Here is a 56,463-nt window from a genome sequence, read left to right as displayed (position 1 = left end):
CCAGCACATATGCGCACACGCGGCCGATAGTAAGCGCCTGCGCTCGGGAAACAGGGAGAGAGAGGGGCTTCCCACACCCTGACAACTTCCTGATATCCGCCTGCGAGGCTCACGCGTGCCGCCTGACGCGAGTGTGGTCGAAGGTGTGCACGGATCTTGACGCTCTCCGATCCGGGGCCGTAGCTTCCCGAGGGATTTAAACGATTCAAAACCGTGGGCCCCAAGGGGTCCTGTTCGTGCTGCCCTCCGAGAGAGTGGACGAGATCCATGAGCAACGTCACCCCGGCCCGCCGTTCGGGGCTTCCCCGCCGCACTCTCCTCGGAGCCGCCGCCGCCACGGCCGCGGCGGGTGCGTTCGACTGGAGCCTGCCCGCGGTGGCGGGGGCCTCGACCACCGTCGGCCCGCCCTTCGTGGCGCCCGGGCGCGCCGTGCGGCCGAGGTTCCGCTGGTGGTGGCCGGACGGCCTGGTGCAGCCCGACGAGATCAGACGGGAGATCGACCAGATCGCCGACGCCGGCTTCGGCGGCGCCGAGATAGCCGCCGTCCATCACAGCGTCACCGACCCCTCGGTCCTGGACACCGCGCGCCACGGCTGGGGCAGTGCCGCGTGGGTGGCCGGAGTGGAGGCGGCGCTCGGTCAGGCGGCCCGGCGCGGCCTCACCGTCGATCTCACGATCGGTCCGAGCTGGCCCGCGGCGGTCCCCGGCATCACGCCGGACAGTGCGGCTGCGGTCAAGGAACTCGCCCACGGATCGGTCACCCTGACCGCGGGAACGGCCTACTCGGGTGCCGTGCCGCCCCCGGTGTACGCCGCCGCGTCGGGTGTGACCCGGCAGCGGCTGCTGCTGGTCCAGGCCGCACGGGTGAACCCCGCGAACTCCACCCGCAAGGAGACGGGGCTCGACCTCGACTCGGTCCTCGACCTCACCGGCACCGTCAGCGACGGCTCCCTCACCTGGACGGCGCCCGACGACGGCACCTGGGTGATCGTCTCCTACTGGGTGCGCGGCTCCGGGCAGACCCCGGAGGGAGGACCGCACACCGCCCCGGCCGCATACGTGGTCGATCACTTCAGCGCGGCCGGCACCCGCGCGGTGACCGACTTCTGGGAGACCCACCTCCTCTCCCCCACCGTCCGCCGACTCCTCAAGGTCTCCGGCGGGGCGCTGTTCGAGGACTCCATCGAGCTGGAGACGGACGGGCTCCAGTGGACCCCCGGCCTGCCGGACGCCTTCCTCGCGCACACGGGCCGCTCCCTGCTGCCGTTGCTGCCCGCGGTGGTCCTGAACCACGGCAGCCAGGTCTTCGCGTTCGAGGCCGCCGTCACCCGGCAGATCCGGCACGACTTCTGGGAGACCGTCTCCGTCCTCTTCAACCGGCACCATGTGACGGCCCTGCGCGCCTGGGCCCACTCCCTCGGCCTCGAACTGCGGTCCCAGCCCTATGGACTGCAGACGGACGCGATCGCCTCGGCCGCGCTCCTCGACATCCCCGAGGGCGAATCCCTCGGCTTCAAGAACCTCGACGACTACCGCTGTCTGGCGGGCGGCCGCGACATGGCGGGCCGTACGGTGCTGTCCTGCGAGGCGGGCGCCTACGCCGGTGGCGCCTACAGCACCACATGGCAGAAGTTCCTGCGGACCATGGGCGGCGCCTACGCCGCCGGAGTCAACCAGACCGTCGTCCACGGCTTCTCCTACGCCGAGCTGCCGGGCGTGGACTGGCCCGGATACGCGGCCTTCACCCCGTACAAGGGGACGGTCGGCTACGGCGAGTCCTGGGGGCCGAGGCATCCGACCTGGCGGCATCTCCCGGACGTGTCCGGGTACCTGGGCCGTGTCCACCAGGTGCTGCGGACCGGCCGTCCCCGCGCCGATGTCGCGGTCTTCCGGCAGACCGGATACACCGCCACCGGCATCGGCGCCTCCTGGTTCACCGCGACGGGGATCCCGCTGGGCTGGACCCACCAGTTCCTCAGCGGGCCGCTGCTCGACCTGCCCGCCGCCGTCGTGCGCCGGGGACGGCTCGCGCCGGACGGCCCGGCGTACAAGGCCCTGTTCGTCGAGGGCGACTTCTTCTACGGCTCCACGGTGACCCTCGCGCTGTCCGACGCCCGCGCCCTGCTGCGGCTCACCCGCGCCGGACTGCCCGTCGTCCTGCTCGGCGCCTGGGACACCGTTGTGACACCTGGCATCCCGGCCGGCGGCGAGACCGACGAACTGCGCTCCGTGGTGGCCGAGTTGGTCACCCAGCCGCTGGTCCGCCAGGTCGCCGACAAGGCGGCCGTTCCCACCGCTCTCGCCGACCTCGGGGTGGAACCCGACGTCCGGTACGCGGCTTCCTCCACGCTGCTGAACGCCCACCGCGTGGCCGACGGGGTCGACTACTACTACCTGTGCAACGGCAAACACGCCGAGACCGTCAAACCCCCGGTCGCCGCGATCGACCACGAGGTCACCCTGCACCGCACGACGGCCGACGCCGTGCCGTACGTCCTCGACCCGTGGACCGGAAAGGCCGAACGCCTCGCCCGCTACACCGAGGACGGCGACAGCGTCACCACCCGGGTCACCCTCCAGCCCGCCGAGACCCTGATCCTGGCCATCGGCCGCCCCGGGCTCTTCGGCGACCGCCACGGCGGCCGTCCGCACGCGGTCGACAGCGAGGCGGACGAGGTGCGCTTCGGCGACGTCGGCCTCACCGTCCGAGCCGCCACGGCGGGCACGTACAGCACCGTCCTGTCCACCGGCCGCACCGTGCGGACAACACTCAGGACCGTCCCCGAGGCGAGGGAACTCACCTCCTGGCACCTGCGTGTCCAGGACTGGCGGCCGGGCGACACGGCCTACCGCACCAGCGTCGTCGAGCACGACCTCACCCTCGACGCGCTGCTGCCCTGGTCGCGGATCACCGAGCTCGCGGACGTCTCCGGCATCGGGCGCTACCGCACCACCGTCACCCTCGACGACGCCTGGACCGGCGGTCACGGCGCCCGCCTGGAGCTGGGCGCCGTGACCGACACCTGCCGGGTCACCGTCAACGGCCGACGCCTCGACCCGGTCGACCAGATCCATCCGGTGGTGGACCTGGGCGGCCTGCTCCAGCGAGGGGTCAATGTCATCGAGGTCGAGGTCGCCACCCCGCTCGCCAACCGACTGCGGGTCAGCGACCCCGGGGTCTACGGCGGGCTCGCCCCACAGGCGTACGGCCTGATGGGGCCGGTACGGCTGGTGCCGTACGGCGAGGCGCGGATCGCCTGAGCCGCCCTGGGGCCCCGCCAGGACGGGACCGTCGGGAGTCCGGGGGGAGCGGGATCTCGACCGGGTGCGCCGTGAGGTGTCCCACGGCGCAACTCGGCGCCGTGGGGATCGGGCTTCCGCCGTCCGCGGCGGTCACGTACACCTAGTGCCGGTTGCGGGTGCCCGGGGCGGAGACATGATGATCACCTGGAGCAGCGCACGCATCGGGCATCCCTCGACGCCCGGCGGCGCCCGGCGCAGGAACGCCCGATGCAGCGGCCCCTGCGATCAGCCGTGAAGGGTGTTGAGGACGCCGGCCAACTTTTCGGGCGCGCTGATCATCGCCATATGGCCGGTGTCGAGATCGACGACATCGGGCCCCAGCAACGCGATGGATCGCTGCTGGAGTTCCTCGACGTAGCACTGGTCCCGGGTGAGGTGTACGTAGGTCCGGGGGATCTCTCGCCCGTAGCCGCTCAGGTCCACCGTCTCGCTCAGCAGGGCGGCCGAGTCGTCGGCCAGTCGGTCCAGAGTGGACGCGGCGGTCACCTCGTCCATGTCGTTGCACAGCATCGCGGCGGCGCCCTCGCGGGTCTGGCGGTAGACACCGCCGGCGATGGACCGCTCGACCAGATCCCGCACCTCGGGATCGATCTGGTCGAGCACCCGGGATCCGTCCGGAGGCACCACGGCCGACACGAGGACGACGTGACGGATCCGGTCGGCCAAGAGGTCCAGAACACGCGGCACCGTGACTCCCGCGAAGGAGTGACCGACCAGCACCACGTCCCGCAGATCCTTCGCCTCGACGTCCTCCCGGACCGCATCCGCGCAGTCCGCGAGAGTGACCGTGCCCAGGTCGGCTTCGGCCCTCGTCCCGCGGCCGGGAAGGTCCACCGCCAGTGCGGCCGCGTTCAGGTGGGGGATCAGTTCGTCCCAGCAGTTCGCGCCGAGCCGGCGCCATGGATCAGAACGAATGCCACGGGTGACCTCCTCAGTCAGTGTCGGCACCGCACCCTAACTGAATTCAGCTCGGCTGTAGAGACCTTGGACCAACCGGACCACGGCCCCGTGGCACGGCGTTCGCCGGTTCACATCCCGGTGGCGCCGTCGATGCGTTCGCGCAGCAGGTCCGCGTGGCCGTTGTGCCGGGCGTATTCCGCGATCATGTCCACCATGATCATGCGCAGTGAGATCGGCTCGCCCGTTCTCTTGCGGGTCCCTGTCACGTCCAGCGTCGCCGCGGCAGCCGTGATCTGCCGGGACCGTTCGCACTCCGCCCGCCAGACGGCGAATGCCTCTTCGGTATCACCATCCAGACTGTCGAAGTCCTGGTCGGGGTCATCGTCCGAGTAATAGAGCATCGGGACGTCCTCACCCGCGAACTGGATGCGGAACCACCAGCGCTCGACCCCGGCCAGATGCCTTACCAGGCCATGCAGGGACAACGTGGACGGCGGCACCGCCCGTTCGGACAGCCTCTCGGGCGGCAGTCCGGCGCATTTGATCTCGAAGGTCGCCCGGTGCCAGTCCAGGAACGCACTCAGCGTCTCTCGCTCGCCGCCCACAGCGGGTGGCGTGGGGCGCGTGTCGCTGCTCCACCGGGGCGCATAGTGCTTGGGGGCAGGTGCGGCGGTCATCGTCTGCCTTCCTGATCGGGGGCGGCCGAGTCTGACACGCACCACTGACATCGGGTCCGGCCGATGTCACGGCGGTGGTGTCCGGGGAGTGGCAGCGGCGGTGCATCACGGGGCCGGCGTCCGGTGCCAGGGAGTCGTCGTGGTCCTGACGCCGCACCTGCGAGGTGAGCAGGTGGCTGTGGGAGGCGATCGGGGCCCGCCGCGCCAACTCCCGCCACGTCTTCGGCCACTTGATGCGCTGGGTGCCCATCGGCGCGAGGAGGTGCACGAACGCCTCGTAGAAGGGGATCGACGGATCGCGGACGCGCGGGCCGCCCTTGGCAGGACGGGTGGCGTCGAAGAGCTCTGCGCGGGTTGGCGTCAGGCGGATCTGTCCCACGGCAAGGCAGTTGGCGGCCCACCGGTGGGCATCCAGGGTGCGCGGTTCTTCATCGGTCAGTACGGTGCTGTCCTGGTGTTCGACCTTGGGCAGTCCGACCTTGGGCAGGGCGACCCCGTACGTCATCGAGGTGCGTCACGAGGTGTGTCGCCGGGCGTGACACAGGTGTGCGTGATCGAGCGGAGGAGGCGGCATGGCCGACGAGAAGACGGCGAAGGTGCCGGTCGAGGTGTACGAGCGGGAGCTGCTGCGGCTGCAGACGGAGCTGGTGAAGCTGCAGGAGTGGGTGCGTACCGAGGGCGCCCGGCTCGTGGTGATCTTCGAAGGCCGGGACGCGGCGGGCAAGGGCGGCACCATCAAGCGGGTCTCGGAGCATCTCAACCCGCGCATCGCACGCACGGCGGCACTGCCCAAGCCGACCGAGCGTGAGCGCACCCAGTGGTACTTCCAGCGGTATGCCGAGCATCTGCCGGCCGCCGGGGAGATCGTGCTGTTCGACCGGAGCTGGTACAACCGCGCCGGCGTCGAGCATGTCATGGGCTTCTGTACGAAGGAGGAGTACCAGCTCTTCCTGCGCCAGTGCCCGATCTTCGAACGGATGCTGGTCGAGGAGGGGATCGTGCTGCGCAAGTACTGGTTCTCGGTGAGCGACGCGGAACAGCAGAAACGGTTCCGGCGCCGTCTGAAGGATCCGACCCGCCGCTGGAAGCTCTCCCCGATGGACCTGGAGTCGATCACCCACTGGGAGGCGTACTCCCGCGCCAAGGACGAGATGCTGGTGCACACGGACGTCTCGGAAGCCCCGTGGTTCGTCGTGGAGAGCGACGACAAGCGCCGCGCCCGGCTGAACATGATCGCCCACCTGCTCGGCTCCGTCCCGTACCACGAGGTGGCGCCGCCGGTGCTCGAACTGCCGCCCCGCCCGCCGTCGACGGGTTACGTCCGCCCGCCGCGAGATCTGCAGACGTACGTCCCCGACCACGCGGCGACCCTCTGAGCCGCTCGGCGCACTTCGACGGTCGGACGCAGGAGGTGGTCGGTCCTCCCGTACGCCGGGCAGCGCCAGGCTTGTACGGCGTCCCGGGCGGCCCCGCGGACCTCGGACCTCGGCCTCCTCGACGGCGAAGCGCGTGGCCGCCGTAGCGTGCGGTTCCTCATCCGACTCCGCGCGGCACGCGTTGGTGTGTGTATCGGACTTCAGCCGTACCTACAGCGCGTACAGCTGCGGAAGGTTGACCACGATCGCCTCCTGGGTGCTGCGGGCGATGACGACCACGGCTTCTTCGGCGGGGTCCGGGTTCTCCTCGCGGTGCGGCACGAACGGGGGCACGAAGATGTAGTCCCCGGGAGAGGTGCGCAGGCGCACCTCCTCCGGCTGCGGGCCCGAGTCGTCGAGGAAGACGAACTCGGGGTGCCCGCTCACCACATAGATGGCGGTCTCCGACTCGCCGTGATGGTGGTCGGAGGAGGAGGTGGAGGGGGCGACATGGGTCTGGCCCATCCACAGCTTCTCGGAGCCGACCGTCCTGCCGCTGACGGCGGCGAACCTGCGCATGCCACCGGTCTGTGCCGTGTCGCCGTCGAGAGCGTCGGCGCGGATGTGGTGCAGGCGGGTGTGCAGGGGCGCCACCGGATGCCCGGCGGTGTCGTGGAGGTGGGGGTGGAATCCTTCGCCGGGGGTCGTCAACGGCTCGCTCATGGGTGGGGACGCTAGAGCCGCCCGGAAAAGGATGTCAAGAGGTGTCCATTGTCCTTCACCTGCGGCAATGTTCCCGCAATGTAAGAGGGGGACCGATGGAAGCCCTCGTCACGGGCGCCTCGTCGGGCATGATGTGCCCATGCATATCTCCGCGAAGGCGGACTACGCCATGCGGGCCCTGTTGGAGCTCGCCCGCGAACCTGCCCGCCCGCTCACGTGCGAGGCCGTCGCCTCTTCCCAGCAGATCCCTTTCCGGTTCCTGAAGTCGGTGGTGGGCGAGCTGCGGAAGGCCGGTCTGGTGCGCAGTCAGCGCGGCTGCGAGGGCGGGTACTGGCTCGGCCGGCCGGCCGACGAGATCACGCTCCTGGATGTCGCGCGCGCCGTGGACGGCGAGTTGATCACCTTGCGGGGTGAGCCACTGGCCGGGCTCGACTACCCCGGTCCCGCCTCCGGTCTGCCCGGGGTGTGGCGCCAGGTCGAGGCGGACGCCGCCGCGATCCTGGGCGGGACGACCCTGGCCGCGCTGCTGCCCGCCGAGGCGGGCGCGGGGCTGGGCGGGAAGGGAGTCGCGTGACGGTCGTACCGGACCGACCGGCGGTGGAGGTGGTGGAGTACACCGACCCGCTGTGTCCCTGGGCCTGGGGGTCCGAGCCCGTCTTCCGCCGTCTGCGGGCGGCGTTGGCCGACCGGGTGCGCTGGCGTCGCGCGTACTGCATCCTCTTCGACCACGACGACGACCCGCCGCCCGACCCTGCGGCGGAGACGGCCTGGTACGCGCGCTACGTCGAGGACATCAGCACCCATACGCAGGCGCCGAGGGCGCTCCGGCTGAGCCGCGTGGCGGCGAGTTCGTGGCCGTCCTCGCTGACCGCCAAGGCCGCCGAACTGCAGGGCGGCGAGGTGGCCGAGCGGGTGCTGCGCCGGCTGCGGGAGAGCGTCTTCGTCCTCGGGGAACCGGCGGACACCCCCGCGTTGGCGCTGTCGGCCGTATCGGGCGTGCCCGGCCTGGATCTTGAGCGGCTGGCTGCCGAAGCGGCGTCGGCCGCGGTGCTGGACCGGGTGCGCGCGGACCGTGCCGAGGCGCGTCGCCCGGTCGGCGAGGTGCTGTCCGCACCCGGCGGGTCCCCGCATCCCGGCGCCGCCAAGGAGACCGCCGACGGCGAGTACCGGTACGCGTTGCCGACGCTGCTGGTCCGCACCGCCGCCGGGTACCGTGCCGTGCCCGGCTGGCGGTCGTACGAGGAGTACGCCTCGGCGGTCGAGGAGTTGTCTCCCGGGCTGCTGCCGGCCCCGGTGACGTCGGCCCCGGCGGAGGCGCTCACGCGGTACCGGAGCCTGACCGACCCGGAGCGCAGGCTGCTGACCCATGGCCCGTGGCCCCCGGCGGACGCCGTCCGTGTCGAGACCGGCAACGGCCCTGTGTGGCTGCATCCGGAGGAGGCCGCGGTGCATCCGGCCGCCCAGCACAGCGCTCCCGACTGCTGACCGTAGCTCTCCCGACTCCTGATCACAGCTCTCCCGACTGCTGATCGCAGCACTGCCGACTGCCGACCACCGCGCTCCCACCGTGCCCTGACAGGTCTCTGATCAGCGGTCACAGGTCGTCCCGCCCAATGAGACACCAATTGGTGTCCATTGACAGCCGACGACGACCGGCCCCAGGATGTGCAGCATGCTCACGACGCACCCCAACGTGGTGTGCCGCTACGTGGATCTGCGGCGCACCTCCAGCGCTCTCTGTCGCTGACCGACCGCCGCCCGCGGCCCACAGGCGCCTGACGCCGCTCTCGTAGGCACCGGCCACCCGCCGCTCTCGCCGCCCTGCGCCCGTCTTCTCGCGCCGCGTTCTTCGCGCCTCGTCGTTTCCTCTCCTTCCTCCTCACGGCCCTCCCCCGCGAGCCGCCGACGCCTCATGCCCTGGGCGCGGCATGCCCACGTGTGCACCGAAGCACGCACCGGCATGCCCGTCGAGGCCCGAGCAGGCGTCCGGCGCCGGGGCGAACCGCCCTCGCTCCCGATCCGCCGCCCTGACACGGGTCGGAGCCTTCGAAGAAAGACAAGAAGATGTCCGGACGCCTCACGCCCCGCCGCCCCAGACCGCACCTTCGCTCCGCCCGGCGCCCCGACCGGCTGCGCACCGCGGCCCTGGGGACCGCCCTCCTCAGCGTGCTCGTCCCCACGCTCAGCGCCTGCGGTGGCGACGCCTCGTCGGCAAGCGGCAACGCCACGCTGAAGTGGACCTCCTCCTACTTCCCCGCCCACTGGGACCCGGTGGTCGGCGGCAGCGGCGCCCAGTTCCGCGAACTCGCCCTGGTGTACGCCTCGTTGACTCGCACCGACGCGAGCGGAAAGGCCGTGCCCGACCTGGCCAAGAGCTGGGAGTACAACGCCAAGGGCGACCGGATCACCTTCCATCTGCGCCCGGGCCTCAAGTTCAGCGACGGCGAGCCGGTCGACGCCGCCGCCGTGCAGGCGGCCATCGAACGGGCCCAGAAGCAGAAGAACTCCGCGCTCTTCGGCGACCTCACCTCGATCAAGTCGGTGGACGCCAACGGGCTGGACGCGGTGCTCCACCTCAGCCAGGTCGACTACCAGATCCCCCAACTGCTCGGTGAGCGCGTCCTGCAGATCGCCAGCCCCAAGGCGTCCAAGTCTCCCGACAAGCTGGACCAGAGTCCGGTCGGCGCCGGCCCGTTCATCGTCACCCAGCTCATACCGGGCACCAAGGCCGTCCTGAAGAAGAACCCGGACTACTGGGACGCCAAGGACATCCACATCGACAACGTCGAGCTGACCTCGGCCCCCGACGCCTCCACGGTCGTCTCGGGGCTCCAGACCGGCGTCTACAACTTCGCCGACATCGCCCCCAGCCAGGCCGAAGCCGCCAAGAAGGCCGGCCTCGACGTCTTCGTCCAGCCCGGCTTCAACGCCAACAACATCAGCCTCAACGTCAACAAGGCGCCGTTCAACAACGACAAGGTCGTCGACGCGGTCCGCTACGCGATCAACCGCCAGGAGTTCGTCGACAAACTCACCTTCGGCTACGGCTCGGTGACCAACCAGCCGTTCCCCAAGGGCTATGTGGCCTACGACCCGCAGTCCGAGAACGACTACGCCTACGACCCGGCGAAGTCGAAGCAGCTTCTCAGCCAGGCCGGTTACAAGGCGGGCGACATCAAGCTCAACCTCGTCATCCCGGCCGAGGATGCTCAGGCGGAGGTCGTCCAGGCGCAGTTGGCCAAGGTCGGCATCACCGTCACCATCAAGATCGACAAGAACTGGGCCACCCCGTTCTTCGCCAAGGACCTGACGTTCTCGCTGTACGGGACCACGGGTCGGGACTCCGCGGCGCAGACCCTGACCGCACACTTCGGCCCCAACGGCCCGCTCAACCTCAGCTCGCCCTACGAGCCGGCCGGTTTCGAGGCGGCGATCACCAAGGTCCGCCAGACCCCGCTGGACTCGCCCGACTACGCGAAGGTCCTGCAGGCGGCGACCCGGGCCGGTCTGCAGAGCAAGGCACTGGTCTTCACGTACTCCTCGCCCAACCTCATCGCCAGGAGCAAGTCTCTCTCGGCCCTGCCCAAGAACCCCGCACACATCGACTGGACCGGCGTGACCATCTCCGGCAGCAACTGACACTCCGTCAACTCCCGTACCACCACAGGTCATTACAGAGAGAGGGGGCAGCCATGACGACGACGGAGGCACCGGCCACACCCGACGTCCGTCACGAGGTCGCCACGACCAGGACGCGGCACGCACTGAGCCGCGTCCTGGTCACCCTCGCCCGGTCGATCGCGATCTTCGTGCCCGTCTTCATGGTCGCGACGTTCGTGACGTTCGCGCTGCGGTCACTGAGCGGGCTCAGCCCGGCGCGGATCCAGCTGGGCGAGGAAGCAACTCCCGAAGCCGTCGCCCGAGTCGAGGCACAGTGGGGCCTCGACCGGCCCTTCCTGGTCCAGTACGGGGACTGGTTGGGCGGCGTCCTGCACGGGCAGCTCGGCACCAGCTGGACCAACGGCGCCGACATCTCCACCCTCATCGGCCTCGGCCTGGGTGTGAGCCTGTCGGTGGCGACCTTCGCGCTGCTCATCGGCGTGGTCGCGGGCTTCGCCCTCGGCACGGTCGCGGCGCTGCGACGCACCACGTGGGTGGACCGCGCGATCACGGGCTTCGTCACGGTGATCTCGGTGATGCCGGCCTTCGTCGTCGGCATCGTGCTGGTCGCGGTCTTCGCGGTGGGACTGCAGGTGTTCCCGTCCGCCGGTTACGTCCCGGCGGCGCAGGGGTTCGGCCCCTGGCTCGCCCACATCACACTCCCGGCCGTCGCCCTGAGTTTCGACGTCGTCGCCGACGTCGCCCGCCAACTGCGCAGCAGCCTCATCGCCGCCTACCGCGAGAACTACGTGACGGGCGCCGTGGTGCGGGGGCTGAGTCCGCGCCGGATCTTCTTCGGCCATGTGCTGCGCAACGGCCTCGGCCCGGCGCTCGCCACCCTCGGCCTGAAGTTCCCCACTCTGGTCGGCGCCTCCGTCGTCACCGAATGGATCTTCGGCCTGCAGGGCTTCGGCCGCTTCGCCAACGACTCCGCACAGGCCGGCGACGTACCGGCCGTACAGGGGGTCCTCGTGGTGTCGATCGTCCTGGTCGTCGCCTTCAACCTGATCGTCAACCTGCTGCTGGCACGCGTGACGCCGGCATCCCAACGGGGGGTATGAACCATGGTGCGCCGCGTGCTCGCCCTCACGTCCGGCCGGATCGCCCTGGCCATCCTCGCCGTGATCGCTCTGCTCGCCCTCCTCGGCCCGGTCATCGCTCCCCACAACCCGCTGGCCACCAGTGACAACACCCTCGCCGACGCCTCGGGCGCCCACTGGCTGGGCACGGACTATCTCGGCCGCGACGTGCTGAGCCGGCTGCTCGACGGCTCCCGGGTCAGTGTGCTCGGCTCGCTGGAGGTCGCGCTCACGGCACTGGGCGTCGGTGCGGTCCCCGGCATCCTGTCGGTCTACTTCGGACGGGTCTTCGAGTGGATCACCCTCCGGCTGACCGACACACTGGTCGCCCTGCCCTTCCTGCTGTTCGCCGTCGCCGTGGTCGCGCTGCTCGGCAACGGCATCACCCAGGCGATGCTGGTCACGGGCGTGCTGGTGTCCCCGCTGTTCTACCGCGTGTCCCGCGCCGCCACGCTGGCCGTGGCCCGCTCGCCGTACGTGGAGGCGGCACTCGTCGCCGGTGCCTCCATCGGCTGGGTCGTACGCCGCCACGTCTGGGCCAAGGTGCTCCCGCCGATCGCGGTCGCGCTCGCCCAGACCATCGGCGTCGGCTTCGTCATCGTCTCGACCCTGACCTTCCTCGGGATCGGCGTGCAGCCTCCCGCGCCCACCTGGGGCGGCCTGCTCGCCTCGGACCTCGGCTACCTCAGCCAGCGGCCGTGGGCGCCGCTCGTCCCCGCCCTGCTGATCATGGTCACCGTCTGGGCCTGCAACCTCCTCGCCGACGCGATCCGCGACGTCTCCGGCGAAGCGGGCCGTGCGCTGGTCAACAACCGCAAGGCCCGCGCCAACCGCCTCGCCGACACCGAGGCCCACGCCGACCCCGCTCACGTTCACGCCGGAGGTGCGTGATGACCACTCTCTCCGAGCAACTCCTCAGCGAGACCGAGAAGAACGCGAAGAACGGCAGGACCGAGGCCGAGGAGACCGGCACAACCCAACCCGGCCATCAGGCCGACCCGTCGGCGCCGGTGCTGTCCGTGCGCGATGTACGCATCAGCGACCAGGCCGGCGGCCTTGAGATCGTCCACGGTGTCAGCTTCGCGCTCACTCCCGGCAGAGCCGTCGGCATCGTCGGCGAGTCCGGCAGCGGAAAGACCCTCACCTGCCGTGCCGCGCTGGGCATCCTACCCGCCCACTTCGGGGTCACCGGCGGCTCGATCGAGCTCGACGGCAACGACATCGCGGCCCTGACACCCGCACAGTGGACGGCCCTGCGGGGTACCACGATCAGCGCGGTCTTCCAGGACCCGGCGTCGTACCTCAACCCATCGATCCGCGTGGGCGCGCAGATCGCCGAGGTCATCCGGGTCAAGAAGGGGCTGAAGCGGCGCGCGGCACACCGACGGGCGATCGAACTCCTGCAGGCCGTACACCTGCGGGACCCGGAGCTGGTCTACAGCCAGTACACCTACGAACTCTCCGGCGGCATGCTCCAACGGGTCCTCATCGCGGCGGCGATCGCCGCCGACCCGCGGATCCTCATCGCCGACGAGGCCACCACCGCGCTCGACGTCACCGTCCAGGCCGAGATCCTCGACCTGCTGGCCGATCTGCGCGAGCGGACCGGGCTGGCCCTCGTCCTCGTCTCCCACGACCTGGCCGTCGTCGCCCAGCTGTGCGACGAGGTCCTCGTCATGCGGCAGGGCGAGGTGGTCGAACAGGGACCGACCCACGAGGTGCTCCATCACCCGAAGCACGAGTACACCCGGCTGCTGATCGCCGAGCACGAGCAGTACGGCCTGGAGAAGTTCCTCGCCGTAGAGGCCATAGAAACCGTAGGGGCCATAGAGGCCACAGAGGCCGTGGAGGCCGTGGAGGAGGACGCGTGAGCACCGATCCGCCGCAGGGAGCCGCGGTGCCCGAGGGGGCCGCGGTGCCCGAGGGGGCCGCGGTGCCCGAGGGGGCCGCGGTGCCCGAGGAGCCCGCGGGCCCCGTCCTGGAGGTCACGGACCTCGAAGTGCACTACGGACTGCGCCGGCGCCGCCGCCGTGCCCTGCACGGTGTCTCCCTGAGCGTCGCGCCGGGCGAGACCCTCGGCATCATCGGCGAGACCGGCTCGGGCAAGTCGACGCTCGCGCGGGCCGCGCTCGGCCTGGTGCGCGCCTCGGCGGGGTCGATCGTGATCGGCGGCGAGGAGGTCGGCGCGTACGGCCACCGCCAGTGGCGCGCCCTGCGCCGCCGGGGCGTGATCCAGTACGTCTTCCAGGACCCCCTGCGCAGCCTCGACCCGGATCTGACGATCGAGGCGTCCCTGGCCGAGCCGCTGCTCATCCAGGGCGTGTCACGGCAGGAGGCGGCAGCACGGGTACGCGCGTTCCTCTCCCGGGTCCGGCTCTCCGACGACCTGCTCGACCGGTTGCCCGGTGAGCTCTCGGGCGGCCAGCGCCAGCGCGTCTCGGTGGCCCGGGCCCTGGTCACCGACCCTCGTCTGGTCATCCTCGACGAGCCGGTCAGCGCCCTGGACTCCGCCAACCGCGTCCAGATCCTGCAGATCCTCAAGGAACTCCGCGCCGACGGGGTGGCCCTCGTCTTCATCTCCCACGACCTCGGATCCGTCGCCGGGATCGCCGACCGCATCGCCGTGCTGTACCGGGGCGAGCTGGTCGAGGTCGGCGCTGCCGCCGATGTCATCAGGCAACCCCAGCACGCCTACACGCGCCTGCTCGTCCGTTCCGCGCCGACCCTGCACAGCGCGCCCGCCGACCGGGCCGAACGCGAAGCCCTCCGCGCCCTCCTGCACGTCTGAGAACCCGTCAGCTCCCGTTGACAGAACAGGAACAGCCATGTCCCGCACGATCCACCTCGCACTCCACCCCTACGGCGTGGGCGGCCCCGGCCAGCACGGCCTGTGGAAGGACCCGCGCGTCGCGAAGAACGCCAGCATCGACATCAACTACTACATCCGACAGGCTCAGGCGGCCGAACACGCCCTGTTCGACGCCCTGTTCATCGTCGACAGCCAGTTCATCAACGCCACCTACCCGGCGCACTACCTCAACCGCCTGGAACCGCTGACCCTGTTGTCGGCCGTCGCCACCCACACCCGGCACATCGGCCTGGTGGGCACGGCGAGTTCGACGTACAACTCGCCCTTCAACCTCGCCCGCCGGTTCTCCTCGCTCGACCACATCAGCGGCGGGCGGGCCGGCTGGAACGTGGTGACCAGCTTCGACACCGGCACGTCGAGGAACTTCGGGCTCGACGAGCACCTCGACTACGCCACCCGCTACGGCCGTGCTCTGGAGTTCGTCCAGGTCGCCCGGGGGCTGTGGGACTCCTACGAGGACGACGCCTTCCCCGCCGACGTGGACCGGGGCCTCTTCCTCGACCCTGCCAAGCTGCACGATCTCGACCATGCGGGCGAGCACTTCAAGATCGCGGGTCCGCTGAACCTCTCCCGCTCCCCGCAGGGCCAGCCGGTGATCTTCCAGGCCGGGGTGTCCGAAGAGGGCCGTGATCTCGCCGCGCGGGTCGCCGAGGGCATCTTCGCGCCCGGGGGCACCCTGGAGCAGGCGCGGGACTACTACGCCGACATCAAGAAGCGCACCGCCGCCTACGGCCGCGACCCCGACCACGTCAAGATCCTCATCCACGGCGGCCCGGTCGTCGCCGCCACCGACGAGGCGGCCCGCCGTCGCGAGCGGGAGATCTTCGAGGAGGACGACGACTTCGACCGTAACCTGGCTCTGCTGGGCCGCTCCTTCGGGGCGTACGACTTCAGCGTGCACGACCTGGACGCACCCTTCCCGGATGTCGCCCACCTCGCCGAGAAGGGCGGGCGCACGGGTGCCGCGCAGCTCATCGAGCGGGCCAGGACCGAGAACCTGACCCTGCGTCAAGTGGCTGAATCGGTCAACCAGTTCCGCCAGTCGCCGTTCGTCGGGGACCCGCGGACCGTGGCCGACACCATCCAGCATTGGTTCGACACCGGCGCTTTCGACGGCATCAACCTTGCCTTCCGTACCGAGGACGAACTGAACTACTTCGTCGACGGTGTCGTCCCGATCCTCCAGAAGCGCGGCCTGTTCCGCACCGAGTACACGGCCGACACCCTGCGCGGCAACCTCGGCCTGCCGATCCCGGCCAACCGTCACTCCCGCGAGCGCCAGCTCGTGAACGACTGAGGCGCCGCCATGACCGAACTGTCGGCGACGGGGCACACCCCGCGGGTCGTGGAGCATCTGCGGCGCTGGGGGCTGCTCCAGCGGGTCCGGGACGCATGGACGTACCCGCCGGAGTGGCACCGGGGCACCAGGCTGGTGACCTCGCCGGCCTGGCACGAGCCGGCACCGGTGCCCGCACCCTCGTTCACCGAAAGGGGAGGTGCCGTCGGGCACTCCTCCGACGAGGCGCTGCGCCGCCCGCAGACCGTGTTCCAACGGGTGTTCCTCGACCACCTGACGGAACAGGGCGTGAGCGTGTCCGGCGGTTGGGAGCTGACCGCGGTGCGCGGGGACACGGACGGCGTCGACGCGGAGGTCGTGAACGTCGACTCCGGCCGCTCGCACACCATGCGGGCGGCCTACGTCCTCGGCACCGATGGCGGCAGCAGCACCACGCGCCGGCTGGCCGGCATCGGCCGTGCGGGCGAGCATGCCACCGAGAAGCGGCTGCGCCTCATCGTCCGTACCGGCGACATCTCCGACCGGGTGGGGCCCGCGCCCAGCGCGACCAACATCGTCGTCAACTCCAGGGCGTCCGGGTTCCTGGCCGCCGTCAGCGCCCGTGAGTGGCGGGTGTACGACGGGCCGTACCCGCTCGACCACGAGCCCGGTGAGGACGAACTGCTGGAGGTCGGCCGGGCGGCGTTCGGGTTCGACGCCCCCACCGACGAGGTGCAGCGCGCCCCTGGGCCGACGCCTATCTCGCCGCCTGGGACCAGCCGCACCGCCCGCGCATCGGCATCTCCCGGTGCGTGTTCCCGGCCAAGGACCGGCGTACGGCGCTCCGGGCGGTCGAAGGCGACGTCCACCGGGCGGCGTTGCGGATGGCGGAGCACGGCGCCTTCCCCAAGGGCCTCGCCGCGGACGAGGCACTACGCCGCTTCCACGCGTTCTACGGCCATCCCGACGACATCGTCGCGGCCCTGCGGCAGGAGCAGGTCCCGCCCGTCGCGACCGACCTGATCACCCAGTTCAACCCCGCCGTTCCCGACCACGACGCCGCCGTCCGTGCCCTCGAACTCATCGCGACCGAGGTGGCACCCGCGTTGGGCTGGACGCCCGCGCAGCCGGCCGAGCCCGCATCCGCAGGAGTGTGAGATGACCCAGTACAGCGACCACCACGGCCCCGAAGGCCTCCGTACCCGCGGCACGATCCTCGTGGTTCCCGGCCGCGGCGAGACCCGGTCGACCTACGCCCGCCTCGGCCGGCGGCTCGCCGCCGACGCCTACCGCGTCCGGGTGATCGACGCCCCGGCCCTCGACATCGAAGACCCGGCCGCGTCCCTGACCAACTTCGCCGCCCGACTCGCCGACGCCGTCGAGGGCACCGCGGCCGAAGACGGTGTCGTCCGGCCCGTCGTCCTCCTCGGAGGCGACTCGGGGGCCGCCGCACTCGCCGCGGTGCTCGGCGGGACGGAGACACCGGCCGCCCTGCGGCCGGACGCCCTCGTCCTCGCGGGCCTTCCCGGCCGGACCACCGCGGTCGACGCCGCCGTCGGTACCTCGGCCGACGCCGCCGCAGGTACCTGGGAGCACGAGCTCGACGTCCGCACCTCCTGCCCCGCCCACCGGAACACACTCGCCCAGGACCCCGAGGTGCGGCGCGGCTCGCTCGACGCCGCCGTACCGGATGCCGTACTCGCCGCGGCGTACGACAGCGAAATCACCGTCCCCACCCTGCTCCTGGTCGGTGACGCCGATCCCCTCGCCGACCACGAGGCGCTCGCGCGCACGGCGAAGTCACTGGCCCGGGCCCGTCTCTCGGTCGTCCACGGCGCCCATCACGACGTCCTCAACGACCTCCAGCACCGCTCGGTGGCGGCCGAGGTCGTCACCTTCCTCGAAACGCTGCGCAACGAACTGCGGCCGCTCGTCACCGTGCGGTCGAGCGCTTGGTGATCGCCCCTCACACTCGGGCCGCCACACCGCTGCCGCCCCCTCGACACGCCTGAACTCCGATCCCGGAAGGTCCGTCATGGCCGCCATCCTGTCCGTCTCCGGAAGCCCCTCCCCCACCTCCCGCACCACTCGACTGCTGCGCCACCTCGACGACCGGCTCCGCGACCAGGGCCACGACGTGACCCCGCTGGAGGTGCGCACCCTTCCCGCCCATGCGCTGCTCGGCGCCGACTTCCGGCATCCGGCGATCGCCGCTGCCGCCGCCCTGTTCGAGCAGGCGGACGGGGTGGTGATCGGCACGCCCGTGTACAAGGCCGCCTACTCGGGCCTGCTGAAGTCGCTGCTCGACCTGCTCCCGCAGTACGCGCTGACCGGCAAGACGGTGCTGCCCCTGGCCACCGGTGGCAGCACGGCCCACGTCCTGGCCATCGACTACGCGTTGCGCCCGGTACTGAGTTCCATGGGCGCCTCGCACATCGTGCCCGGCTGGTTCACGCTCGACAAGGACGTCACCCTCGGCGAGGACGGCACACTGACCGTCGCGCCCGCTGCCGCCACGGCGCTGGAGCAGGTCACGGACCACTTCTCCGCCGCGCTGGGAGGCCGTACGACCGTACTCGCGCCCACCGGGTGAACTGCCCGCCGCTACCCGACTGCCGCCCGTGCCGCCGTCGCGTCGTCCGGGTTCCAGCCCTCGCCCGGCACGGCAGCGAGCAACAGCCGGGTGCAGGGGTGGGCCGGCTCGGTGAGCACCCGTCGGATGGGGCCCTGCTCCACGACCCGGCCGTGGCGCATGACCAGCACGTCGTCGGTGATGTGCTGGACCACCGCCAGGTCGTGGCTGACGAAGACCAGGGCGACACCGGTGTCGCGGCGGATCCCGTCGAGCAGTTGGAGGATCTGGGCCTGGATCGACACGTCCAGCGCGGCGACCGCCTCGTCCAGGACCAGTACCCGGGGGTCGACGGCCGGGGCGCGGGCGATCGCGAGCCGCTGCCGCCGGCCGCCCGAGAGCTGCCGGGGCCGCGCCCCGGCCTCGCGCTCGCCGAGCCCCACCCGGTCGAGGAGCTCCCCGGCCAGGTTCTCGTCCCGGCCGTGCAGGCGCAGCGCGGTGCGCAGGCACTGGTGTGCCGTGAGCCGGGGGTCGAGCGAGAGGTAGGGGTCCTGGAAGACGATCTGGATCTCGCGTGCGCGGGCCAGTCGTGCCGCCTTGCGCCGGGGGGTCCGGGTGGCGCGCGGGCGGCCGTCGACCGTGACCGTCCCGGAGTCCGGACGCACCAGCCCGACGAGCATCCGCGCCACGGTCGTCTTGCCGGACCCGGACTCCCCGACGATGCCGAGCGACCCTCCGCGGGCCACCACGAAGGACACGTCCTCGGCCGCGGTGGTCCGTCCGCCGCCGGGCCCCGGCAGTGGACAGGTCTTGCGCAGCTCGTTCACGACGAGCAGACCGCCGTCGGTCATGTCGTGCTCCTCTCGACACCGGCGGGCATTGCCGCGCCGATACGGCGGCACGCTGCCGTCCCGCCGTCCGGCAGCTCCGCCGCCTCCGGGTGCCGGTGGGAAGCCCTGTCCGCGTCCGAGCGTGCGGTCGCGCAGTATCTGGCGAGCGCGCCCGTCGCGCAGCTTCTCTTCGCGGGCGCCCAGGAGCTGGGCACGGCGAGCGGCACGAGCAACGCCACCGTCGTACGCGCCCTCCAGCGCCTCGGCTACGCGGGACTGCCCGCCCTCAAGCACGAGTTGGCTTCCGACTTCACCTCGGAGGTGGCGCCCGAGATCCGGCTCCAGCAGCGCATCGACCATGTCGGCCGCGACCTGGACGGCATCTGGGGCGATGTCGTCGACGAGGCCCACGAACGTATCGAACACACCCGGCGCCTGACCGAACCGGACGCACTGCGCGCCGCCGTCACGGCTCTCGCGGAAGCCGGCGAGATCCACTGCTACGGGATCGCGGCCTCCGAACCGGCCGCGCGGCACCTGGCGTTGGCGCTGGGCCGCATCGGCCTCCGGGCTCGTTTCGTGGGGGCGACCGGCTTCGCACTCGCCGACCCTCTGCTCGCCCTGCGCCAGGGCGACGCCGTCGTGAGGTCACCGATGAACTCGGCGAGCGGTTCGGTACCCGCGTCGACGCCGTCCTCACGGCGCCGCACACCCCCACGGGCATCACCTCGAAGGCCCTCACCGCCCATGTTCCGCACACACTGAGTGAGTGACCGGGCCGCCGGAGACGTTCAGGGGTTTCGTCGTGCCACGCACCGGCCCGGGAGGTTGGCCAGGGGCTCGCCTTGGAGCAGTCCGATGGCTGCGGACAACTGGTCCGTCGCGATGGCCGGCGCCGACGAACGCTTCGGCAGGAGCGGCTCAAGTGCCTGTTCTGCTGCGCCGGTTCGGCGACGCCCTCGACGACCTTGCCGGCCTGTCCGCGTCCGACCGCCACGACGAGTCGCCGGCGGCACCGCGCATGCAGGTTCGTACGCGTGGCCCGGCCAGTTGGCCCCTACGAGGGGCCGGGTGGCTCATCGGGTCTGTCCGGTGGATCTCGACCGCGCAGCGGTCACACTCCGATGAAGCTCACTGTTTCCGTCATGTCCGCCCGCCCGGTACGCAGCCGTGGCACACCTTCCTTCTCGAATCCCACCGCGACACCGCAGAACAGTACGAGCCCGTCATCGGCTCCGACCATCCGGCTGACAGTCTTGCGATACATCGTCCACATCACCTGGGGGCAGCTGTGCAATCCTTCCGCCCTCAGCAGCAACATGACCGTCTGCACGTACATCCCCATGTCCCCCCACTGTCCTGGCCCCATCGTCCGGTCGAGGTAGCAGAACAGCACGACCGGCGCCCCGAACGCCTCGGAGTTCAAGGCGGCGATCTTCATGGGCCTGTCGCGGTCGTCGCGCTCGATTCCCAGCGCTTTGTACCGCTGGGCGGCCGCGGCGGAAAAACGGTCCAGGTACGGCGAGGCCAGACCGGCCGGGTACATCGGATACTCCCGCTCATCACCCGGGTCACCCGCCAGTGCCCTGGCCGTCGCGCACCTCTTCAGTTCGGCCAAGGGCTCGCCGGTCACGACAAACACATGCCACGGCTGGAGGTTCCCACTCGACGGAGCCCGCGTCGCTGCGGCCAGCACTCGTTCGAGTACCTCTTTGGACACTGGCTCATCGCTGAACGCCCGCACGGCGCGGCGACTGTCCACGGCTTCATACACATCCATGTCTTCTCGTCCTCTCGCTCAACGACAAGCACCTGTCCACCTTCTTCAGCACGCACGGTCTTCGGTGCCGTAGGTGGTCCAGCCGGGATCGCCGTCCCGCGCGAAGCGGACGAGTGCCTCGTGCACCATGTGGAAAGCGTGTCGGGGCACCCCCTCACGAGTTCGGGAATCTCCTGGAGAGCAGTCGGTTCCCTCCGGTCGTTCCGTCCGCTCGGCGCAGTCCATCCGCTCGGATTACTCGGCGGTTGCGGGGGTGATGTTCTTGTTGAAGCGCAGCAGGTTGTCCGGGTCCCACGCGGCCTTGACCGTGCGCAACCGCCGGTGCTTGGCCTCGCTGCCGTGGACCGCGCGCCGCCACGCCTCGCCCAGGTCGTCGGTGAGGTTGGTGTAGCCGCTGGTCAGCGAGTGGGGCCGTACCGCCGCGTCGATGGCCGTGGCCCACTGCTCGTACGGGGTGTCGTGCTCCGGAGCGTCCCACATGCCGACGGCCTCCCACAGCCAGGCGGCGCCCTCGCGGGAGAAGGCCGTGGCGTCCTCGGCGACGTCCTCGGAGATCGCGCCGCCCATGCACCAGAGGTTGATCGTGGCGACGGCCCCGGGGTGTGACGGTGCGGCGGCCGCGTTTCGCAGCAGGGCGTCGACGACATCGGCGGACAGGGCCGGCAGGTAACCGCCGCGCAGGTTCATGCGCTTGCCGTAGGGGGCTACGGCGTCGAGCATGCTGTTCGCCCGCGGCCACGGCATCTTCGTGACCAGGTTGGCCAGCGGCCGGCCGAGCGCGGCGAGCGCCTCGACGGCCTGGTCGGCCGCGTCGGGATTCCCGGTGTGGACGGGGACGAGGACCAGCACCGGCTTGCCGTGCGCCTCCGGCGGCAGCGTCGGCAGTGCGGGTGCCGGGGCGATCGCGGCCAGCAGACCCAGTTCGCGCGGGGCGGTGGCCATGTGGGACGGGAGTTCGCTGAGGATGTCGGCGGCCTGGTCGAAGGGGAAGATCAGCTGTCCGGCGACGACGTCGGGGCCGACCGGGTGCGCGCGGTACTCGAAGGCGGTGACGACGCCGAAGTTGCCGCCCCCGCCGCGCAGCGCCCAGAACAGCTCCGGGTTCTCGGCCTCGTCCGCGCGGACCTTGCGGCCGTCCACGGTGACCATGTCGCAGGCGAGCAGGTTGTCGACGGTGGCGCCGTAGCGGCGCATCAGGTGTCCGATACCGCCGCCGAGGGTCAGTCCGGCGACGCCGGTGGTGCTGACCGTGCCGGCGGGTACGGCGAGGCCGTGCCGGTGGGTGGCGGCATCCAACTCGCCGAGCAGGACGCCCGGTTGGGCCCGTACCACCCGCGTCTCGGGGTCGACGGTGACCTTCTTCATCGCCGAGAGGTCGACGACCAGCGCGCCGCCGGGCATCGCGTACCCGTCCGAACCGTGCCCTCCGCCGCGCACGGCCACCGGGATGCCGTGCGCGGCGGCGTGGCGGAGGACTGCCGCGACGTCGTCCTCGTCGGCGCACTGCGCGATCGACGCGGGGCCTTCGTCGGCGGCACGGCCCTGGTAGACGGCTCGGGCCGCGTCGTACCGGTCGTCGCCGGGTCGCAGTACCGCGCCATGGAAGTCGGTGGGGAAATCGGTGGGGAAGTCGGCCATGGGGGCCTCCTCATGCAAGACAAGGGCTGAATACAGGGCAAGAGCTAACCGGAAAATCAATTTCCGGTTATGTCGGAGGCTGACATCAGAGGCAAATGAGCCCGTCCACACCCCCAGGCGACCGTCCACTTCGCGCCGACGCCCGCGAGAACATCCGGCTGATCCTGCGAACCGCCCGTGAGGTCTTCGCCGACCGCGGCTACGAGGTGTCGATCGAGGAGGTCGCCCGCCGGTCGGGGGTGGGCATGGGCACCATCTACCGGCACTTCCCGAACAAGAGCGCCCTGGTCGAACGCGTCGCGACCGAGGTCATGACGGAGACGTCCGCCGAGATCGAACGCGCCCTGGCGCAGGAGCCGGACCCCTGGGCGGCCTTCACGCGGGTGATGCGGCAGATGGCGCAGGTCCGCAGCAGCCAGATGTTCCCCGTCTCCCGAAGGCGCACCACGGAACCGGGGCCCGAACTCATGGCGGCCCGGGTCACTCTGCTCACGGACTTCGGCGGCCTGGTGACGCGCGCTCAGGACGCCGGGGGCCTGCGCAAGGACGTGAACGTGTTCGATCTCGTGCTGATGCTGAACTCGATCCCGGCCCGGATCCCCGACGACGACACCGCCGGCCCGTCGGCGGATCTCGCGGGCCGCCACCTCGGTGTACTCCTCGACGGCCTGCGCTCCCCGGGCGAGGAGACGCTGCCACCACCGGCCGCCGACCGCCGCGATCTCGATCAGTTCTTCCGGACGCGATTCGGCCTCTGAGTCACCCTCAGCCTGCCCCCAGGGCGATCACGTATCCCGGAGCGCACTGGGCGGGAGCGGCGGCACCTTCGGGAAGAGGTCGGCAGCGTGGGGGTTACTGCTGAGGGGGGGTAGCTGAGGGGGGGTAAGGGCAGGGTCTCTCAGAGACCGCGTGACACACCTACGCTCACGGTATGGACAATCGGCCGAGACAAGCGCCTTTCTGAAGTCTCGTCGTGACAAGATCACGCCCGAGCAGGCCGGTCTGCCCGTCTATGGCACCCGCCGGGTGAGCGGACTGCGCAGGAGCGGGGTCGCCTCGCTCGCCGGCGTGAGAGTCGAGTACTACACGCGGCTGGAGCGCGGCAACCTCAGCGGTGTCTCGGACAGTGTCCTGGACGCGCTCGCCCAGGCCCTGCGGCTCGACGACACGGAACGCACGCATCTGTACGACCTCGCCCGTGCGGCCCACGCGACGCCGGCCCGGACGAGGCGCAGGCCCGCCCAGCCGACCGTACGGCCGAGCGTGCGGCGGATCGTCGAGGGGATCCCCAACGGTCTGGCCGTCGACCCGGCCGGACGCACCCTGTACGTCGCCGACAGCCAGAAGGGCACCGTCTGGGCCGTACAGCAGGCGGCCCCGCGACCGCCTGGCTGGTCGACCCCGCCCTCGCGATCAAGGCGTCCGCGCCCGTGCCGCGTCGATGACTTCAACTTCCTCAGCGACCGCTCCAACCTCGTGTTCGCCGCGCTGAACACACAGAACCAGATCGCGGTGGTGTACCCGAACGGCACCACCAGGACCGTGCTGACCGCCTCGGACGGCCTCGCCTCGCCCACCGCCACCGCGGTGCGCGGGATGCGGCTGTACATCACCGACGGCGGACTCAGCGAGCCCCACGACGCGAAACTGCAGAGCGGAAAGATCAACCTCGGCACGCTGCTCTCACACTGAAAACCCGCACGGCCGGCCGGATCCGAGGGGGCGGGGACACAGCCATGCGTCCCCGCTGCCCGACTCTTCGCGAAGCCTGATTCTCCGAGCGAGGAGTGTCGTCGGCCTCTCAGAACACCCGGATCGGGATCTCGGCGGGGTCGGCGAGCAGATCGGAGATCTCGTCGTCCAGCCGGACGAGTGTGACGGAGACACCTGCCATGTCGAGCGAGGTGCAGTACTCGCCCACGTAGCTGCGGCCGATCTCGATGCCTCGCTCGGTCAGCTGCTTGTGGGCCCGTCCGTACACCAGGTAGAGCTCGCCGATCGGTGTGCCGCCGAGGCCGTTGACCATCAGGGCGACGCGGTCACCGGCGGAGTACGGCAGGTCGTCCACCACCGCGCTGACGAGCTCGCTCACCATCGCGTCCGCCGACCGGAGCTTCTCCCGCTTGCGGCCCGGCTCGCCGTGGATGCCCACACCCATCTCGACCGCGTCCTCGGGCAGGTCGAACAGTGGCGAGCCCTTCGCCGGCGGCGTGCAGGCGGTGAGCGCCATACCCATGGAGCGGGTGACGGAGTTGACCTTCTCTCCGATCCGGTGCACCTCGTCGAGGTCCGCGCCCCGCTCGGCGGCCGCGCCGACGGCCTTCATCACGAAGAAGTTGCCGGCCACCCCGCGCCTGCCGACGGTGTACGTCGAGTCCTGTACGGCCACGTCGTCGTCGATGAAGAGAGTACGTACGGTCACCCCGTCGGCCTGGGACAGTTCCTCGGCCATCTCGAAGGCCATCCGGTCCCCGGTGTAGTTGTTGACCAGCAGCAGAACGCCCTTCGGGGTGGCGACCAGCTTGACCGTCTCGTAGACGGAGTCGGCCGGCGGCGCGGCGAACACGTCGCCGGGACAGGCCGCGTCGAGCATCCCCTTGCCCACGGTCATCACATGCGCCGGCTCATGACCGGACCCGGAGCCCTGCACGATGGAGACCTTGTTCTCCTGCGGGGCGTCGGAGCGCATGATCAGGTTGTACTCGGGGACGTACTTCAGCGTGTCGGGGTTGGCCAGGGCCAGCCCCTCCAGCATCTCCGCAACGTAGTCCTTCGGGTCGTTGACGAACTTCTTCATCCCGTCACTCCTTCGTGGTGCCGGTCCCTGATGCCGGGAGGCGGTCCGGGAGCCAGGGCCGTTGTCCGCCGTCAGTCGCGTGCGTCCCACTCGGCGGCGACGCGCTCCGCCATGACCGCGACCGCCACCGCGCCCGGGTCCGGCGAGCCGATACTGCGCTCACCGGTGTAGCTCTGGCGGCCGCGTCGGGCCTGCATCGAGGTCGTCGCGTCGGCCGCGGTCCGGGCCGTCGCGGCGGCCAGCCGGGCGAGTTCCGCCGCGCCGGCCCCCGGTCCGCCATCGGCCAGCCGCTGCTCCAGCGCGTCGGTCATCGGTATCAACGCGTCCAGCAGCGTCTTGTCGCCGAGGCCGGACCTGCCCCGCGCCTTGATCCCCTCGGCCGCGGCCCGCAGCATGGCCACCGCGTCCGCGGCATCCAGCTCCGGGTGGTCCTTCACGGCCCCGGACGCCCGGAGGAAGGCGGTGCCCCAGAGCGGCCCCGACGTACCGCCGACCCGCTTGGAGATCACCAGGGCGACCTTCTTCAGGAATTCGGCCGGCGAGTCCGACGCGAGGGAGTCCCAGTCGGCGAGCACGATCTCGAAGCCGCGAGCGAGCGAGTACCCGAAGTCCCCGTCACCGGCTACGGCGTCGAGGTCACCGAATGCCTTTTCGTTGTCGACCGCCGTCCGGGCGATGGTCCGGACGACGAAGGCGAGGTCGCCGACGGGTGTCGATGGCGATGACATGACTCTCCTGACTGCCGCGACGTCAGCGCGAACGAGGATCCGGACCGAGTGGCGCGGAGTCGAGCGGACCGGTTGCGGACGGACCCGATGCGGTGGAGCCCGCGTCGGTGCCGGCGGTGAGCAGGGCTGCCAGGTCCGCGAGCACCACCCACGGCCCCGGGTGGGCGCCGAGCGGATCGCCGAGCACCTGGGTGACGGTCTCCTCCGGCGGCGGATCGCCGAGCGAGGTGACCACCAGACAGGCCCCGGTGAAGTCCTCCTCCTCGGTGTAGGCACTGGGCGTGACGGCGCAGGCCAGCCCGGCGCCGAGCGCGGACAGCATCCCGTTGCGGCTGTCCTCGATCGCGACGACGCGCGCCGGGTCGAGGCCGAGCCGGTGCACGGCGAAGGCGTAGATGTCCGGGGCGGGCTTCTTCCGCTGGACCACGTCGCCGGCGAACACACCGAAGTGAGCGGCCAGTTCGGGACCCATGGCGAGTTCGAGCACGCTGCGGACCGACGCCTCCGCGGAGGTGGAGGCGACCGCGAGCGTCCACCCGGCCCCATGTGCCTCGGCGGCGACCCGCCGTACGCCGGGCCTGGGCGGAATGCCTCCGCCGCGGATGATCCCGGTGTAGATCTCGGTCTTGCGCCGGTGCCAGGCGGCGACCTGCTCGTCGAGGGCGGCCTGGTCGGTGGGCAGCCCGGCGGCGGCGACGAAGTCGGGGGTCAGCAGGGTCCGCATCCGCTCCTTGCCGCCGCCGACCTTCACCTTCTCCGCGTACTCCTCGTCACTCCACCGCACGGGCAGACCGAATTCCTCGAACGTCTCGTTGAACGCGGGCAGGTGTCCGTCGCGTTCGGTGTCGGCGAGGACGCCGTCGCAGTCGAAGATGAGCGCGGGCATGGTCTCAGCCCGCCCGCCCGGCGCTGCCGAAGAGCCTCATCAGGGAACCGGCCAACTCGATGACGTCCTGGCGGACGGCCCGGAAGAGGGAGGGCGGATCCCACTTCTGCCGCTCCGCCGCCGTTTCGAGGAAGGCCAGATTCGACTTCATGAACGTCTCCTTGAGGGCGGTCGAGATGTTGACCTTCGCGCACCCCCGGGAGATCAGATCGCGGAACTGCTCGTCGGACAGTCCGCTGCCGCCGTGCAGGGCGATCGGTACCGGACAGGCCGCCACGAGGTCGGACACACGCTGGGCATCGAGCACCGGCGCCTGCTTGTACGACCCGTGGGCGTTCCCGATCGCCGGTGCGAAGACGTCGACCTGTGTGGTCCGCAGGAACTCCAGCGCGACCGCGAGGTCCTGCCGCTCGGCGGCGGTGTCGCTGCCGATGCCGTCCTCCACACCGGTGATCGACTCGATCTCGCCCTCGACCGCGGCCCCGTACGCACGAGCCTCCGCGACCACCTCGACGGTCTGCCGCATGTTCTCCTCGACCGGCAGCCCGGAGGCGTCGAAGAGCACCGAGTTCCACCCCGCCGCAGGCACTCGGTGATGACCTCGCGTTCCGGACAGTGATCCAGGTGCAGGGCGACAGGCACCTCGATGCCGGCGGTCATCGCCGTCCACATGGCGTAGAGCACGTCGCTGCCGATGGACTTGACCGTCTTCACGGAGGTCTGAACGATCAGCGGCGAGGCGTTCTCCACCGCGGCCGCCAGCACGGCCTCCAGCGTGAGGTCGTTGAACACGTTGATGGCCGGTACGGCGTAGCGCTCGTTGAAAGGCCCGGAGAGAATCTCGGTCAACGGTGTCACACCCACGGCGCCTCCACGTTTCCGCCCCGCCCCGCCCCGCCCCTCCATTCCACGCCCGCGCATCGCACCCCGCCACTTGTGGCCTGGATTCGGGCGACCCCAGCGGCCCGTCGCCCGTCGGTCCACGAGCGGGACCCGATGACCGACATGCCGTGCAGCACGGCGCCGAAGATCGGGACACCGCCCGGACCCGTCCTCGAAGGCGGTCACACCCGAGGGACTTCGGGCGTCGCGCACTGACGGCTTCGGGAGCGACCGGCCGTGACGGATGTGGCCGGCCGGTCAGGTCCGGGATGCGTCGAGCGGCAGACCTCGGTGGAAGACGGCCATGGCCCGACCGGGGCCGTTGTAGTCGTCGATGACCTCCGCGTCGAAGCCGAGGCTGCGGTGGAAGGCGATCGAGCCGGTGTTCCCGATGGACGTGATCGCCTTCAGCTGCCGTGCGCCATGGCGTTGCGCGGCCTCGGCGAACGCCATGTACAGACGACGCCCGAGACCGGTGCCACGAGCGTCGTCCCGCGTGGCGATCAGATGCACGTACCCGGTGTTGTCCGGGGTGACGAACCCGAAGACGTATCCACGGATCCCGTCCTCGGCTCGGGCCACCAGGCAGGTCGAGTCGAACTCCTGCACCAGTGCCAGAAGGTGCAGCGACCGAAGGTCACGTTCACCCCAGTACCGGGGATGGTCGGCCAGGACTTGATGGAAGTCGGCCGTCCCGGCCGGCACGATCTGTATGCCCATGGTGACGATCATGGCAGGCACCTCGGCCGTTGCAGCCGGGACGGCAGGACTTCGACACGTTGTGACGCGCTACGAAAGGCTCCCGGACCGTCTCAGCAGCCGAACCTGACGGTGCATCAAGACCATTTCCACACCTGGTTGGTGCTGCCCGCGCAGCCGAAGCCCTGGACCACCTGACCGTCCTTCCCGGATTCGGAGGCCTCCGCGTCCAGGCAGAAGCCGTCCGGGACGCTGACCAGCGTCCGGCCGCCGGACGGACCGGAGTCGCCGAGCCGCCACCGCTGGGCGCTGAGTCCGTTGCAGGTCCTGGCCCGGATCTTCTGGCCGTTCCGGCCGATGGTGCCGGGGTCGGCGTCGAGGCAGAGATTGCTGCCCTGATTGACGACGAAGTACTGGGAGGCCTGACCGGGCACGCGATACATGGCCCACTTCTGGACAGCTGTGCCCTTGCACGTCCATACCTGGATCTCTTTGCCGCTCCCGTCCGTGGCACCGGTACGGGCGTCGAGACATCTGGCGACCGAGACGGCATTGACGCTCTCGGTCACGGTCACCGAACCGGTACGGACCGGCCCGCGCGCCGTGCCGTAGAGCAGTGTCTTGGTCCGATCGTCGACCCTCCCGTTCACGGTGGTCCCGGCCGCCGCCTGGAACGCCTTCACCGCGGTGACCGTCTCCGCCTCGAACTGCCCGTCGACCGTGACGTGCAGTCCGTAGCCGAGGAGGAGGAGTTGCAGGGCCTTGACGCAGTCGCCGTGGGATCCCGAGATGATCTCGGCGGCGCACTGGACCGACTGGATGTCCAGCGCCGGGGGATCCCTCGTGACATCCGGGCTCGGCGACTTCTGCGGCACCTGCGTCCGGTCCGACTTCGACGGTGTGACCGGTGGTGCGCTCTTCGAGCTCTCGGGCGCCGAGGTCCGGTCTCCCGTCACGGCCGGGGTCCTCCCCGGCCCGGGAGCGGCGGACGTCGGGGCGTCGTCCTGCTGCAGCAGCGCCACGGTGACGCCCGCGGCAACCAGGACGGCCGCCGCAGCGGCGCCCACCAGCAGCTTTCTGCGCTTCCCGGGGGCTGCCGGGGCGCCGCCGGGGCCCGCGGATGCGGCAGCAGGCTCCGACGGCCCCGCGACGGGAAGGGCGGCCTCGGGCCGCTTGCCGTGGGTGGGTCTGCGCTGGGGGGCGGCTTGTGACGGGTTCCCGGCGGGCGCCGACAGCTGGTGCCCGATGGCGGTCCTGAACACCGTCTCCGGTGACGGACGATTCTCGGGTTCCTTGTCCAGACAGGTGCGGATGAACGCGGCCAGTTGCGCGTCGACGGCCGCCACCTTGTCGAGGACGTCCTCCCGAGGTGGATCGAAGGCCACCCGGTGCAGGACGTCGACACCCGTACCCTCGCCGAACGGCGCGTTTCCCGCGACCGCGTAGGTGAGGGTGGAGGCCAGCGAGAAGACGTCGGAGGCGGCGGTCACCTCGCGGCCTCTGGTCTGTTCCGGGGACATGTAGGCGGGGGTCCCCACGTTCTGGCCCGTGGCGGTGATCGTGGTGCTGTCGGTGGCCTGGACGACACCGAAGTCGATGACACGGGCACCGTCGGCGCCGAGGATCACGTTGGACGGCTTGAGGTCGCGATGAACGATCCCGGCGCGCCATATGGCCTCGATCGCACGTCCCACGTCGGCCAGCAGCCGCCAGGCCGCCGCCGCGTCGATCGGTCCACGCCGGGTGACGACCTCCTCCAGCGTGGGCCCGGGTATGTACTCGGTGGCGACCCAGACCAGGTCCTCGTCGCAGCCGCTGCCCATCAGTCGCACGATGTGCGCCCCCTGGACGCGGTCCAACGCGCCGACCTCCCGCTCGAAACGCTTCCTGAACAGCGGGTCTTCCGCGTATTCGGGACGGATCACCTTGACGGCGGCCAGCCCTGCCCCGCCGGTGGTGTTCCGGCCCAGATAGACCTTGCCCATGCCGCCGCTGCCGAGGAGTGACACCAGCTCGTACGGGCCCGCCCGCCTCGGATCGTTCTTCCGCAGCGGAACCACAGGGGGCGGTTCCATGCCGACGGCCGCGTAGGCCATCGTCTCGAACCGGCTGCGGTGCTGGACTGGCATGGGAATCCTGGTCTCTCGCGTGGCACGTGTGACCGTGAGATTAGCGCAGCACACCTGTACGACTGGCCAGTTGGCCGGGTTCTGCTGCCGGGAGTTTTCCCTCAACTTCGGCTTCCACCGTGCGCGATCCCGTCGCGACCGCCGCCCAAGGACCGCCCGCCCGATCACGCGACGCATGACGGCCGCGGGGATTGCCGGATTCTGGATGGCGTCCTTGGCGGTGTGTTCGTCGAGAAGCAAGGGCACCAGGGTCGCCGCCGACAGGGCCGGGCGTCGGCCGGTCGGCCGACGGACATCATGCTCGGCGTCGCCGGCCGGCCCGACAGCGGATTCGGGTGACACCCACAGATCGGCGGCGGCGCGCCCTCATACAGAGGCGTGCCCACATACAAAGGTGTCGGCATCGCGGCTGAACCGCTCCACCAGGGCGCCGGTGAACGCGGGGACGTCGAGCGCACGGTGTGCCGACGACCGACCAGCAAGGACGCACCCGCTCCTGCGCACTTCGTCCACCCCGCACGGTCGTGACAGGACGCGGCTGTCCACCGCCACGCCGCGCGCTGAACCGCTCCACCAGGGCGCCGGTGAACGCGGGGACGTCGAGCGCACGGTGTGCCGACGACCGACCAGCAAGGACGCACCCGCTCCTGCGCACTTCGTCCACCCCGCACGGTCGTGACAGGACGCGGCTGTCCACCGCCACGCCGCGCCTCGCCGGAGGGCCGACGCTTCAGCGGAGCCGAACGTCCCACCCCGCCCCCGGATCGGCGGGGCGCACCGCCCGGCCCTCCGGACAGGCGCTACCACGGCACCCACCACCAGCAACCCGAATACACCGGGCCCGGATCCTCACGAGCAAAGAACGCGATGAGGGGCCGGGCCGCAGCCTTGTCGCCCGCCGGGCGGGAGCCTAGACTCCCTATCGAACTGAAGTTGGTTCAGTCTACGTGTCAAGGGCACGGACAGGAGCAGACGGCATGCTGGGTTCCCTCGGCGGCAAGACCGCCCTCATCACCGGCGCGGGCCAGGGCATAGGACGGGCGATCGCCGTGGAGATGGCCCGCCAGGAGGCCTCGGCGGTGATCGTCGCCGACCGGAACGAGAAGACCGTCGCCGAAACGGCCGAACTCGTGCGCGCCGCCGGGGCGAAGAGCGAGCCCATCGTCTGTGATCTGCGTGTCCGTGACGACATCGAGGCGATGGTGACGCGTGCGGCGGAGCGGTTCGACGGGCTCGACGTGCTGGTCAACAATGCCGGGGTGATCGAGACCGCGCTCACCGCGGAACACGACCGCGGCGTCGACGCGCTCTCCGAGGAGGTCTGGGACGCGGTCTACGAGGTCAATCTCAAGGCCGTGTGGCTGACGACCAAGTTCGCGGCGCCGTTCCTGCGCCGCTCCCCCCGCAACCCCGCCATCGTCAACACCGCCTCCGTCTCCGGCCTCGTCGGTTTCCCCAACTCCCCCGCCTACGGGGTCACCAAGGCGGGGGTCATCCATCTGACCAAGGTCACCGCCGTCGACCTCGCTCCGGTGCGCTGCAACTGCTTCTGCCCCGGCGTCATCGACACCCCGCTGGCCCAGGACTTCCTCGCCGCGGCCGAGGACCCTGACGCGATGGAACGGGAGCTGGTCGCCCCCCAGTTGGTGGAACGGCTGGGCCGGCCGGAGGAGGTGGCGCAGCTCGCGTGCTTCCTGGCCTCGGACAGTGCGGCGTTCATCACGGGCGCCGCCTATGTGATCGACGGCGGCGCGCTGGCCTGGCGCGGGGTCAAGGGCTGAGGGCGGGGGAGAACGTGATGGAGTCGAGGCTGGCCGGGAAGGTGGCGCTGGTGACGGGCGCCACCGGAGGCATCGGGGACGCGGTCGTACGACGGCTCGCGGCCGAGGGCGCGGCGGTCGTGGTGACCGACGTCGACGCGGAGCGCTGCGAGAAGCTCGCCTGGGAGGTCGGGGGCGGGGCCCTGGGGCTGGCCCTGGACGTCGGCGACGAGTCGGCCTGGCGGGAGGTCGTCGACCGGGTGACCGCCGCGCTGGGCGGTCTGTCCGTGCTGGTCAACAACGCCGGCATCGCCGCGATGGGCACCGTCGAGACGGAGACCCGGGAGACATGGGACCAGGTTCTCGCGGTCACCCAGACCGGCGTCTGGCTCGGTATGAAGTACGGCGGTGCGGCCATCGAACGCTCCGGCGGCGGCTCGGTCGTCAACGTCGCGTCCATCTTCGGCACGGTGGGCGGCTTCGGCGCCCAGTTCTCGTACCACGCGGCCAAGGGCGCCGTCCGTCTGATGACGAAGAACGCCGCGCTGCACTGGGCGCAGCGCGGCGTGCGCGTCAACTCGCTGCACCCCGGCTTCATCGAGACGCCCCGCTCCCGCGAACTGTGGCGCGGCACACCCCGGTTGACCGCGATGCTCGACGGCACCCCGATGGGCCGGCTCGGTACGCCCGACGAGGTGGCGGCGGCCGTGGCGTTCCTCGCCTCCGACGACGCGAGCTTCATGACGGGCTCGGAGCTGTACGTCGACGGAGGCTGGACGGCACGCTGAGCCGCGGGAGGCGGCCGCTACCGGGCCGCAACCCCGCTGGGCGCGGTAGCGGTGCTGGTGTACCAGTCGACGCCGTCCCGGTGCGCGCACCTGACCGGGCCGCGGGCCACCAGCACGTCCAGGTGGGCCGCGGTCTCGTTGACCGCGAGCATCTGGTTGAAGGCGTTCAGGTCGGCGAACGGCACCTTGCGCCGGGTCCAGCCCAACTCCCCGGCCACCGCGCAGGCGTGCAGCGTACGGTCGCCGAGGATCTCCATCGTCTGGGCGAGCCGGTCGTCGTGGTGGGCCAGCAGCTCGCCGACGCGGGTGTGGACGCTGTCGCCGACCGGACCGTGCGCGGGCAGCAGCCGGGCGTCGTCGAGGGTGGTCAGCAGGCGCAGCGAGTCGAGGTAGTCGCCCAACGGCAGTGCGGTGTCGCCGAGTTCGAAGCCGATGGACGGGGTGATGTGCGGCAGCACGTGGTCCCCGGCGAAGAGCAGCCCGCGTGCTTGGTCGAGGTAGACGACATGCCCGCGGGTGTGGCCCGGGGTCGGAATGACCTGCAACCGCGCGTCCCCGAACCGGAGTTCCTCCGCCGCCAGCCAGCGGTCCGGGGCCTCCCAGACGCTCGGGTCGAAGCCGCCGTGGTCCATCGCTTCGATGCGCTCGGCGAGTTCGTGCGCCCCGGCCCGACGCAGCGTCTCCAGCGAACCGACCGGCCGGTCCGAGCGCAGCTCTCCCAGCAGCTCCAGGCCGCGCCGCTCGCCGGCGCCGAGGTAGACGCGCGAGCCGAGCAGTCTGCGCAGTTCGACGGCCTGGGTGTAGTGGTCGCGGTGGATGTGGGTGACCAGGACATGGGTGATCTCGCCGAGGTCGTGGCCGAGGTCGTCGAGCGCGTCCTCCAGTGCCTTGCGGGACTCGGGGATCGACCACCCCCCGTCGATCAGGACGAGTCCCTCCGTCAGGCCTTCCAGCGCGTAGACGTTGACGGCCCGCAGTCCGTCGTCGGGGAGCGGCAGCGGGACCCGGTGCACGCCGGGGCGTACGGTCTCGGCTCCGGCCTCCGCCCACCGGCCGCGGTCGAAGCGGGAGGTAGGGGTCGTGGGGGTGGTCATGCATCTCCTTGCCGGTGCTGTTCGCCCGCCTCGTGTTCCGAGCGTTCCGGGTGCTCCGAGTGCTCCGAGTGCTCCGAGTGCTCCGAGGACAGACGTGCGTGCAGTTCGTGTGCGAGCCTGCGGGCTCCCGAGCGGTCCAGCTTGCCGACCAGGGTCTGTGGCAACTCGCGTACGGTGAAAGCGAATTCGGGCCACTTGGCCTTGGAGAGACCGGTCTGTGCGAGGTGTGCCGTGATCTCGTCGAGGCCGATGTCGTCCCGGCCGTCCTCGGCCACGACGAGCACGGCCGCGCGTTCGCCGAGCAGCGGGTCCGGTACGGGCGCCACGCAGGCGCGGGCGACTCCGGGGTGGCCGGCGACAGCGCGCTCGATCTCGGTGATGTCGAGGTTGCGGCCCCCGCGGATGATCACGTCCTTCTCGCGGCCCATGATCGTGACCGTGCCGTCGTCATCGGTCGTGATCAGGTCCCCCGTGGGGAAGAAGCCGTCCGGCGTCAGAGTCGGCGGCTCGACCTTGCCGTCGTGGGCGTAGCCGAGGAAGAGGGAGGGGCCGCGGACCTGTGCCCGGCCCGTTCGGCCGGGGCCCAGGACGGTGCCGTCCGCGGCGACCGCGCGCAGTTCGGTGCCCGGGAAGGGGCGGCCGTCGCGGCCCAGCCGGATCTCCTCGGGGTCCTCGGGCCGCGGCGAGGTGTGCCCGAGGCACTCGGACATGCCGAAGACGCGCAGGATCCGGGTGCCGAGGGAGCGTTCGGCGCGGGCGAGGGCGCCGCGGTCCATCGGTCCGCCGCCGACGGTGATCGAGCGGACCCCGTCCAGCACGCGGGATCCGGCCGCCGCCGAGCCCATCTGCAGGGCCATGGTCGGTACACACATGGTCCACCGGACGTCGTGGTCGGCCATGCGCGCGAGGGCCTCCTCGCGGTCCCAGCGGCCGGTCAGGACGAGCGGTCCGCCGAGCGTGAGCGCCATGCAGACGCCGAAGCAGTACGCGGCGGTCGAGGAGAGCGGGACGACGGCGGCCACCGCGTCGCCCTCGTGCAGGCCGTTGATGTCGGCGGTGCGGGCGCAGGCGCAGCGCAGCGCGCTCTCGGACTGCACGACGCCCTTGGGCCGTCCGGTGGAACCGGAGGTGAGACCGATGAGGGCGCCGCCGGACCAGCGGGAGACATCGCGCGGTCCGCGCCCCGCGAGCACCGTCCAGCCGTCGAGGGCCTCGTCCTGGTGTACGCCGGGCAGCGCCTCACGTCCGTGCCACTCCCGCAGCGCGGACGGTTCGGCGATCACGACGTCGGGCCGGATGTCCTCCAGCGCGGCGGTGAACTCCGCATGGGTGGTGTGCCGGTTGACCAGGGCCAGGACACCGCCGGTCATCCCCACCGCGAGGGTCGCCGCGACGGTGCGCCAGGAGTTGTCGGCCTGGAGAAGGACGGTGCCGCCCGGCGTCCCGTCCGGTGTCATGGTGTCGGCGAGTTCGGCCGCACGCCGCAGCAGGTCGCGCGCGGTGTGCCGGCCGAAGTCGTCGACGACGGCCGTGAAGTCGCCCTCCTCGGCCCGCTCCTGGAACTCTCGCACTGTCTGTCGCATCCGCTTCCTCGCCTCGTCGCGCGAAGGATGAACCCACTGCCGCCGGAGCCGCCGCCGTTTCCCGACGGTCCCGGCCGGCCCTCGTACGGCTCCCGTACGAACCCCTGCACAGCCCCCGCACATGTCAGTGCGCGTACATCTCCATCTCGCCGCCCATGACGGCGATCCGGCGTCCGCGCATGTCGCCCACCTGGGCGACGGCCGCCGCCCACTCCGGGCTGTCCAGCGCCTTGCGCAGATCCTCGGCGGTGTCGAAGCTCAGGACGGAGGCGCCGTCCCAGCCCTCGGAGCGCGGTTCGAGCGCCGTGTCGATGTCGGTGTGCCGCCAGGCCCGCAGTCCGGGCAGCCGGCAGGTCAGTTCGGCGTGCTCGCCGCGCCACCAGCCGATGAACCGCTCATGGGTCCAGTCGGACGGCCGGACGGCCAGCAGGACCAGGTTGTACATGGCGTCCTCCTCGGTTCTCGGGCTCGGTTCTCAGGTGAACAGCAGCGCGGGCGAGCGCCCGATGAGCAGTCGGCGTACCCGGCCGGTGTCGTCGAGCCGGGCCGAGGCCACGAAGGTCGCCTCCGGCGTGCCGGAGCGCCGCACCTCGCCGAGATACAGCTCGTCCCGGCCCACGGTGCTCGCCGTGAGCACGTGATGGGTGCGCACGCCCACCTCGCGCTGGGCGAGATAGCCCTCCATCTCCACCCGGCCGCCGTGGAAATCGGTCGCGCCGTCGCCACCGGTGGAGAACAGGATGGAGAACGAGAAGTCGTCACTGATCAGGTCGAGGATCCGCTCGGCGTCCTCGCTGTCGAGAATCGCGAACCAGGTGGTCAGGAACGAGGCGGTCGGCGCGGTCACGGCCGGTCCACCAGGTCGAACTCGGTGGTGAAGAAGGACTGGTAGCGCGCCATCAGCCCGGCGGGCGAGACCCGCGCCGCGGAGAGGAACGCCCCGGCGGTCTCACCCTTCTCCACCACGAAGCCGTACGCCGTCTCGACGTCGCCCTCGACCGCGTACCGCACGATCCGGTGTGTACGGTCCACGGCGTGCCGTCCGGCGATGTACTCGGCGAAGTCCGCGCGGGAGGCGCCGGTGCGCTGCCCGCCGGGAAGCGCGATGAGGAATCGGAAGTCGGGCTCCAGGAGTTCCAGGACCTTGTCCGGGTCCTGGCCGTCCATTCCGGCCATGTAGTCGCGAAGCACCATTGCTGATCGCTCTCCCTCCGTGCCGTGGAACAGTGACGCAAAACAACCTGAGTTCAATTCAGTTTGACTGTAATCCGGGTGCCCCGCCGGCGACAAGAGGCGAGACGGTGGCAATGCGGCTCCGCCGGGTCGGGCCCGGCCCGGCGGAGCCGCAGGCCGGGGTCTACTCGGCGACCATGCGCACCACGCATCCCTCGATCGTGTCACTGATCTCCGCCAGGGGGATCGCCCCGGTCGGCCGGTACCAGCGCCAGACGCTGACGATCATGCCGAGGACGGCGAGGCCGAGGGTGTGCGCGTCCCGGACCGGGAAGGCGCCCTGCGCCATGCCGCGCATCAGCAGGTTCGTCCAGTCCCGCTCGATCATCTGGACCAGCTGGCGCGCCGCGACCCGCTCGGTCTCCTCCCGCTTCGACTTCCGGGGGGTGGCGAGCAGGGACATGTTGGCCTGCAGGATGCGCATCTGGCGGATCTCCTGCTCGGTGACCGCGAAGGCGGAGCGGACCGCCGCGCGCAGCTGCCCGACCGGGTCCGTCTCCTCGGCCGTGGCCTCGACGAACATGTCGTGGGAGCGCTGGAGCTCCAGGCGCATGATGGTGAGCAGGCAGTGGGCCTTCGACTCGAAGTAGTGGTACAGGGCGGTCTGGCCGATGCCGACCCGGTCGGCGACCTCGGACCACTTGGTGCTCTCGTAGCCGTCCTCCCCGAAGCGCTCCACTGCCGCCACGAGGATCGCCGCCCGCTTCGACCTGGGCCCCTCCTCCGGATCCACGATCCGCGCCCTTGCCATCGTCTCTCCCTCTGCTCCACGGCGGGCGTCGATCACCGCCCGGTCGTCCGAGAGTAGACCCAAGTTCAGGTTGGCTACGAATCGCGGCGCATCGGATGAGCCGCGTGCCTGAAGTCGGGTCGTCGACCTGCGAGGAACGCGGCCACGCCCTCCCGTCCCTCATCGGACACCGCGGCGGCGGCGATCCGGCCGGCCTCGGCGTCGAGGTGCTCGTCGAGCCCGGTGCGCGCCGACTCGGCGACGAGCCGCCGGGTCGCCCCGTACGCGCCCGTCGCCCCGCGGGCCAGCGCCCGCGCCGCCGCCGCGGCCTCCTCGCGCAGGCGCTCCGGCGCGACGACCCGGCTCACCAGCCCCAGGTCCAGCGCCTCGGCGGCCGGGATCCGGCGGTTGGTCAGCAGCAGGTCGAGCGCTCGCTTCGGCCCGACGGCGCGCGGCAGCAGCCAGCTGACCCCCGCGTCCGGTGAGTATCCGATCCCGGTGTACGCCGCCGTGAACCGGGCGTCGGAGGCGGCGAAGGCGAGGTCCGCGGCCAGGGTGATCCCCAGCCCGGCCCCCGCCACGGCCCCCTGCACGGCCACCACCAGCGGCGCGTCCAGCCCGGCGAGGATCCGCAGCGCGCCGTGCAGCGCGTCGGTGACCTCGGTCAGATGCCCGGCCAGCCGCTCCGGCGAAAGCCCGGCGAACTCCCGCAGATCGCCCCCGACGCAGAAGGACCGTCCCCGCCCGGTGAGCAGCACCACGCGCGCCCCGGACGTCCGGCACTCCCGCGCGGCGTCCAGCAGTCCCCCGGCCGTCGCGAGATCGATCGCGTTCCCGTCCCCGCGGCACATCTCGACATGGGCCACCCCCTCACCGTCGACCTCGACCCCTACCCCTGCCCCCGCCCTGACCCCGGCCTCCTCCTGGCCCCTCATCGCGCGGTCCACCCGCCGTCGACGGTGAGCACATGTCCGGTGCAGTACGAGGACGCGTCCGAGGCCAGGAAGAGCAGCGCCCCGTCGAGTTCCCCCGGTTCGCCGCCCCGTCCCAGCATCGCGCCGCGCTCGACCCAGCGGCGTGACCGCTCGTCGGCGAACAGCCCGTCGGTCATCTCGGAGCGGAACCAACCGGGGGCCAGGGCGTTGACCCGTATCCCCGAGCCGCCCCACTGCCCGGCGAGCTCACGGGTCAGTCCGACCAGCCCGGCCTTGGAGGCGGAGTAGGCCGCGCCGCCCAGCGGAGCACCGGAGACGAGCCCGAGCACGGACGAGACGTTCACCACCGATCTCGTACGGTCGCCGCCGTCCGGCGGTGTCTCGGCGAGCAGCCGGGCCAGATGGAACGGGGCCACCAGGTTCACGGCCAGCACGTCCGCGAAGTCGGCGGCGCTCTCGTCCTCGGCCCGTACGGCTCCGGGCGCGCCCGCGTTGTTGACCAGGACGTCGAGGTGTCCCGCGTGCTCCAGCGCCGTCTCGACGAGCCGTACCCGGTCCGCGTCCACCGAGACGTCGCACACGACCGGGTGGATCCGCGGGTCGCCGTCGGCCAGCTCCTTCAGCCGGTCCGGTCGCCGCGCGGCGGCGAAGACGGTCGCGCCGGCCGCCGCGAGGACGGTGGCGAACCGGGCTCCGAGTCCGGACGAGGCGCCGGTGACCACCGCCGTCCGCCCGTGCAGCGAGAACAGCTCCGCGGCCGCGCCGGTCATCCGTCCACCCCGATCGGCAGCACGGTCGCCCCGCCGTCCAGGACCAGGGTCTGCCCCGTCATCCAGGACGACGCGCCGGAGGCGAGGAACACCGCGGCGCTCGCCACGTCCTCCACCGTTCCCAGTCTGCGCAGGGGCAGCTTCGCGGTGAGGATCGGCTCCCTGGGCTCCCAGACGGCCCTGGCCGGTTCGGTCTTGATCAGACCGGGCGCGATCGCGTTCACCCGGGCCTTCGGCCCGAGTTCGTAGGCGAGTTGCCGTGTCATGTGCAGCATCGCCGCCTTGGTGGCGTTGTACCAGCCGATGTACGGGTCGACGATCAGCCCGCCGACGGAGGCGATGTTGACCACCGCTCCCCCGTGCTCGCCCATCCACGCCCGCCAGGCACACCGGGTCCAGGCGACCATGCCGTACTGGTTGACCCGTACGGTCTTCTCCGCGCGCGCCAGGTCGAGTCCGAGCAGCTCTCCCATGTACGGGTTGGTGGCCGCGTTGTTGACCAGGACGTCGAGCCTGCCGAAGCGCGCCATGGTCTCCTCGGCACAGCGCTCGGCGTCCTCGGGTTCACCGGCGTTGGCGACCACCTCGTGGACCTCGCCGTCGCCCTTGACCCGCAGCAGTTCCTCGCGCGCCTCGGCGAGCCCCGCCGGTTTGCGGGCGGCGATGACCACATGGGCGCCCGCCTCCCGGTACGCCCTGGCGATGCCGAGGCCGATGCCCCGGGAACCGCCGGTGATCACGGCGACCCGGCCGTCGAGTACCTGTCCGTTCACGCCCGCTCCTCCGGATACTTCGCCAGTTCTCGTCGCGCGACGGTCCGCAGATGCACCTCGTCGGGCCCGTCCGCGATCCGCAGCGCCCGGGTGATCGCGTACAGCCGCGCCAGTACGGTGTCGTCGCTGACCCCGGCCGCGCCATGCGCCTGCACCGCCCGGTCGACCACCCGATGGGCGACCTCCAGCGCGGCCACCTTGATGGCGGCGACCTCGGTACGGGCGGCCGCGTTGCCCGAGGTGTCCATCAGCCAGGCCGACTTCAGGACCAGCAGCCGCAGTTGCTCGATCTCGATCCGGCTGCGGGCGATCCATTCACGCACGACGCCCTGTTCCGCGAGCGCCCCTCCGAAGGCCGTACGGGTCAGGGTCCGGCGGCACATCAATTCCAGCGCCCGTTCGGCGAATCCGACCGCGCGCATGGCGTAGTGCATCCGCCCGGGCCCCAACCGCCCCTGGGCCAGGGCGAATCCCTCCCCTTCGCCGCCCAGCAGCGCGGACACCGGCACCCGTACGTCCTCGAAGAGCACATCGCCGTGGCCGCAGCGGTCGGTGTAGCCGAACATCGGCAGGTCGCGCAGGACGGTGATGCCGGGGGTGTCGCGCGGGATCAGCAGCATGCTCTGCTGCCGGTAGCTGGGCGCGTCCGGATCGGTCACGCCCATGAGGATGACCAGCCGGCAGTCCGGATCGAGGATGCCGGAGGTGTACCACTTGTGGCCCTGGACGACGTACTCGTCGCCGTCGCGGGTGATACGGGTCCGGATGTTGCGCGCGTCGGAGCTGGCGACCTCGGGCTCGGTCATCGCGAAACACGACCGGATGTCGGCCGCCAGGAGGGGCCGCAGCCAGCGTTCCCGCTGCTCGGGGGTGCCGTACAGGGCGAGCAGCTCCATGTTGCCGGTGTCGGGGGCGGAGCAGTTGAACACCTCGGGGCCGATGACCGACCGCCCGGCGAGTTCGGCGAGCGGGGCGTATTCGAGGTTGGTGAGGCCCGCGCCCCACTCACCATGCGCGAGGAAGAGGTTCCACAGCCCCTCGGCGCGCGCCTTCTCCTTCAACTCGCGCATGACCAGGGGTAGTTCGTGCGGATCGGCCGCTTCGGCGAGCTGCCGGTCGTACACGGGCTCGGCGGGCAGGACGTACTCCTCCATGAACGCGGCCATCCGCGCGCGGAGTTCGTCGGTCCTCGGGGTGAGTCCGAAATCCATGGTGGCGCTCCTTCGGCAGCCTTCACGCGAGGAGGTCGCGTGCCGTGCGGATCATCGCGGCGATGGTGGGCGGCAGCCGCTCCTGGTCGGGGTCGTGGTGCTTGCCCTCGCGGTGCCGGCGCAGGTTGTGGCCCATGATCGCGGCCATCTTGGTGCGGGCGAGGGCTCGGAACCAGTCGAGGTCGGGGGGTTCGGAGCGGCCGTCGAGGTAGGCGGTGAGCAGTTCCCGTTCGGTCGGCAGGCCGGGCACCGGACGGCCGAGCCGGGGGAAGTTGCGGTGGTCGGTGAACAGGAGGAACCAGCCGAGGTCGATGCGCGGGTCGCCGATGCTCCAGATCTCCCAGTCGACGACGGCGGCCGGGCGCTCGTCCCGGCACAGCACGTTGCCGAGCCGGAAGTCGCCGTGCGTGAGAACCGGCGGGACGGCCCGCGGGATCCGGGCGGCCAGGGCGGCGAGCAGTTCCTCGGCCCCGGGGCGGAGTTCGGCCGGCACGGCCCGCATGGTGCGGCTCCACCGGTCCAACTCCCCTGCGGGAGCGAGCGGTTCGGACGACTCGGCCCGGGTGCCGTGCAGATCCCGCAGGATGCCGGCCAGGGCCAGCATGCGCGTCCGGCACAGTCCCGGATCGAGCCGGTGCTCGTCGAGGACCGGCTCCACCGCCTCACCGTCCACGAACTCCATGGCGAACCAGGCCGGTTCGCGTTCGTCGACGGCGACGACCTCGGGTACGGGCACCGGTGATCCGGCGAGCGCGCGCAGCACCCGGGCCTGGCGGAGCACGTCATTGCGGCCGACGGGACGCTGCCCCGGCGGTACCGCCTTCACCACGTACGAGACCGGTCCCGCCGCCATCGCGTACGTCAGTCCCGAGTGCCCGCCGGGCAGGGTGCGCAGGTCGCCGAAGAGCTCTCCCGGATGTCGGGCCGCGAGGTGCGCGCGGACCCGGTGCGCGAGTGCCGTCACCTCGGTCGCTGTACTCAACTCCCGGCTCCCTTCGGCTCCTTGGGAAGTCCCAGCACCCGTTCGGCCAGGATGGTGCGCTGGATCTCGTCGCTGCCGCCCGCGATGCGATAGCCCGGGGCGCCGAGCAGATGCTCGGTCCAGGCGAAGGTGCCCCACTCGCCCGTGTCGGCGGCCAGCCGCGGACCCAGGAGTTGCTGGACGAGGTCGGTGGTGGCGCGCATGGTCGCGGTGGCATGCAGCTTGCCGACCGAGGCCTCGGCTCCCGGTTCACGGCCTGGCCGTCATCGGGCCCAACGGGGCGGGAAAGACAACCCTGTTGAACGCGGTGTCGGGACTGACCGGCAACGGTCGGGTGAGCGGGACGGTCGACTTCGCGGACACCTCGCTGCTGGGGGCCCGGGCGACCGCGCGGCGCCGGCTGGGGATCGGCCGTACCTTCCAGCACGCGGAGGTGTTCTCCGAACTCACCGTCGCCGAGAACGTGTTGTGCACCCGGCGCCGGATCACCGCCCGGGACTGGGCGGCCGTCGCGCGGCTGCTCGACTCCGTCGGTCTCGCCGACGTGGCCGACCGGCGGCCCGGGGAGCTGCCGTTCGGGCTGCAGAAACGTCTCGACCTGGCCCGTGCGATGGCCGAGGAACCGAAACTCCTGGTGCTGGACGAGCCGTTCGGCGGCCTCGACGCCGGTGAGCGCGCGCTGCTGGCCCAGCACATCAGGCGGCTGCACGCCCACGGCACGGCCGTCCTGATCATCGACCACGTCCTCGACGACCTGTTCTCGGTCGCGCACCGGGTGCTGGCCTTCGACTTCGGCCGCACGATCGGCGAGGGCTCCCCGGACACCGTGCTCGACCATCCCGAGGTGCGTTCCTCGTACCTGGGCACCATGGGCGGCCGGGCGGAGCTGCCCGAACGGGTCGGCGAGCGGAGCATGCTGCGGCTGAGCCAGGTGGGCCACACCTACGGCGGTGTGGTCGCGCTGCGGGACGTCGACCTCGATGTGCGCGAGGGGGTCGTCCTCGGGATCGCCGGGGCCAACGGCGCCGGGAAGAGCACACTCGCCGGGATTCTGCACGGCTCGCTGAAGCCCGCCCGGGGCAGCAGGGAGACGGGCGGGACCGTCCGCACCAGTCTGGCGCCCGAGGGACGGGCCCTGTTCAAGACCCTGTCGCTGCGGGAGAACCTCGAAGTCGCGGCGTACGCGGCGGGCCTCACCGGCGCACCGCTGCGCGAACGGCTGGCGGAGACCACCGAGTGGCTGCCGCCGCGGCTGCGCGACCGCATGTCCGCCTCGGCCGGCGGGCTGTCGGGCGGGGAGCAGCAGATGCTCGCCATCGCCCGCGCCCTGATCGTCCGGCCGGACGTCCTGATCGTCGACGAGCCGGCGCTCGGGCTGGCTCCCGCGCTGGTCGACGAGGTGTACGACCGGCTGGTACGGCTGGCCCACGACGGGCTGACGGTCGTCCTGCTGGAGCAGTTGCTCAGCCGGGCCATGTCCGTCTGTCACGAGGTGGCCGTGCTGCACGAGGGCACGGTCGCCGCCCAGGGGCGCCCCGGTGACCCGTCGTTCGCCGCGCTCGCGGAAGCGGCGTATTTCAGCGGCGCCCGGGAGACCGCCGCGACCACCGCCTGACCGTGAAGAACAAACTGAACTCATGTTGTGAACGAGGTGGATCGTGTTCCGGACCATAAGAAAATTCCGCCGCGCCGCGGGAACGACGGCCGTCCTGGCCGTGGTGGCGCTGACCGCCAACGCGTGCGCGGGCCAGGACTCCGCAGGAGCCGGTGGCAACACGTCGGAGATCCACATCGGGGCGTGGCTCCCTCTGACCGGCGCCACCGCCTCGTACGGCGTGCCCGAGAAGGCGGGCGCCGACGCGTACTTCAAGATGATCAACGCATCTGGAGGCGTCAACGGCCGCAAGATCCGGTGGACCGTCAAGGACAACGCGGCCGACCCGCAGCAGACCGTGCAGATCGCACGCGAACTCATCGGCCAGGACAAGGTCGTGGCCATCGTGAACGCGAACGGCACCTCCCAGGCGGAGGCGGCCTTCCCGTTCGTCCTCAATCAGTCCAAGGTCCCGGTTCTCAACGAGGTGGGCGGCACCGAGTCCTGGTACAACCCGCCGCGCCCCGGCCTGTTCGGCACCCAGACCCTCTACGAGGACCAGGCCGCGGCGATCGCCGCGTGGGCGGTGCAGGACGGTGCGAAGAAGATCGTCGTGGTGCACAGTGACCCGGCCGCGTTCGTGAACGTGGCCAAGCAGGTCGAGCCCGTCGCGAAGAAGGTGGACCCCTCGGTCGAGGTCGACCGGCTGCCGGTCAAGTACCAGACCACCGACTACACGCCGGTGATCAGCAAGGTCAAGGCCAAGAAGCCCCAGGCGGTGGTCCTGATCCTGACGTCTCCCGAGGCGGCGGCCTTCCTCAAGGAGGCCAAGCTCCAGGGGCTGTCGCTGCCGACGTACGCCTATGCGCCCGTGGCCGCGGAGTCGACGGTCTCCCTCGCCAAGGACGCGGCCGAGGGACTCAAGGCCGTGCAGTTGGTCAAGGCGCCGTCGGACACCGATCCCGCGGTGAAGGAGTTCCGGACCGCGATGGCCACGTACGAGCCGGGCCGGCCCGCCGGGTTCCTCGCGCTGTGGGGCTGGAGCAACGCGAAGGTGTTCGCGGAGATCGCGAAGACCATCAAGGGGCCGGTCACGGCGCAGGCCGTCGACAAGGCGTACGAGAAGGCGACCAAGGTGGATCCGGGGGTGTCTCCGGTGATGAGCTTCAGCGCGAGCAACCACCTCGGGACCCGCAGTGTGCAGCGGGTGGTCGTGAAGAACGGGGTCTGGACGTCCACGGGCGACTTCTACACACCCCCGGCACGCGACGGTTCCTGACGACGGCCGTCACCGGGGCCGGACCTTGGGGAACGCCCCGGCCCGGTCATGAGCGCCCCCTCGATCGCCGGCCCGGGCGGCAGTACGGGACGGGCCGCCGGTCGAGGGGGACGCCGAATGCCGGGGCCGGTCGCGGCCGACGGGACCGCGCTGCCGGTGTGCCGCGGGACGGTCGTGGCCCCGGCACGCCGTACCTGCCCTCGTCCCGCGCGGCGGCCTTCGCCCGGGTTACGCGTCCGCCGGAGGCGGTGCGGTGCTGTCACGCACCACGAGCTGGGTGGGGACGAGCGTCGTGCCGTGTTCCGGCCCGCCGAAGCGCATCCGCCGCAGGACGCCCTCCACACACAGCCGCCCCACCTCGGCGAAGTCCTGGTGCACGGTGGTCAGCGGCGGCAGGAAGGAACCGGCCTCGGGGATGTCGTCGAAGCCGATCACGCTGACGTCGTCGGGGATCTTCCGGCCGCGCTCGTGCAGGGCCCGCATGAGCCCCAGCGCCATCTGGTCGTTCGCGGCGAACACCGCCGTACAGTCGCGCTCCTCGGCGAGCCGCAGGCCCACGCGATAGCCGGACTCCGCCGACCAGTCGCCGCGCACCAGGGGCGGCAGGGCGCGACCCGACTCGATCAGCGCGTCGCGCCAGGCGTCGGCGCGGCGCTGTGCGGCGAAGGACTCCTCGGGCCCGGCCAGATGCCAGACCGTGCGATGGCCGAGGTCCAGCAGGTACCGTACGACGGCGCGGGCTCCCCCCGCCTGGTCGGTGTCGACCACCGAGTAACGGTCGCCCGCGTCCGAGTCGGCGACGACGACCTGCACATGCGGGGGCAGGGAGATGGTGGCCGCGTCGAGCAGGTGCACCTCCATGATGGCGATGACGGCGTCGACGGCGAGTTCCCCGAGCCGGGAGAAGGCGCCGCGCACCTCGTCCTGGGTGGGCACGGCGACCGGCAGCAGCGTGACGGCGTAACCCTCCTGTGCCGCGGAGGTGGCGATCGCCTCCAGAGTGCGCATGTTGCCCGTGGTGGAGAGGTTGAAGGTGATGACGCCGATGGTGCGGAACTCACCGCGCTTCAGGGCCCGGGCCGCGCTGTTGGGCCGATAGCCCAGTTCCTTCATCGCCGCCAGCACCTGTGCGCGGGTCTCCTCGTTCACACCCGCGTAACCGTTGGACACCCGGGAAACGGTCTGCGAGGAGACGCCGGCGAGGCGTGCGACATCCGCCATGGACGCACCCTGCGTGCGACGCACCGCCCGTTTCCCCTTGCGCGCACGGGCCCGTTCCGTTCCCGCCGAGGCGCTGTCCGCAGTGTCCACCCGTCTCCTTTGTTACCCGAGTCGCAGTTTCGTCAGACGACCCTTGACCACCGACATTGGCGCAGTGTAGACATGCCGCCATCAGATGTTTACGTAAACATAACAGCCCTCGACGGGAACGGGGACGGCATGTTTACGTAAACATCGCGACGGCGTGAGACGCCGGTTCCGAGATGGACGAGCGAGGAACGACATGACGACGCTACAACCGCCGGTGGCCGCGAAGCGCCCGCCGGCCCGGCCTTCGGCGAAGCGGGACCGCCGTTCGTGGACGGGATGGGGGTTCATCGGCCCCTTCGCGGCCGTCTTCGCCCTTGTCTTCCTGGCCCCCATCGTCTACTCGATCTATCTGAGTCTCTTCCGCGACCAGCTGATCGGCGGCAACACCTTCGTCGGCCTGGACAACTACACGCAGGCACTGAAGGACGACCAGTTCTGGTCCTCGCTGACCCGGGTCTCGCTGTTCCTGGTGATCCAGGTGCCGATCATGCTGGGCATCGCCCTGTTCGTGGCACTCGCCCTGGACAGCGGCCGCCTGTACGGCCGGGACTTCTTCCGGATCACGATCTTCCTGCCGTACGCGGTGCCCGCCGTGGTCGCCACCCTGATGTGGGGCTTCATGTACGGCACCCGGTTCGGCCTGGTGGGCGACATCAACAGCGCCTTCGACGTCACCCTGCCCGACCCGCTCTCCGCGGACCTGGTCCTGGCGTCGATCGGCAACATCGTCACCTGGGAGTTCGTCGGCTACAACATGCTGATCTTCTACTCGGCACTGCGGGTCGTCCCGACCTCTCTGTACGAGGCCGCGGAGATCGACGGCGCCGGGCAGTTCCGCGTCATCACGGCCATCAAGCTCCCCGCGATCCGGGGCGCCATGGTCATCGCGACGATCTTCTCGATCATCGGCAGTTTCCAGCTCTTCAACGAGCCGAGCATCCTGCGGCCGCTGGCGCGCAACGCCATCACGACGGACTACACCCCGAACTTCTACACGTACTCACTGTCCTTCAACGGGCAGCAGCACAACTACTCCGCGGCGGTCGCCATCATCATGGGGCTGATCACCATGGTCATCGCCTATGTCGTGCAGCTCCGCGGCATGCGCAAGGGAGCGTGACCCGATGAGCAGCACGAGCAGCACGAGCAGCCCCGTCACCACCGCCTCCCACTCCACGCCCGCCCAGGCCGGCGGCGGCTCCAAGGGCACACCCCGACTGCGCACCCCCCGCAAGAAGAACGTTCCCGGGCGCCCCAAGCGCAGCATTCTGCTGACCGTGCTCACCGGACTGATCCTGGTCTACACGGTGGTGCCCCTGTTGTGGCTGGTCATCAGCGCCACCAAGACCCAGGAGGGGCTCGCCGACTCGTCCGGGCTGTGGTTCAGCCACGACTTCGCCCTCTGGGACAACATCCGCGACACGTTCACGTACCACGACGGCATCTTCGTCCGCTGGCTGCTGAACACCCTGCTGTACGTCGGGCTCGGCGCCGGCGGTGCCACCCTCCTGGCGATCCTGGGCGGCTATGCGCTGGCGAAGTTCAGCTTCCCCGGAAAGCGCTCCGTCTTCGCCGTGGTCATCGGTGCCGTGGCCGTCCCGGGCACCGCGCTGGCCGTGCCCACCTTCCTGATGTTCAGCAAGATGGGACTGACCGACACCCCATGGGCGGTGATCATCCCCTCGCTCGTGTCGCCCTTCGGTCTGTATCTGATGTGGGTCTTCGCCACCGAGGCCATCCCCACCGAACTGATGGAGGCCGCCCGCATCGACGGAGCGGGCGAGGTGCGCATCTTCTTCAAGGTGGCTCTGCCGCTGCTCGCCCCCGGCACCGTGACCGTTCTGCTCTTCACCACGGTCGCCACCTGGAACAACTACTTCCTGCCGCTGATCATGCTCAAGGATCCGGACTGGTACCCACTGACCCTGGGCCTGGACGCCTGGAACAACCAGGCCCAGACGATCGGCGGCGACGTGATCTTCAACCTGGTGATCACCGGTTCGCTGCTCACCATCGTGCCGCTGATCGCCGCGTTCCTGCTGCTGCAGAAGTACTGGCAGTCCGGGCTCGCCGCCGGAAGCGTCAAGGAATAGCCCGCCCTCAGGCCCCACCCCCCGCAGTCCCATCTCTCTCACCGTCGCCCTGTCCCACCCATGAAGAAGTCCCACCCACGAAGAAGTGGAAGCACCTCCATGCGTAGAACGACCCGCCGCCTGATGCGCGGCTTCGCCGTCCTCTCCGTCCTCGCCCTGGGGGCGACCGCCTGCGGCGGCTCCGACGACGACAGCTCCGGCCAGAAGGCGGTCTCCGCCGCGGACATCCAGGCGGCCCTCAAGAAGGGCGGCTCGGTCACGGTCTGGGCCTGGGAGCCCACGCTGAAGACGGTCGCCGCCGACTTCCAGAAGAAGTACCCCAAGGTCAAGATCAACCTCGTCAGCGAGCGGTCCGGTGACAAGCACTACACCGCTCTGTCGAACGCCATCTCGGCCGGGAAGGGCGTCCCCGACGTCGCTCAGGTCGAGTACTTCGCGCTCGGCCAGTACTCCCTGACCAAGGGCCTCAGCGACCTGGCCCCGTACGGCGCGGACAAGCTCGCCGCCAAGTACACCCCGGGTCCGTGGAACGCCGTGAGTGACGGTGACAAGGTCTACGGCCTGCCGATGGACTCCGGCCCCATGGCGATGTTCTACAACAAGAAGATCTTCGACAAGTACAAGATCGCGGTCCCGACCACCTGGGACGAGTACGTCACGGCGGCCGCCAAGCTGCACAAGGCCGACCCCAAGGTCTACATCGCCAACGACGCCGGCGACGCGGGCTTCACCACCAGCATGCTGTGGCAGGCCGGTTCGCGCCCCTACAAGGTCGACGGCACCAAGGTGACGATCGACTTCGCCGACGCGGGCGCCAAGAAGTACACCGACACCTGGCAGAAGCTCATCGACCAGAAGCTCCTCGCGCCCATCAACGGCTGGACCGACGACTGGTACAAGGGCCTGGGCGACGGCACCATCGCCACCCTGACCACCGGCGCCTGGATGCCCGCCAACTTCGTCACCGGTGTGCCGAACGCCTCCGGTGACTGGCGCGCGGCCCCGATGCCGGAATGGACCAAGGGCGACAAGGCCAGCGCGGAGAACGGCGGCAGCTCCCTCGCCCTGCCCACGCTGGGCAAGAACAAGGAACTCGCCTACGCCTTCGTCGAGTACGCCAACTCCGGCGCCGGCGTCCAGACCCGCATCGACGAGGGCGCCTTCCCGGCGACCAAGGCGGAGCTCGAGTCCTCCTCGTTCCAGAACAAGGAGTTCGAGTACTTCGGCGGCCAGAAGGCCAACGAGATCTTCGCCCAGTCCGCGGCCAACGTCGCCGACGACTGGTCGTACCTGCCCTTCCAGCAGTACGCCAACTCGATCTTCAACGACACCGTCGGCAAGGCGTACATCTCCAGCACCAAGCTGGCGGACGGCCTGAAGAGCTGGCAGGACGCCTCCGTCAAGTACGGCAACGAGCAGGGCTTCACCGTCTCGAAGTAACCGGCATCTCCTCGGGAGCCGCCGCTGAGCAGCAGTCGCTCGGCGGCGGCCGCCCGGAAACCACCACGCACCTCGCGCCACCTGTGCAGTAACCGGAAGGACCATCATGATCTCCACCCTCCTGTCCCAGTTGCGGCACGGGCCGGACGGTGATGCCACCCCCCGCCTCGCCTACGGCGCCGACTACAACCCGGAGCAGTGGCCACGCGAGGTGTGGGAGGAGGACGTACGGCTGATGCGGGAGGCCGGTGTCAACATCGTCTCGGTGGGGATCTTCTCCTGGGCCCGCATCCAGCCCGCCGAGGACGAGTGGGACTTCGGCTGGCTCGACGAGGTCATGGACCTGCTGCACGCGGGGGGCATCGGGGTCGACCTGGCCACCGCCACCGCCTCCCCGCCGCCCTGGCTCAGCACGGCGCACCCGGAGATCCTTCCGGTGACCGCCTCCGGCGAGACGCTGTGGCCGGGGGCGCGTCAGCACTGGCGCCCCACCTCCCCCGTCTTCCGCGCGTACGCGCTGCGCCTGGTGCGGAAGATGGCCGAGCGGTACGCGGACCATCCCGCGCTGGTCGCCTGGCACGTCTCCAACGAGCTGGGCTGCCACAACGTCTACGACTACTCCGACGACGCCGCCCGCGCCTTCCGCGACTGGCTGCGCGCCCGCTACACCACCCTCGACGCCCTCAACCACGCCTGGGGCACGGCGTTCTGGTCCCAGCGCTACAGCGACTGGGCGCAGATCCTGCCGCCCCGGCTGGCCGCCTCCCACCCCAACCCCACGCAGCAGCTGGACTTCAAGCGCTTCTCCTCCGACGTGCTGAAGGACTACCTGCGCGCGGAGCGGGACGTGCTGCGCGAGCTCACGCCCGATGTTCCGGTCACCACCAACTTCATGGTGATGGGCAACACCAAGGGCATGAACTACGCGGACTGGGCCGCCGAGATCGACTTCGTCTCCAACGACCACTATGTGGTGCCCGGTCCGCAGGACCGCGACGAGCTGTCCTTCTCCGCCAACCTCGTCAGCGGTATCGCGGGCGGCCGGCCGTGGTTCCTCATGGAGCACTCCACGAGCGCCGTGAACTGGCAGCCGATCAACGTGGCCAAGCGGCCGGGCGACCTGGCCCGTGACTCGCTGGTGCATGTCGCGCACGGCGCCGACGCGGTGTGCTTCTTCCAGTGGCGCCAGTCGGCGGCCGGCGCCGAGAAGTACCACTCGGCGATGGTCCCGCACGCCGGAGCCGACAGCGAGCTCTTCCGCGCGGTGGCCGGCCTCGGACAGACCCTCAAGACCCTCGCTCCGGTCGCCGGGACCGAGCGTGAGCCGGCCCGGGTCGGCATCGTCTTCGACTGGGACTCGTGGTGGGCGAGCGAGCAGGACTCCCACCCCACCGCCCAGCTCAGCTACCGGCAGGAGGCGCTGGACTGGTACTCCGCGCTCCTCGCCCTCGGCATCCGGGCCGACGTCGTCACCACCCAGACCGACCTCGACCGCTACCAGGTCCTGATCACGCCGGTTCTGCACGTCATGCCGGCCGCGCTGGCCAAGGAGCTCACCCGGTACGCCGAGAACGGCGGCCACCTGATCACCACGTACTTCTCCGGTGTCGTCGACGAGAACGACCACATCTGGCTCGGCGGCTACCCGGGAGCCCTGCGCGAGCTGCTCGGCATCCGTATCGAGGAGTTCGGCCCGCTGCTCGACGGCCACACGGTCGACGTCGACGTGGACGGCCTGGACGGGCTCTCCACGGGCACCTTGTGGACCGACCGGATCAGCGTCACCGACCCGGCGGTGGAGGTGCTGGCCCACTACCGCGCCGGTACCTACGCGGACCGCCCCGCCGTCACCCGCCGCCCGACGGGCCAGGGCTCCGCCGCGTACGTCTCCACCCGGCTCGGCGCGGACGGCCTCACCGCGCTGCTGCCGAAGCTGCTCGCCCCGGCCGGTGTCGGCAGCGAACTGCCGGACGGCGCGCGGGGAAGGGTCGAGCTGATCGTGCGCCGCGACGCCGACAGCCGCTATCTGTTCCTGGTCAACCGGACCGACGAGACGGTACCGCTGACCGGACTCGGCGGGGACCTGCTGGTCGGCCGCACGGACGACGAAGGCACTGTCGTCCTCTCCCCCCGGGACGTCGCCGTACTGCGGCAGCCCGCCCTCTGACAGCCCTCGAACAGCGAGCACGGCCCCCCCGTTCGAGGGTTGAGCCGGCGTGTCCCCCGTGCGGGGGCACGCCGGTCCATCACGACGACCACGGACGAGGGGAGCCGTTTCGCGGCCCTGCGGTCGTGAAACGCGGTGTGCGTCAGGTGAGTTCGAGAAGGCCCCGGCGCACGGCCTCCGCCACGGCCGCCGCCCTGTTGTCGACCTTGAGTTTGCGGTAGACGCGCACCAGGTGGGTCTTGACCGTGGCCTCGCTGAGGTACAGCGCCTCGGCGATGGCGCGGTTGCTGCGGCCCTCGGCCATCAGCCGGACGACCTCGATCTCACGATGGCTCAGGTCCTGCTCCGGACGGACCACTTGGCCGACGAGTTCACCGACGATCTCCGCGGCGAGCCCCATGGATCCGGCGGCCGCGGTGCGGACCGCCTGGAACAGCTCTTCCGGCGGCCCCGCCTTGAGTACATAGCCACGGGCACCCGCCTCCAACGCGCGGACGACATCGGTCCGTCCGGCGTAGCTGGTCAGCATCACCACCGCGACGCCGGGCGCCCGCGCGGCGATCCGGCGGGTGGCCTCGACGCCGTCGGTCCCGTGGCCCGGCCCGGCGAACCGCAGATCCATCAGCGCGACGTCCGGCATCAGTCGGGCGGCCAGCCGGACGGCTTCCTCCGCGCTGCCCGCTTCCGCGATCACGTCGAGGTCGGGTTCGCCCTCCAGCAGGGCGCGCAGACCGGCGCGTACGACGGTGTGGTCGTCCGCGATCAGTACCCGCAGGGGTGCGGCGGTCACCGGGCGCTCACCGGGGCGCACGTCGGCTCGGCCGGCTGCGGCCGGGGCCGCGCCGCCACCGTGGCCCGGATCCTGGTGCCCCGGCCCGGTGCGCTGCTGACGTCGAGGTCGCCGCCGCACTCCCGCAGCCGGGCCCGGGCGGCGGGGAGGCCGAATCCGCGGTCCGTCCGAGCGACGGTCACGAACGCCCGCGCCGGGTCGAATCCGACTCCGTCGTCGCTCACTTCGAGTGCGACCCGATCGGGGTGCCGGTGGAAGGTGACCTGCACATTCACCGCGTGGGCGTGTTCGCGTACGTTCGCCAGCGCGTTCTGGGCGACACGGAACAGGGTGGTGGCGGCGTGGTCGTCGAGGGCGGGCCGATGCGTTCCGAGCGAGCGGAACCGCACTCCGGCCGCGGCGCCTTCCTGACGGGAACGGGCGCACAGCAGCCGCAGCGCGCCTTCCAGACCGGCCTCGGCGACGGTGGACGGGGTGAGGTCCCGGATCATCCTGCGGGTCTCGGCGAGGTTGCTGCCCAGCCCGTCGGCCACGGCACGGACGCGGGTCCGTGTCACCTCCGGCCGCGCGTCCCAGTCGCGCTCGGCCGCCTGGAGCAGCATCAGGCTGCCCGCGAGTTCCTGGGCCAGGGTGTCGTGCAGATCGCGGGCGATACGGGTGCGTTCCGCCAGTACGCCCGCCCGGCGTTGCTGTCGGGCCAGCGTGTCGCGGGTGTCCCGCAGTTCCTCGACGAGGCGCTGGCGGAGCGCGGCGTCCCGCTGCTGGCCCCGGTAGAGGGCGACGGTTCCCCAGACGGCCGCCACCGGCACGAGGACGACCTCCGCGTCGAACCGGCCCGTTGACCGCACGAGCGCGTCGACGAGCACGAGGGTGATCATCGCGACCGTGACCATGGCGGAGCGGCGGCCGAGCGCGCGCAGGGCCGCACAGGCCAGCGGGAGCGCGCACCAGACGTAGGCGGTCGTCAGCGGTGCCGGCGCGAGGAAGACGAGGGCGGTCCAGAGCAGCAGGAGCAGCGGGATCCAGAGATGGCGGCCGACCGGTCCGAGCCGGTGCCACCACGCGAGCCCGCCCGCGTACGCCACCGCCAGCAGTCCGCTGACGGTCACGATGTCCCAGCACAGTGGACTGTTCAGCTCGGTGAGGCGCACCAGACCGGCGCCGACGACGAGGAAGAACGCCAGATGCGAAACCCGTTCGAAGGTGAGCCGGCTGCCGCGAGCGGTCAGTGGAGCGCGGTCGGGCACGGCGGATCCCCTTGGGCGGACTGGAACCAGTCGGACAGGGCGTCCGAGTCTATCCGCCGGCTGTAGGGCCGATGTGAAGAGCGGGGTCGCCGGTCCCCGTCCGGACCGGCGTACGGACGGGCGTCCGGGCCGGCGTCCGGACCGGACCGGGATCGGCGGCCTCACCAGCGGTTACGCCCCCGGGTGCAGTCCGGGCCAACCCGGGGTGGGGTCGCCCTTGACCTCGCCGAAGTACAGGGCGAAGGTCTGCTTCCAGCGCTCGACGGCCGCGCGGTCGGCCATGAAGCGGGGGAAGCCGTCGACATGGGCGTCGGGGTACTCCCAGATCGGCTTCAGGCCGGCCGCGGGCGCGACGTCGGTCCGTACCGACCAGCCGTTGAAGGAGGCCTGCTGCTGGGCGGTGGACAGCTGCCAGTTGAGGTAGAGCTTGGCGGCCGTCGTGTTCCTGGCCTGCTTGAGGATCGCGGCCCGTTGGCCCCAGGCCATGAAGGGGTGTCCGTCGGCGACGACCCACTTCGCGGGAGAGGTGGCCGGGGAGGTCAGCGTGCCCGCCGTGCCGATGCCGATCGCCTTCTGCTTGCCGAGGACCGCGTCCCCCGGGGAGTTGCTGCCCCGGGCGAACCGCACGTCCTGCCGGGCGAGGGCGGCCACCCAGTCCCAGCCGTACTTCTGCGCGTACAGGCTGTAGAGGTAGAGGACCGCGTCGTCGTCGTGCGGGTACGACGAGGCGATCCTCCCCTTCCACTTCGGGTCGATCAGGTCGAGCGGCGTCTTCGGGGCGTCCGCGCCGGCCGCGGCGACGTCGTACAGGAAGCTGAAGCCGATCGCGCCGATGGCGACCCAGGCGCCGTGCGGGTCCTTGAAGCCTTCGTACACCTTGGAGAACCCGGCCGGCCGGTACGGCAGCAGGCGGCCCTGCTCCTTCCAGCGGGTGAAGTCCTGGAGCGTCTGCAGTTGTACGACGTCGGGGACCAGGGTGTCGGTGGCGAACTGGTTGTCGACGCGGACGTCGTGGTACTTGCTGTAGTCGACGATCAGTGTCAGGTCGATGTCGGGGAAGCGCTTGAGGAAGGCGGCCTTGGTGCCGTCCTGCTGCGTCGGGGTGTCCCCGCCGGCGTAGATGACGAGCTTGCCGCCCGCCGCCAGGGCGGCCCGGTACAACTCGTCGAGCGTCCTGGTCTCCTCGGCCCCGGCGGCCCGCCGGGGCCCGGTGGGCGAGGCAGCGGTGGCGGAGGCGGCCGCGGCACCGAACGCGCCGAGGCCGAGGGCCGCACCTGTTCCGGTGGCGAGTACACGTCGTCTGCTGAGGAATGGGGACACGCTGCGGGGCCTCTCTGACGGGGGTGAGGGCCTGGGCGCGGACTCGGCGCCATGGCCCGTGGCGATTCTTGCGCCGCCAGGAGGCCCCCCGCGTCGCCCATGCGGAGCGCACGCCGCGCCAGAGGTGGAACCCGCGTTCAACCGATCGGTTGAACGACCTCGCCCCGGCCTCGCCGCGCACGGCGCTCAGTCACCGCGCACGGCGATCAGCCGTCGGGGGCGGCGCTCAGTCGTCGGGGGCGGCGCTCAGTCGTCGGGGGCGGCTTTCTTGATCGCCTCCCGGATTCTGGAGTATGTACCGCATCGGCACACGTTTTCGATGCGGTCGATGTCGGCGTCCGTCGGCCGGGGCGTCGTCCTCAGCAGCGCCACCGCGGCCATGATCTGTCCCGGCTGGCAGAAGCCGCACTGTGCGACATCGCAGTCGAGCCAGGCCTGTTGCACGGGGTGCAGCCGGTCGCCGTCGGCCAGCCCTTCGATCGTGGTCACCTCGCGGTCTGCGCAGTCGGCGACCGGGACGACGCAGGGCTGGATCTCGGATCCGTCGAGGTGGCTGGTGCAGGCACGGCAGACTCCCACG

52 protein-coding genes and 3 pseudogenes (2 of these 55 cut by a window edge) are annotated in these 56,463 nt (G+C 71.0%); 24 read left to right on the top strand and 31 right to left on the bottom strand.

Features of this window, described 5'->3' with window-relative positions:
* Positions 1-19, bottom strand: partial view of a response regulator gene (locus RV986_RS49855; RefSeq protein ID WP_475923723.1) — the 5' end (the start) only. It extends 674 nt beyond the left edge of the window; 19 of the gene's 693 nt are visible here — the first part of the coding sequence; it begins with the start codon at positions 17-19; the stop codon falls past the left edge of the window.
* Between the two features lie 248 nt (positions 20-267).
* Here RV986_RS49855 and RV986_RS49850 point away from each other — a divergent pair, with 248 nt between their 5' ends.
* A complete protein-coding gene (locus tag RV986_RS49850; protein ID WP_475923722.1) occupies positions 268-3,261 on the top strand; it encodes a glycosyl hydrolase in 2,994 nt (997 codons plus the stop codon).
* Positions 3,262-3,528: 267 nt separating this feature from the next.
* Here RV986_RS49850 and RV986_RS49845 read toward each other — a convergent pair whose 3' ends face one another.
* The 3 genes and pseudogenes from RV986_RS49845 to RV986_RS49835 form a co-directional block, all read right to left on the bottom strand.
* Positions 3,529-4,251 carry an alpha/beta fold hydrolase gene (locus RV986_RS49845; RefSeq protein ID WP_475923721.1) on the bottom strand — a complete coding sequence of 241 codons (723 nt, stop codon included), beginning with the start codon at positions 4,249-4,251 and terminating at the stop codon, positions 3,529-3,531.
* Positions 4,252-4,331: 80 nt separating this feature from the next.
* Positions 4,332-4,880, bottom strand: coding sequence for a DinB family protein (locus RV986_RS49840; RefSeq protein WP_475923720.1), 549 nt, complete (start codon positions 4,878-4,880; stop codon positions 4,332-4,334).
* A gap of 142 nt (positions 4,881-5,022) precedes the next feature.
* Positions 5,023-5,385: pseudogene (locus tag RV986_RS49835) on the bottom strand (hypothetical protein); the annotation flags it as partial.
* A 67-nt stretch (positions 5,386-5,452) separates the two neighbouring features.
* Here RV986_RS49835 and ppk2 point away from each other — a divergent pair.
* Positions 5,453-6,256: a polyphosphate kinase 2 gene (ppk2, locus tag RV986_RS49830; RefSeq protein WP_475923719.1), complete on the top strand. Its 804-nt coding sequence runs from the start codon at positions 5,453-5,455 to the stop codon at positions 6,254-6,256.
* A 210-nt stretch (positions 6,257-6,466) separates the two neighbouring features.
* Here the strand turns inward: ppk2 and RV986_RS49825 are convergent, their stop codons facing one another.
* On the bottom strand, positions 6,467-6,958 hold the full coding sequence (locus RV986_RS49825) for a cupin domain-containing protein (RefSeq protein WP_475923718.1): 492 nt from the start codon (positions 6,956-6,958) through the stop codon (positions 6,467-6,469).
* Positions 6,959-7,097: 139 nt separating this feature from the next.
* Here RV986_RS49825 and RV986_RS49820 point away from each other — a divergent pair, with 139 nt between their 5' ends.
* From RV986_RS49820 to ssuE, 11 genes are all read left to right on the top strand, one after another.
* Entirely contained in the window at positions 7,098-7,532 is a 435-nt protein-coding gene (locus tag RV986_RS49820) for an RrF2 family transcriptional regulator (RefSeq protein ID WP_475923717.1), read from the top strand.
* Complete coding sequence (locus RV986_RS49815) at positions 7,529-8,443, top strand: DsbA family oxidoreductase (RefSeq protein WP_475923716.1); 915 nt, start codon at positions 7,529-7,531, stop codon at positions 8,441-8,443. The genes RV986_RS49820 and RV986_RS49815 overlap by 4 nt, the downstream gene beginning before the upstream one ends.
* A 579-nt stretch (positions 8,444-9,022) precedes the next feature.
* Positions 9,023-10,597, top strand: a complete 1,575-nt coding sequence (locus RV986_RS49810) for an ABC transporter substrate-binding protein (RefSeq protein WP_475923715.1) — start codon at positions 9,023-9,025, stop codon at positions 10,595-10,597.
* 53 nt (positions 10,598-10,650) lie between these two features.
* Entirely contained in the window at positions 10,651-11,679 is a 1,029-nt protein-coding gene (locus RV986_RS49805) for an ABC transporter permease (protein WP_475923714.1), read from the top strand.
* Positions 11,680-11,682: 3 nt separating this feature from the next.
* Positions 11,683-12,588 (top strand): ABC transporter permease, encoded by a 906-nt coding sequence (locus RV986_RS49800; RefSeq protein ID WP_475923713.1) that lies wholly within the window; start codon positions 11,683-11,685, stop codon positions 12,586-12,588.
* Entirely contained in the window at positions 12,588-13,568 is a 981-nt protein-coding gene (locus RV986_RS49795; RefSeq protein WP_475923712.1) for an ABC transporter ATP-binding protein, read from the top strand. The genes RV986_RS49800 and RV986_RS49795 overlap by 1 nt, the downstream gene beginning before the upstream one ends.
* A 62-nt stretch (positions 13,569-13,630) precedes the next feature.
* Positions 13,631-14,485 (top strand): ABC transporter ATP-binding protein, encoded by an 855-nt coding sequence (locus tag RV986_RS49790; RefSeq protein WP_475924696.1) that lies wholly within the window; start codon positions 13,631-13,633, stop codon positions 14,483-14,485.
* 37 nt (positions 14,486-14,522) lie between these two features.
* Positions 14,523-15,863, top strand: coding sequence for an LLM class flavin-dependent oxidoreductase (locus tag RV986_RS49785; RefSeq protein ID WP_475923711.1), 1,341 nt, complete (start codon positions 14,523-14,525; stop codon positions 15,861-15,863).
* Between the two features lie 9 nt (positions 15,864-15,872).
* The gene (locus RV986_RS49780; RefSeq protein WP_475923710.1) at positions 15,873-16,865 is read left to right on the top strand and encodes an FAD-dependent monooxygenase; all 993 of its coding nucleotides are present in this window, start codon (positions 15,873-15,875) and stop codon (positions 16,863-16,865) included.
* 135 nt (positions 16,866-17,000) lie between these two features.
* A complete protein-coding gene (locus tag RV986_RS49775; RefSeq protein WP_475923709.1) occupies positions 17,001-17,801 on the top strand; it encodes an alpha/beta hydrolase in 801 nt (266 codons plus the stop codon).
* 76 nt (positions 17,802-17,877) lie between these two features.
* Positions 17,878-18,435, top strand: coding sequence for an NADPH-dependent FMN reductase (ssuE, locus tag RV986_RS49770; protein WP_475923708.1), 558 nt, complete (start codon positions 17,878-17,880; stop codon positions 18,433-18,435).
* Between the two features lie 11 nt (positions 18,436-18,446).
* Here ssuE and RV986_RS49765 read toward each other — a convergent pair whose 3' ends face one another.
* Positions 18,447-19,265 carry an ABC transporter ATP-binding protein gene (locus RV986_RS49765; RefSeq protein WP_475923707.1) on the bottom strand — a complete coding sequence of 273 codons (819 nt, stop codon included), beginning with the start codon at positions 19,263-19,265 and terminating at the stop codon, positions 18,447-18,449.
* A 3-nt stretch (positions 19,266-19,268) separates the two neighbouring features.
* Here RV986_RS49765 and RV986_RS49760 point away from each other — a divergent pair, with 3 nt between their 5' ends.
* Positions 19,269-20,009 carry a MurR/RpiR family transcriptional regulator gene (locus tag RV986_RS49760; RefSeq protein ID WP_475923706.1) on the top strand — a complete coding sequence of 247 codons (741 nt, stop codon included), beginning with the start codon at positions 19,269-19,271 and terminating at the stop codon, positions 20,007-20,009.
* A gap of 349 nt (positions 20,010-20,358) precedes the next feature.
* On the opposite strand, the gene RV986_RS49755 is transcribed toward RV986_RS49760, so the two are convergent.
* Positions 20,359-21,024, bottom strand: a complete 666-nt coding sequence (locus RV986_RS49755) for a nitroreductase (RefSeq protein WP_475923705.1) — start codon at positions 21,022-21,024, stop codon at positions 20,359-20,361.
* A 234-nt stretch (positions 21,025-21,258) separates the two neighbouring features.
* Positions 21,259-22,662: an FAD-binding oxidoreductase gene (locus tag RV986_RS49750; protein ID WP_475923704.1), complete on the bottom strand. Its 1,404-nt coding sequence runs from the start codon at positions 22,660-22,662 to the stop codon at positions 21,259-21,261.
* A 95-nt stretch (positions 22,663-22,757) separates the two neighbouring features.
* Between RV986_RS49750 and RV986_RS49745 the strand changes: the two genes are divergently transcribed.
* Both RV986_RS49745 and RV986_RS49740 read left to right on the top strand, forming a co-directional pair.
* Positions 22,758-23,420, top strand: a complete 663-nt coding sequence (locus RV986_RS49745) for a TetR/AcrR family transcriptional regulator (RefSeq protein WP_475923703.1) — start codon at positions 22,758-22,760, stop codon at positions 23,418-23,420.
* Positions 23,421-23,688: 268 nt separating this feature from the next.
* Entirely contained in the window at positions 23,689-24,354 is a 666-nt protein-coding gene (locus RV986_RS49740) for a helix-turn-helix domain-containing protein (protein WP_475923702.1), read from the top strand.
* Positions 24,355-24,463: 109 nt separating this feature from the next.
* Here the strand turns inward: RV986_RS49740 and dhaK are convergent, their stop codons facing one another.
* The 6 genes and pseudogenes from dhaK to RV986_RS49710 form a co-directional block, all read right to left on the bottom strand.
* Positions 24,464-25,459 (bottom strand): dihydroxyacetone kinase subunit DhaK, encoded by a 996-nt coding sequence (dhaK, locus tag RV986_RS49735; protein WP_475923701.1) that lies wholly within the window; start codon positions 25,457-25,459, stop codon positions 24,464-24,466.
* Positions 25,460-25,530: 71 nt separating this feature from the next.
* A complete protein-coding gene (gene dhaL / locus RV986_RS49730; RefSeq protein WP_475923700.1) occupies positions 25,531-26,187 on the bottom strand; it encodes a dihydroxyacetone kinase subunit DhaL in 657 nt (218 codons plus the stop codon).
* Between the two features lie 22 nt (positions 26,188-26,209).
* Positions 26,210-27,073 (bottom strand): HAD-IA family hydrolase, encoded by an 864-nt coding sequence (locus tag RV986_RS49725; protein ID WP_475923699.1) that lies wholly within the window; start codon positions 27,071-27,073, stop codon positions 26,210-26,212.
* Between the two features lie 4 nt (positions 27,074-27,077).
* Positions 27,078-27,979: pseudogene (locus tag RV986_RS49720) on the bottom strand (class II fructose-bisphosphate aldolase).
* A gap of 234 nt (positions 27,980-28,213) precedes the next feature.
* On the bottom strand, positions 28,214-28,687 hold the full coding sequence (locus RV986_RS49715; RefSeq protein ID WP_475923698.1) for an N-acetyltransferase family protein: 474 nt from the start codon (positions 28,685-28,687) through the stop codon (positions 28,214-28,216).
* 104 nt (positions 28,688-28,791) lie between these two features.
* Entirely contained in the window at positions 28,792-30,783 is a 1,992-nt protein-coding gene (locus tag RV986_RS49710) for a protein kinase domain-containing protein (RefSeq protein ID WP_475923697.1), read from the bottom strand.
* 977 nt (positions 30,784-31,760) lie between these two features.
* On the opposite strand from RV986_RS49710, the gene RV986_RS49705 reads away from it, so the two are divergent.
* A complete protein-coding gene (locus RV986_RS49705) occupies positions 31,761-32,564 on the top strand; it encodes an SDR family NAD(P)-dependent oxidoreductase (protein ID WP_475923696.1) in 804 nt (267 codons plus the stop codon).
* Between the two features lie 17 nt (positions 32,565-32,581).
* On the top strand, positions 32,582-33,331 hold the full coding sequence (locus RV986_RS49700; RefSeq protein ID WP_475923695.1) for an SDR family NAD(P)-dependent oxidoreductase: 750 nt from the start codon (positions 32,582-32,584) through the stop codon (positions 33,329-33,331).
* Positions 33,332-33,348: 17 nt separating this feature from the next.
* On the opposite strand, the gene RV986_RS49695 is transcribed toward RV986_RS49700, so the two are convergent.
* The 12 genes and pseudogenes from RV986_RS49695 to RV986_RS49640 all read right to left on the bottom strand — a co-directional run.
* On the bottom strand, positions 33,349-34,425 hold the full coding sequence (locus RV986_RS49695; RefSeq protein WP_475923694.1) for an MBL fold metallo-hydrolase: 1,077 nt from the start codon (positions 34,423-34,425) through the stop codon (positions 33,349-33,351).
* Positions 34,422-36,008 (bottom strand): class I adenylate-forming enzyme family protein, encoded by a 1,587-nt coding sequence (locus tag RV986_RS49690; protein WP_475923693.1) that lies wholly within the window; start codon positions 36,006-36,008, stop codon positions 34,422-34,424. Before RV986_RS49690 ends, RV986_RS49695 begins: the two co-directional genes overlap by 4 nt.
* Before the next feature lie 124 nt (positions 36,009-36,132).
* Positions 36,133-36,453 (bottom strand): EthD family reductase, encoded by a 321-nt coding sequence (locus tag RV986_RS49685; protein WP_475923692.1) that lies wholly within the window; start codon positions 36,451-36,453, stop codon positions 36,133-36,135.
* Positions 36,454-36,483: 30 nt separating this feature from the next.
* The gene (locus RV986_RS49680) at positions 36,484-36,855 is read right to left on the bottom strand and encodes a nuclear transport factor 2 family protein (protein WP_475923691.1); all 372 of its coding nucleotides are present in this window, start codon (positions 36,853-36,855) and stop codon (positions 36,484-36,486) included.
* The gene (locus RV986_RS49675; RefSeq protein ID WP_475923690.1) at positions 36,852-37,202 is read right to left on the bottom strand and encodes a nuclear transport factor 2 family protein; all 351 of its coding nucleotides are present in this window, start codon (positions 37,200-37,202) and stop codon (positions 36,852-36,854) included. Before RV986_RS49675 ends, RV986_RS49680 begins: the two co-directional genes overlap by 4 nt.
* A gap of 163 nt (positions 37,203-37,365) precedes the next feature.
* Positions 37,366-37,992 carry a TetR/AcrR family transcriptional regulator gene (locus tag RV986_RS49670; protein ID WP_475923689.1) on the bottom strand — a complete coding sequence of 209 codons (627 nt, stop codon included), beginning with the start codon at positions 37,990-37,992 and terminating at the stop codon, positions 37,366-37,368.
* Between the two features lie 74 nt (positions 37,993-38,066).
* Complete coding sequence (locus RV986_RS49665) at positions 38,067-38,906, bottom strand: enoyl-CoA hydratase/isomerase family protein (RefSeq protein WP_475923688.1); 840 nt, start codon at positions 38,904-38,906, stop codon at positions 38,067-38,069.
* On the bottom strand, positions 38,903-39,676 hold the full coding sequence (locus RV986_RS49660; protein WP_475923687.1) for an SDR family NAD(P)-dependent oxidoreductase: 774 nt from the start codon (positions 39,674-39,676) through the stop codon (positions 38,903-38,905). Before RV986_RS49660 ends, RV986_RS49665 begins: the two co-directional genes overlap by 4 nt.
* Positions 39,673-40,449 (bottom strand): SDR family oxidoreductase, encoded by a 777-nt coding sequence (locus tag RV986_RS49655; RefSeq protein ID WP_475923686.1) that lies wholly within the window; start codon positions 40,447-40,449, stop codon positions 39,673-39,675. The genes RV986_RS49660 and RV986_RS49655 overlap by 4 nt, the downstream gene beginning before the upstream one ends.
* On the bottom strand, positions 40,446-41,660 hold the full coding sequence (locus RV986_RS49650; RefSeq protein ID WP_475923685.1) for an acyl-CoA dehydrogenase family protein: 1,215 nt from the start codon (positions 41,658-41,660) through the stop codon (positions 40,446-40,448). The genes RV986_RS49655 and RV986_RS49650 overlap by 4 nt, the downstream gene beginning before the upstream one ends.
* A gap of 22 nt (positions 41,661-41,682) precedes the next feature.
* Positions 41,683-42,642 (bottom strand): phosphotransferase family protein, encoded by a 960-nt coding sequence (locus RV986_RS49645; protein WP_475923684.1) that lies wholly within the window; start codon positions 42,640-42,642, stop codon positions 41,683-41,685.
* Positions 42,639-42,899, bottom strand: a pseudogene (locus RV986_RS49640) (acyl-CoA dehydrogenase family protein); the annotation flags it as partial. The pseudogene RV986_RS49640 and the gene RV986_RS49645, both read right to left, overlap by 4 nt.
* 50 nt (positions 42,900-42,949) lie before the next feature.
* Here RV986_RS49640 and RV986_RS49635 point away from each other — a divergent pair.
* Positions 42,950-44,257, top strand: coding sequence for an ATP-binding cassette domain-containing protein (locus RV986_RS49635; RefSeq protein WP_475923683.1), 1,308 nt, complete (start codon positions 42,950-42,952; stop codon positions 44,255-44,257).
* 43 nt (positions 44,258-44,300) lie between these two features.
* On the top strand, positions 44,301-45,515 hold the full coding sequence (locus RV986_RS49630) for an ABC transporter substrate-binding protein (RefSeq protein ID WP_475923682.1): 1,215 nt from the start codon (positions 44,301-44,303) through the stop codon (positions 45,513-45,515).
* A 228-nt stretch (positions 45,516-45,743) separates the two neighbouring features.
* Here RV986_RS49630 and RV986_RS49625 read toward each other — a convergent pair whose 3' ends face one another.
* On the bottom strand, positions 45,744-46,736 hold the full coding sequence (locus RV986_RS49625) for a LacI family DNA-binding transcriptional regulator (protein ID WP_475923681.1): 993 nt from the start codon (positions 46,734-46,736) through the stop codon (positions 45,744-45,746).
* Between the two features lie 283 nt (positions 46,737-47,019).
* Between RV986_RS49625 and RV986_RS49620 the strand changes: the two genes are divergently transcribed.
* The 4 genes from RV986_RS49620 to RV986_RS49605 all read left to right on the top strand — a co-directional run bounded on the left by RV986_RS49620 (position 47,020) and on the right by RV986_RS49605 (position 52,526).
* On the top strand, positions 47,020-47,946 hold the full coding sequence (locus tag RV986_RS49620; protein ID WP_475923680.1) for a carbohydrate ABC transporter permease: 927 nt from the start codon (positions 47,020-47,022) through the stop codon (positions 47,944-47,946).
* A 4-nt stretch (positions 47,947-47,950) separates the two neighbouring features.
* Positions 47,951-48,919: a carbohydrate ABC transporter permease gene (locus RV986_RS49615; RefSeq protein WP_475923679.1), complete on the top strand. Its 969-nt coding sequence runs from the start codon at positions 47,951-47,953 to the stop codon at positions 48,917-48,919.
* Between the two features lie 99 nt (positions 48,920-49,018).
* Positions 49,019-50,359 carry an ABC transporter substrate-binding protein gene (locus tag RV986_RS49610; RefSeq protein ID WP_475923678.1) on the top strand — a complete coding sequence of 447 codons (1,341 nt, stop codon included), beginning with the start codon at positions 49,019-49,021 and terminating at the stop codon, positions 50,357-50,359.
* A gap of 106 nt (positions 50,360-50,465) precedes the next feature.
* Positions 50,466-52,526: a beta-galactosidase gene (locus RV986_RS49605; RefSeq protein WP_475923677.1), complete on the top strand. Its 2,061-nt coding sequence runs from the start codon at positions 50,466-50,468 to the stop codon at positions 52,524-52,526.
* Positions 52,527-52,668: 142 nt separating this feature from the next.
* Here RV986_RS49605 and RV986_RS49600 read toward each other — a convergent pair whose 3' ends face one another.
* The 4 genes from RV986_RS49600 to RV986_RS49585 all read right to left on the bottom strand — a co-directional run.
* Positions 52,669-53,316: a response regulator gene (locus RV986_RS49600; protein WP_475923676.1), complete on the bottom strand. Its 648-nt coding sequence runs from the start codon at positions 53,314-53,316 to the stop codon at positions 52,669-52,671.
* Positions 53,313-54,563 (bottom strand): sensor histidine kinase, encoded by a 1,251-nt coding sequence (locus RV986_RS49595; protein ID WP_475923675.1) that lies wholly within the window; start codon positions 54,561-54,563, stop codon positions 53,313-53,315. The genes RV986_RS49600 and RV986_RS49595 overlap by 4 nt, the downstream gene beginning before the upstream one ends.
* A 171-nt stretch (positions 54,564-54,734) precedes the next feature.
* On the bottom strand, positions 54,735-55,883 hold the full coding sequence (locus RV986_RS49590) for an ABC transporter substrate-binding protein (protein WP_475923674.1): 1,149 nt from the start codon (positions 55,881-55,883) through the stop codon (positions 54,735-54,737).
* A 246-nt stretch (positions 55,884-56,129) separates the two neighbouring features.
* Positions 56,130-56,463: the 3' portion of a (2Fe-2S)-binding protein gene (locus RV986_RS49585; RefSeq protein ID WP_475923673.1), read on the bottom strand. 122 nt of this gene lie beyond the right edge of the window; only the last 334 of its 456 coding nucleotides appear in the window; its start codon lies beyond the right edge, outside the window — the gene reads right to left on this strand; the stop codon is at positions 56,130-56,132.

It is taken from the genome of Streptomyces sp. RLA012 (assembly GCF_056270325.1).
This window is presented reverse-complemented; position numbering and strand designations above follow the sequence as displayed.

Bases quoted from the DNA above. Each gene is read 5' to 3' on its own strand.
- RV986_RS49705 (WP_475923696.1), top strand. From the start codon at position 31,761: ATGCTGGGTTCCCTCGGCGGCAAGACCGCCCTCATCACCGGCGCGGGC.
- RV986_RS49695 (WP_475923694.1), bottom strand. From the start codon at position 34,425: ATGACCACCCCCACGACCCCTACCTCCCGCTTCGACCGCGGCCGGTGG.
- RV986_RS49800 (WP_475923713.1), top strand. From the start codon at position 11,683: ATGGTGCGCCGCGTGCTCGCCCTCACGTCCGGCCGGATCGCCCTGGCC.
- RV986_RS49725 (WP_475923699.1), bottom strand. From the start codon at position 27,073: ATGCCCGCGCTCATCTTCGACTGCGACGGCGTCCTCGCCGACACCGAA.
- RV986_RS49670 (WP_475923689.1), bottom strand. From the start codon at position 37,992: ATGGCAAGGGCGCGGATCGTGGATCCGGAGGAGGGGCCCAGGTCGAAG.
- RV986_RS49780 (WP_475923710.1), top strand. From the start codon at position 15,873: ATGACCGAACTGTCGGCGACGGGGCACACCCCGCGGGTCGTGGAGCAT.
- RV986_RS49825 (WP_475923718.1), bottom strand. From the start codon at position 6,958: ATGAGCGAGCCGTTGACGACCCCCGGCGAAGGATTCCACCCCCACCTC.
- RV986_RS49625 (WP_475923681.1), bottom strand. From the start codon at position 46,736: ATGGCGGATGTCGCACGCCTCGCCGGCGTCTCCTCGCAGACCGTTTCC.
- RV986_RS49765 (WP_475923707.1), bottom strand. From the start codon at position 19,265: ATGACCGACGGCGGTCTGCTCGTCGTGAACGAGCTGCGCAAGACCTGT.
- RV986_RS49605 (WP_475923677.1), top strand. From the start codon at position 50,466: ATGATCTCCACCCTCCTGTCCCAGTTGCGGCACGGGCCGGACGGTGAT.
- RV986_RS49745 (WP_475923703.1), top strand. From the start codon at position 22,758: ATGAGCCCGTCCACACCCCCAGGCGACCGTCCACTTCGCGCCGACGCC.
- RV986_RS49775 (WP_475923709.1), top strand. From the start codon at position 17,001: ATGACCCAGTACAGCGACCACCACGGCCCCGAAGGCCTCCGTACCCGC.
- RV986_RS49850 (WP_475923722.1), top strand. From the start codon at position 268: ATGAGCAACGTCACCCCGGCCCGCCGTTCGGGGCTTCCCCGCCGCACT.
- ppk2 (WP_475923719.1), top strand. From the start codon at position 5,453: ATGGCCGACGAGAAGACGGCGAAGGTGCCGGTCGAGGTGTACGAGCGG.
- RV986_RS49685 (WP_475923692.1), bottom strand. From the start codon at position 36,453: ATGTACAACCTGGTCCTGCTGGCCGTCCGGCCGTCCGACTGGACCCAT.
- RV986_RS49840 (WP_475923720.1), bottom strand. From the start codon at position 4,880: ATGACCGCCGCACCTGCCCCCAAGCACTATGCGCCCCGGTGGAGCAGC.
- dhaL (WP_475923700.1), bottom strand. From the start codon at position 26,187: ATGTCATCGCCATCGACACCCGTCGGCGACCTCGCCTTCGTCGTCCGG.
- RV986_RS49675 (WP_475923690.1), bottom strand. From the start codon at position 37,202: ATGGTGCTTCGCGACTACATGGCCGGAATGGACGGCCAGGACCCGGAC.
- RV986_RS49660 (WP_475923687.1), bottom strand. From the start codon at position 39,676: ATGACCGGCGCGGCCGCGGAGCTGTTCTCGCTGCACGGGCGGACGGCG.
- RV986_RS49710 (WP_475923697.1), bottom strand. From the start codon at position 30,783: ATGCCAGTCCAGCACCGCAGCCGGTTCGAGACGATGGCCTACGCGGCC.
- RV986_RS49615 (WP_475923679.1), top strand. From the start codon at position 47,951: ATGAGCAGCACGAGCAGCACGAGCAGCCCCGTCACCACCGCCTCCCAC.
- RV986_RS49620 (WP_475923680.1), top strand. From the start codon at position 47,020: ATGACGACGCTACAACCGCCGGTGGCCGCGAAGCGCCCGCCGGCCCGG.
- RV986_RS49700 (WP_475923695.1), top strand. From the start codon at position 32,582: ATGGAGTCGAGGCTGGCCGGGAAGGTGGCGCTGGTGACGGGCGCCACC.
- RV986_RS49610 (WP_475923678.1), top strand. From the start codon at position 49,019: ATGCGTAGAACGACCCGCCGCCTGATGCGCGGCTTCGCCGTCCTCTCC.
- ssuE (WP_475923708.1), top strand. From the start codon at position 17,878: ATGGCCGCCATCCTGTCCGTCTCCGGAAGCCCCTCCCCCACCTCCCGC.
- RV986_RS49755 (WP_475923705.1), bottom strand. From the start codon at position 21,024: ATGGATGTGTATGAAGCCGTGGACAGTCGCCGCGCCGTGCGGGCGTTC.
- RV986_RS49820 (WP_475923717.1), top strand. From the start codon at position 7,098: ATGCATATCTCCGCGAAGGCGGACTACGCCATGCGGGCCCTGTTGGAG.
- RV986_RS49715 (WP_475923698.1), bottom strand. From the start codon at position 28,687: ATGATCGTCACCATGGGCATACAGATCGTGCCGGCCGGGACGGCCGAC.
- RV986_RS49690 (WP_475923693.1), bottom strand. From the start codon at position 36,008: ATGCGACAGACAGTGCGAGAGTTCCAGGAGCGGGCCGAGGAGGGCGAC.
- RV986_RS49795 (WP_475923712.1), top strand. From the start codon at position 12,588: ATGACCACTCTCTCCGAGCAACTCCTCAGCGAGACCGAGAAGAACGCG.
- dhaK (WP_475923701.1), bottom strand. From the start codon at position 25,459: ATGAAGAAGTTCGTCAACGACCCGAAGGACTACGTTGCGGAGATGCTG.
- RV986_RS49750 (WP_475923704.1), bottom strand. From the start codon at position 22,662: ATGGCCGACTTCCCCACCGATTTCCCCACCGACTTCCATGGCGCGGTA.
- RV986_RS49805 (WP_475923714.1), top strand. From the start codon at position 10,651: ATGACGACGACGGAGGCACCGGCCACACCCGACGTCCGTCACGAGGTC.
- RV986_RS49650 (WP_475923685.1), bottom strand. From the start codon at position 41,660: ATGGATTTCGGACTCACCCCGAGGACCGACGAACTCCGCGCGCGGATG.
- RV986_RS49785 (WP_475923711.1), top strand. From the start codon at position 14,523: ATGTCCCGCACGATCCACCTCGCACTCCACCCCTACGGCGTGGGCGGC.
- RV986_RS49665 (WP_475923688.1), bottom strand. From the start codon at position 38,906: ATGAGGGGCCAGGAGGAGGCCGGGGTCAGGGCGGGGGCAGGGGTAGGG.
- RV986_RS49810 (WP_475923715.1), top strand. From the start codon at position 9,023: ATGTCCGGACGCCTCACGCCCCGCCGCCCCAGACCGCACCTTCGCTCC.